Source organism: Salinarimonas sp. NSM (assembly GCF_052380005.1).
Classification (GTDB): Bacteria; Pseudomonadota; Alphaproteobacteria; order Rhizobiales; family Beijerinckiaceae; genus Salinarimonas.
Window position 1 is genome coordinate 1 of record NZ_JBQTCJ010000020.1, and the last position, 56,303, is coordinate 56,303.

The 56,303-nt window shown below is 71.1% G+C and carries 47 protein-coding genes, 2 tRNA genes and 1 pseudogene (1 of these 50 running past the window's edge); 17 read left to right on the forward strand and 33 right to left on the reverse strand.

The features are described from left to right. The coding region (locus ACTZWW_RS09550) for a VWA domain-containing protein (RefSeq protein ID WP_444780719.1) at nt 1-668 on the reverse strand (668 nt) is incomplete at its 3' end. 216 nt (nt 669-884) lie between these two features. Between ACTZWW_RS09550 and ACTZWW_RS09555 the strand changes: the two genes are divergently transcribed. The 7 genes from ACTZWW_RS09555 (at nt 885) to ACTZWW_RS09585 (ending at nt 9,402) form a co-directional block, all read left to right on the forward strand. Further along, a complete protein-coding gene (locus ACTZWW_RS09555) occupies nt 885-2,768 on the forward strand; it encodes an extracellular solute-binding protein (protein ID WP_444780720.1) in 1,884 nt (627 codons plus the stop codon). Next, a complete protein-coding gene (locus ACTZWW_RS09560) occupies nt 2,765-4,684 on the forward strand; it encodes an extracellular solute-binding protein (protein ID WP_444780721.1) in 1,920 nt (639 codons plus the stop codon). The genes ACTZWW_RS09555 and ACTZWW_RS09560 overlap by 4 nt, the downstream gene beginning before the upstream one ends. A gap of 74 nt (nt 4,685-4,758) precedes the next feature. Next, nucleotides 4,759-5,853: a microcin C ABC transporter permease YejB gene (locus ACTZWW_RS09565; RefSeq protein ID WP_444780722.1), complete on the forward strand. Its 1,095-nt coding sequence runs from the start codon at nt 4,759-4,761 to the stop codon at nt 5,851-5,853. 1 nt (nt 5,854) lies between these two features. Beyond that, nucleotides 5,855-7,021: an ABC transporter permease gene (locus ACTZWW_RS09570; protein ID WP_444780723.1), complete on the forward strand. Its 1,167-nt coding sequence runs from the start codon at nt 5,855-5,857 to the stop codon at nt 7,019-7,021. A gap of 35 nt (nt 7,022-7,056) precedes the next feature. Continuing rightward, a complete protein-coding gene (locus tag ACTZWW_RS09575) occupies nt 7,057-7,305 on the forward strand; it encodes a hypothetical protein (protein WP_444780724.1) in 249 nt (82 codons plus the stop codon). Continuing rightward, nucleotides 7,295-7,777 carry a type II toxin-antitoxin system VapC family toxin gene (locus tag ACTZWW_RS09580; protein WP_444780725.1) on the forward strand — a complete coding sequence of 161 codons (483 nt, stop codon included), beginning with the start codon at nt 7,295-7,297 and terminating at the stop codon, nt 7,775-7,777. The genes ACTZWW_RS09575 and ACTZWW_RS09580 overlap by 11 nt, the downstream gene beginning before the upstream one ends. Further along, entirely contained in the window at nt 7,774-9,402 is a 1,629-nt protein-coding gene (locus tag ACTZWW_RS09585) for an ABC transporter ATP-binding protein (protein WP_444780726.1), read from the forward strand. Before ACTZWW_RS09580 ends, ACTZWW_RS09585 begins: the two co-directional genes overlap by 4 nt. Nucleotides 9,403-9,421: 19 nt before the next feature. Here the strand turns inward: ACTZWW_RS09585 and ligA are convergent, their stop codons facing one another. From ligA to ACTZWW_RS09605, 4 genes are all read right to left on the reverse strand, one after another. Further along, the gene (ligA, locus tag ACTZWW_RS09590) at nt 9,422-11,563 is read right to left on the reverse strand and encodes an NAD-dependent DNA ligase LigA (RefSeq protein ID WP_444780727.1); all 2,142 of its coding nucleotides are present in this window, start codon (nt 11,561-11,563) and stop codon (nt 9,422-9,424) included. A gap of 253 nt (nt 11,564-11,816) precedes the next feature. Next, nucleotides 11,817-12,365 (reverse strand): GNAT family N-acetyltransferase, encoded by a 549-nt coding sequence (locus tag ACTZWW_RS09595; protein ID WP_444780728.1) that lies wholly within the window; start codon nt 12,363-12,365, stop codon nt 11,817-11,819. Nucleotide 12,366: 1 nt separating this feature from the next. Continuing rightward, nucleotides 12,367-12,684: a type II toxin-antitoxin system TacA family antitoxin gene (locus ACTZWW_RS09600; RefSeq protein ID WP_444780729.1), complete on the reverse strand. Its 318-nt coding sequence runs from the start codon at nt 12,682-12,684 to the stop codon at nt 12,367-12,369. Between the two features lie 113 nt (nt 12,685-12,797). After that, nucleotides 12,798-13,694 (reverse strand): alpha/beta fold hydrolase, encoded by an 897-nt coding sequence (locus ACTZWW_RS09605; RefSeq protein ID WP_444780730.1) that lies wholly within the window; start codon nt 13,692-13,694, stop codon nt 12,798-12,800. A gap of 329 nt (nt 13,695-14,023) precedes the next feature. Here ACTZWW_RS09605 and ACTZWW_RS09610 point away from each other — a divergent pair, with 329 nt between their 5' ends. After that, nucleotides 14,024-14,809, forward strand: a complete 786-nt coding sequence (locus ACTZWW_RS09610) for a hypothetical protein (protein ID WP_444780731.1) — start codon at nt 14,024-14,026, stop codon at nt 14,807-14,809. 200 nt (nt 14,810-15,009) lie between these two features. Here ACTZWW_RS09610 and ACTZWW_RS09615 read toward each other — a convergent pair. Next, nucleotides 15,010-15,086 (reverse strand) — tRNA-Pro (locus ACTZWW_RS09615). A 167-nt stretch (nt 15,087-15,253) separates the two neighbouring features. Between ACTZWW_RS09615 and ACTZWW_RS09620 the strand changes: the two genes are divergently transcribed. Together ACTZWW_RS09620 and ACTZWW_RS09625 are read left to right on the forward strand one after the other, a co-directional pair. After that, a tRNA-Gln gene (locus tag ACTZWW_RS09620) sits at nt 15,254-15,328 on the forward strand. A 158-nt stretch (nt 15,329-15,486) separates the two neighbouring features. After that, nucleotides 15,487-15,804, forward strand: a complete 318-nt coding sequence (locus tag ACTZWW_RS09625; protein WP_444780732.1) for a hypothetical protein — start codon at nt 15,487-15,489, stop codon at nt 15,802-15,804. A gap of 3 nt (nt 15,805-15,807) precedes the next feature. On the opposite strand, the gene ACTZWW_RS09630 is transcribed toward ACTZWW_RS09625, so the two are convergent. The 5 genes and pseudogenes from ACTZWW_RS09630 to ACTZWW_RS09650 form a co-directional block, all read right to left on the reverse strand. Beyond that, entirely contained in the window at nt 15,808-16,029 is a 222-nt protein-coding gene (locus tag ACTZWW_RS09630; RefSeq protein ID WP_444780733.1) for a hypothetical protein, read from the reverse strand. Then, complete coding sequence (locus ACTZWW_RS09635) at nt 16,026-17,144, reverse strand: formate dehydrogenase subunit gamma (protein WP_444780734.1); 1,119 nt, start codon at nt 17,142-17,144, stop codon at nt 16,026-16,028. Before ACTZWW_RS09635 ends, ACTZWW_RS09630 begins: the two co-directional genes overlap by 4 nt. Nucleotides 17,145-17,206: 62 nt before the next feature. Next, a pseudogene (fdh3B, locus tag ACTZWW_RS09640) lies at nt 17,207-17,800 on the reverse strand (formate dehydrogenase FDH3 subunit beta); the annotation flags it as partial. Between the two features lie 12 nt (nt 17,801-17,812). Next, the gene (locus tag ACTZWW_RS09645; protein ID WP_444780735.1) at nt 17,813-20,725 is read right to left on the reverse strand and encodes a formate dehydrogenase subunit alpha; all 2,913 of its coding nucleotides are present in this window, start codon (nt 20,723-20,725) and stop codon (nt 17,813-17,815) included. 14 nt (nt 20,726-20,739) lie between these two features. Beyond that, the gene (locus ACTZWW_RS09650) at nt 20,740-20,958 is read right to left on the reverse strand and encodes a twin-arginine translocation signal domain-containing protein (protein WP_444780736.1); all 219 of its coding nucleotides are present in this window, start codon (nt 20,956-20,958) and stop codon (nt 20,740-20,742) included. 293 nt (nt 20,959-21,251) lie between these two features. On the opposite strand from ACTZWW_RS09650, the gene ACTZWW_RS09655 reads away from it, so the two are divergent. Continuing rightward, nucleotides 21,252-23,765: a glycoside hydrolase family 65 protein gene (locus ACTZWW_RS09655; RefSeq protein WP_444780737.1), complete on the forward strand. Its 2,514-nt coding sequence runs from the start codon at nt 21,252-21,254 to the stop codon at nt 23,763-23,765. Further along, nucleotides 23,762-26,152 (forward strand): phosphoenolpyruvate synthase, encoded by a 2,391-nt coding sequence (ppsA, locus tag ACTZWW_RS09660; RefSeq protein ID WP_444780738.1) that lies wholly within the window; start codon nt 23,762-23,764, stop codon nt 26,150-26,152. Before ACTZWW_RS09655 ends, ppsA begins: the two co-directional genes overlap by 4 nt. Before the next feature lie 31 nt (nt 26,153-26,183). Here ppsA and ACTZWW_RS09665 read toward each other — a convergent pair whose 3' ends face one another. The 7 genes from ACTZWW_RS09665 to ACTZWW_RS09695 form a co-directional block, all read right to left on the reverse strand. Continuing rightward, nucleotides 26,184-26,633, reverse strand: coding sequence for a DUF3429 domain-containing protein (locus tag ACTZWW_RS09665; RefSeq protein WP_444780739.1), 450 nt, complete (start codon nt 26,631-26,633; stop codon nt 26,184-26,186). A 91-nt stretch (nt 26,634-26,724) separates the two neighbouring features. Then, a complete protein-coding gene (locus ACTZWW_RS09670; RefSeq protein ID WP_444780740.1) occupies nt 26,725-28,134 on the reverse strand; it encodes an HD-GYP domain-containing protein in 1,410 nt (469 codons plus the stop codon). A 56-nt stretch (nt 28,135-28,190) separates the two neighbouring features. Next, nucleotides 28,191-28,973, reverse strand: coding sequence for a TIGR02186 family protein (locus tag ACTZWW_RS09675; RefSeq protein WP_444780741.1), 783 nt, complete (start codon nt 28,971-28,973; stop codon nt 28,191-28,193). Nucleotides 28,974-28,978: 5 nt separating this feature from the next. After that, on the reverse strand, nt 28,979-29,911 hold the full coding sequence (locus ACTZWW_RS09680; protein ID WP_444780742.1) for a sulfite exporter TauE/SafE family protein: 933 nt from the start codon (nt 29,909-29,911) through the stop codon (nt 28,979-28,981). A gap of 130 nt (nt 29,912-30,041) precedes the next feature. After that, nucleotides 30,042-34,229, reverse strand: coding sequence for a hypothetical protein (locus tag ACTZWW_RS09685; RefSeq protein ID WP_444780743.1), 4,188 nt, complete (start codon nt 34,227-34,229; stop codon nt 30,042-30,044). A 289-nt stretch (nt 34,230-34,518) separates the two neighbouring features. Further along, a complete protein-coding gene (locus tag ACTZWW_RS09690) occupies nt 34,519-35,619 on the reverse strand; it encodes a tetratricopeptide repeat protein (protein WP_444780744.1) in 1,101 nt (366 codons plus the stop codon). Further along, nucleotides 35,616-36,308, reverse strand: a complete 693-nt coding sequence (locus tag ACTZWW_RS09695) for a thiamine phosphate synthase (RefSeq protein WP_444780745.1) — start codon at nt 36,306-36,308, stop codon at nt 35,616-35,618. Before ACTZWW_RS09695 ends, ACTZWW_RS09690 begins: the two co-directional genes overlap by 4 nt. Before the next feature lie 192 nt (nt 36,309-36,500). Here ACTZWW_RS09695 and ACTZWW_RS09700 point away from each other — a divergent pair, with 192 nt between their 5' ends. Next, a complete protein-coding gene (locus ACTZWW_RS09700; protein WP_444780746.1) occupies nt 36,501-36,734 on the forward strand; it encodes a DUF2798 domain-containing protein in 234 nt (77 codons plus the stop codon). 22 nt (nt 36,735-36,756) lie between these two features. Here the strand turns inward: ACTZWW_RS09700 and ACTZWW_RS09705 are convergent, their stop codons facing one another. The 3 genes from ACTZWW_RS09705 to ACTZWW_RS09715 form a co-directional block, all read right to left on the reverse strand. After that, a complete protein-coding gene (locus ACTZWW_RS09705) occupies nt 36,757-37,542 on the reverse strand; it encodes a tellurite resistance TerB family protein (RefSeq protein WP_444780747.1) in 786 nt (261 codons plus the stop codon). A gap of 64 nt (nt 37,543-37,606) precedes the next feature. Next, the gene (locus tag ACTZWW_RS09710) at nt 37,607-38,959 is read right to left on the reverse strand and encodes a DUF2254 domain-containing protein (RefSeq protein WP_444780748.1); all 1,353 of its coding nucleotides are present in this window, start codon (nt 38,957-38,959) and stop codon (nt 37,607-37,609) included. Nucleotides 38,960-39,017: 58 nt separating this feature from the next. Beyond that, entirely contained in the window at nt 39,018-39,590 is a 573-nt protein-coding gene (locus ACTZWW_RS09715) for a Fur family transcriptional regulator (protein ID WP_444780749.1), read from the reverse strand. An 85-nt stretch (nt 39,591-39,675) separates the two neighbouring features. On the opposite strand from ACTZWW_RS09715, the gene ACTZWW_RS09720 reads away from it, so the two are divergent. Beyond that, complete coding sequence (locus ACTZWW_RS09720; RefSeq protein ID WP_444780750.1) at nt 39,676-40,560, forward strand: class I SAM-dependent methyltransferase; 885 nt, start codon at nt 39,676-39,678, stop codon at nt 40,558-40,560. Beyond that, entirely contained in the window at nt 40,560-41,384 is an 825-nt protein-coding gene (locus ACTZWW_RS09725; RefSeq protein WP_444780751.1) for a TrmH family RNA methyltransferase, read from the forward strand. The genes ACTZWW_RS09720 and ACTZWW_RS09725 overlap by 1 nt, the downstream gene beginning before the upstream one ends. On the opposite strand, the gene ACTZWW_RS09730 is transcribed toward ACTZWW_RS09725, so the two are convergent. The 4 genes from ACTZWW_RS09730 to purL form a co-directional block, all read right to left on the reverse strand. After that, the gene (locus ACTZWW_RS09730) at nt 41,345-41,932 is read right to left on the reverse strand and encodes a hypothetical protein (RefSeq protein ID WP_444780752.1); all 588 of its coding nucleotides are present in this window, start codon (nt 41,930-41,932) and stop codon (nt 41,345-41,347) included. The two genes, ACTZWW_RS09725 and ACTZWW_RS09730, sit on opposite strands and share 40 nt — an antisense overlap. 283 nt (nt 41,933-42,215) lie before the next feature. Further along, on the reverse strand, nt 42,216-42,551 hold the full coding sequence (gene grxD / locus ACTZWW_RS09735) for a Grx4 family monothiol glutaredoxin (protein WP_444780753.1): 336 nt from the start codon (nt 42,549-42,551) through the stop codon (nt 42,216-42,218). A gap of 56 nt (nt 42,552-42,607) precedes the next feature. After that, nucleotides 42,608-42,844 carry a BolA family protein gene (locus ACTZWW_RS09740; protein ID WP_444780754.1) on the reverse strand — a complete coding sequence of 79 codons (237 nt, stop codon included), beginning with the start codon at nt 42,842-42,844 and terminating at the stop codon, nt 42,608-42,610. Nucleotides 42,845-42,859: 15 nt separating this feature from the next. Next, entirely contained in the window at nt 42,860-45,088 is a 2,229-nt protein-coding gene (purL, locus tag ACTZWW_RS09745; protein WP_444780755.1) for a phosphoribosylformylglycinamidine synthase subunit PurL, read from the reverse strand. 178 nt (nt 45,089-45,266) lie between these two features. Between purL and ACTZWW_RS09750 the strand changes: the two genes are divergently transcribed. Further along, on the forward strand, nt 45,267-46,286 hold the full coding sequence (locus ACTZWW_RS09750; RefSeq protein WP_444780756.1) for a TadE/TadG family type IV pilus assembly protein: 1,020 nt from the start codon (nt 45,267-45,269) through the stop codon (nt 46,284-46,286). Nucleotides 46,287-46,301: 15 nt separating this feature from the next. Here ACTZWW_RS09750 and ACTZWW_RS09755 read toward each other — a convergent pair whose 3' ends face one another. The 5 genes from ACTZWW_RS09755 to ACTZWW_RS09775 all read right to left on the reverse strand — a co-directional run bounded on the left by ACTZWW_RS09755 (nt 46,302) and on the right by ACTZWW_RS09775 (nt 52,046). After that, nucleotides 46,302-46,649, reverse strand: coding sequence for a DMT family protein (locus ACTZWW_RS09755; protein WP_444780757.1), 348 nt, complete (start codon nt 46,647-46,649; stop codon nt 46,302-46,304). A gap of 68 nt (nt 46,650-46,717) precedes the next feature. Then, nucleotides 46,718-47,182 carry a PTS IIA-like nitrogen regulatory protein PtsN gene (gene ptsN / locus ACTZWW_RS09760; RefSeq protein WP_444780758.1) on the reverse strand — a complete coding sequence of 155 codons (465 nt, stop codon included), beginning with the start codon at nt 47,180-47,182 and terminating at the stop codon, nt 46,718-46,720. 124 nt (nt 47,183-47,306) lie between these two features. Further along, the gene (gene hpf / locus ACTZWW_RS09765; RefSeq protein ID WP_444780759.1) at nt 47,307-47,900 is read right to left on the reverse strand and encodes a ribosome hibernation-promoting factor, HPF/YfiA family; all 594 of its coding nucleotides are present in this window, start codon (nt 47,898-47,900) and stop codon (nt 47,307-47,309) included. A 144-nt stretch (nt 47,901-48,044) separates the two neighbouring features. Beyond that, nucleotides 48,045-49,568, reverse strand: a complete 1,524-nt coding sequence (rpoN, locus tag ACTZWW_RS09770; protein ID WP_444780760.1) for an RNA polymerase factor sigma-54 — start codon at nt 49,566-49,568, stop codon at nt 48,045-48,047. 321 nt (nt 49,569-49,889) lie between these two features. Then, nucleotides 49,890-52,046 carry a malate synthase G gene (locus ACTZWW_RS09775; protein WP_444780761.1) on the reverse strand — a complete coding sequence of 719 codons (2,157 nt, stop codon included), beginning with the start codon at nt 52,044-52,046 and terminating at the stop codon, nt 49,890-49,892. Between the two features lie 351 nt (nt 52,047-52,397). Here ACTZWW_RS09775 and ACTZWW_RS09780 point away from each other — a divergent pair, with 351 nt between their 5' ends. Continuing rightward, complete coding sequence (locus tag ACTZWW_RS09780) at nt 52,398-53,492, forward strand: S1C family serine protease (protein WP_444780762.1); 1,095 nt, start codon at nt 52,398-52,400, stop codon at nt 53,490-53,492. A gap of 4 nt (nt 53,493-53,496) precedes the next feature. On the opposite strand, the gene ACTZWW_RS09785 is transcribed toward ACTZWW_RS09780, so the two are convergent. The 3 genes in view from ACTZWW_RS09785 to ACTZWW_RS09795 are tightly spaced (at most 4 nt apart) and all read right to left on the reverse strand, a layout consistent with a single transcriptional unit that may run on beyond the window. Further along, nucleotides 53,497-54,339 carry an ABC transporter ATP-binding protein gene (locus tag ACTZWW_RS09785; protein WP_444780763.1) on the reverse strand — a complete coding sequence of 281 codons (843 nt, stop codon included), beginning with the start codon at nt 54,337-54,339 and terminating at the stop codon, nt 53,497-53,499. Beyond that, a complete protein-coding gene (locus tag ACTZWW_RS09790; RefSeq protein WP_444780764.1) occupies nt 54,336-55,091 on the reverse strand; it encodes an ABC transporter ATP-binding protein in 756 nt (251 codons plus the stop codon). The genes ACTZWW_RS09785 and ACTZWW_RS09790 overlap by 4 nt, the downstream gene beginning before the upstream one ends. Nucleotides 55,092-55,095: 4 nt before the next feature. Next, nucleotides 55,096-56,303 carry the 3' portion of a branched-chain amino acid ABC transporter permease gene (locus ACTZWW_RS09795; RefSeq protein ID WP_444780765.1) on the reverse strand. Its footprint extends 4 nt past the window's final position, so only the last 1,208 of its 1,212 coding nucleotides appear in the window; its start codon lies off the right edge, out of view — the gene reads right to left on this strand; it ends in the stop codon at nt 55,096-55,098.

Sequence of the window (56,303 nt, forward strand, 5' to 3'; positions counted from 1 at the left end):
CCGCTCGCATAGGCCGCGGCCGCGCGCAAGAGGCCGGCGAGCGCGCCGGGCGCCGCCGCGTCGAAGCGCGCGAAGGCCCCGCCCGTCAGGCGCGCGATCTCGCGAAAGGCGCGCTCGGCGCCCGGATCGCCGCCCTCCTGGAAGACGAAGCCCTTGATGCCCATGAGCCCGAGCTCGCCGGCGCGGGCGCAGACCGCATCGATCTCGTCCTCGAACGCGTCCCCCACGTAGACGAAGGCGTCGACGCGACCGGCCTCGCCCTCCTTGCGGACGTGCCCCAGAGCGCGGGCGATCTGCGTCTGGCCGCCGCGCACCTCGATGCCGCTCATCAGCCCGGTGAGCGCCTTGGGCTCGCCCACCCAGCGCGAGGCGCGGCACTCGCCGAAGCCGCGGAAATACAGGAGCTGCACGTCGAGCCCGCCGATCTGCGAGGCCGTCTCGAACATCTGCGCCTGCAGGCCGCAGGCGAGGTCCCAGGTCGGCTGGCGGCTCATCGTGGCGTCGAGCGCGAAGACGAGCCGCCCGCGGCCCTCCCGCGGCGGCGCCGGCGCGAGGGCGCGGGCCTCGTCGAGGAAGGCGTCGATCCCGCCCGGTCGCGCGGCGGCGCCGGGGCGCGTCTCGCCGCGCCCGGTCACGGCTCCGCCATTCTTCGAGTCGCCGCCGCTCATCGCGTCCCTCCCGTCGAGCCGTCCTCGAGCTCGTCCACACCCATGATTTGGCGAGCGCGGCCGCCGATGCAATCGCGGCCGTGGCCGAGGCCTGCCGCCGCGGTCCGCCCCACGCGCCCGCCGTGCCGGGTGCGACGATTTCGAGCACCAAGCGAAACGGCGACGTCCCGAATGTGGACAGCATCCCATGCTCTCACCATACTCGCATCCACGCCCATGCCAGCCGTGAGGAATCGCTTGACGAGACGCCTCCTGACCGCCGCCGTTCTCGCGCTCGGCCTCTGCGCACCCCTCGCGCCGCAGGCCCAGACCTCCGACGGCAGCGCCGCCGACGCCGGCGCGTGGCGCCACGCCGCTACCCTCATCGGGGAGCCGAAATACGAGCCCGGCTTCGCGCATTTCGACTACGTGAACCCCGATGCGCCCAAGGGGGGCCTCGTGCGGCTCGCCGCCATGGGGACCTTCGACAACTTCAACTACATGCTGGCCGGCGTGCGGGGCAATCTCGGGGCGGGCCTCGGGCTCGTCTACGAGACCCTGATGACGCCCTCGATGGACGAGCCGCTGACCGATTACGGCCTGATCGCCGAGGCGATGCGCTTTCCGGAGGACTACTCGAGCGTCACCTTCCGGCTCGACCCGGACGCGCGCTGGCACGACGGTGTGCCGATCACTGTCGAGGACGTGATCTGGTCCTTCGAGACGCTGAAGGCGTCTAACCCGATGATGAAGAGCTACTACGCCGACGTGGAGGCGGCGGAGGAGACCGCCGAGGGCGAGGTGACCTTCCGGTTCGCCGTCGAAGGCAACAAGGAGCTGCCGAAGATCATGGGCCAGCTCCCGGTTCTGCCCGAGCACTGGTGGACCGACCCGTCGCGGTCCGCCGACCGCACGAGCCTGGAGCCGCCGCTCGGCTCGGGACCCTACCGGCTCGCGGACTACAGCCCCGGGCGCAGCATCACCTACGAGCGCGTGCCGGACGCCTGGGCCGTCGATCACCCGACGAACGTTGGAAAATACAACTTCGACACGATTCGCTACGAGTATTTCCGCGACGAGACGGTGATGCTCGAGGCGTTCAAGGGCGACGCCTACGACTTCCGCACCGAGGTCTCCGCGCGCGACTGGGCGCAGGGCTACGGCTTCCCGGCCCGCGAGCGCGGCGCCGTCGCGCTCGAGACCTTCCCGATGCTCGCGTCCGGCCGCATGCAGGCGTTCGTGCCGAACCTGCGCCAGGAGCGCTTCCAGGACGAGCGGGTGCGCCGGGCGCTGAACTACGCCTTCGATTTCGAGGACATCAACCGCACGATCTTCTTCGGCGCCTACGAGCGCATCGACTCGTTCTTCGAGGGCACCGATCTGGCGTCCTCCGGACTGCCGGAGGGCCGCGAGCTCGAGATCCTGGAGGAGTACCGCGGCCGCATCCCCGACGCCGTCTTCACCGAAACCTGGACCAACCCCACGAGCGGCGACGCCCAGGCGCGGCGCGACAACCTGCGTGAGGCCGACCGCCTGCTGCGCGAGGCCGGCTGGGTCGTCGAGGGCGGCCGGCGCGTGAATGCCGAAACGGGCGAGCTTCTCGAAATCGAGCTCCTCCTCGACCTGCCCTCGCACGAGCGCTACGCGCTCCCCTACGCCCAGGCGCTCGAGCGGCTCGGCATCCGGCTCGCCGTTCGCATCGTCGACAGCGCGCAGTACGAGAACCGCCTGCGCGCCTTCGACTTCGACATCGTCACGCACCTGTGGCCGCAATCGCTCTCGCCCGGCAACGAGCAGCGTGACATGTGGGGCTCGCGCGCGGCGGACCTCGCGGGCTCGGACAACGTCGCCGGGATCCGGAACCCGGTCGTCGACGAGCTGATCGAGCGCCTCGTGCGCGCCGGCACCCGCGAGGAGCTCGTGGCGACGACGAAGGCGCTCGACCGGGTCCTGCTGCACAACGACTACGTCATTCCGCACTGGTATCTCGGGGAGCAGCGCACGGCGCGCTGGAATCGCTTCTCGCACCCCGAGACGATGCCGCGCTACGCGGGCGCGGCCTTCCCAACGGTGTGGTGGTACGACGCCGAGAAGGCGCGCGAGACGGGGGCTGCACGATGAGGAACGGCGTTGCGGGCCGCGGGATCACCCGCCGCGGCTTCTTCCAGGGTGTCGCGGCGGTCGGCGGGGCGCTCGCGCTTCCAGGTGGCGCGCTGGCGGACTTCGAGGCGGTGAGCTCCGTCGGGCAGGTCGACGAGGACTTCGTCGAGCGCCACGGCATGTCGCTGTTCGGCGATCTCGCCCTGCCTCCCGACTTCACTCACTTTCCCTACGTGAATCCTGAGGCGCCGAAGGGCGGCGTGGCGTCGACGCTGGTCTCGACCCGGGTGTTCAACCAGGGCGAGAACACGTTCGACACGTTCAACATCTTCGTCGATCGGGGCATCGGCGCCTACGGCGTCGAATCGACCTTCGACAGCCTGATGACCGGATCGGGCGACGAGCCGACCTCGGTCTATGGCCTTCTGGCCGAGACCGTCTCGCGCTCGCGCGACGGGCTCGCCTTCCGCTTCCGCCTGCGGCCGCAGGCGCGCTTCCACGACGGCACGCCGCTGACGGCGCAGGACGTCGCCTTCTCGATCACGACGTTGAAGGAGCAGGGCCACAACGTGCTGCGCCTCGTCCTCGCCGAGGTGGAGAGCGTCGAGGCGCTGGAGGAGCGCCTCGTCGAGGTGCGCTTCGCGCCCGGGCGCTCGCGCAACATACCCTTCACCGTGGCCGGACTGCCGGTCCTTCCGCGCGCCTGGTTCGAGGGGCGCGACTTCCAGGCCTCGACCCTGGAGCCCATCCTCGGCTCGGGCCCCTATCGCATCGGCGACTTCCGTCAGGGCAGCTTCGTAACGATCGAGCGCGTGCCCGACTACTGGGCCGCGGACCTGCCGGTCAACCGCGGCGTGAACAATTTCGACCGCGTGACCTACCGCTACTACCGCGACCGCGACGTGGCCTTCCAGGGCTTCAGCGCCGGGGAATACACGTTCCGCACCGAGGCGACCTCACGCATCTGGGCGAACGCGTACGACTTCCCGGCCGTGCGCGAGGGGCGGGTGATCAAGGAGGAGGTCGCGCACGAGCGGCCCGGCGGCGTGCAGACCCTGAACTTCAACCTCAGGCGCGCGAAGTTCGCCGACACGAGGGTCCGCGAGGCCCTGATGCTCGCGTTCGACTTCGAGTCGATCAACCGGGACATAATGTATTCCTCCTACGAGCGGCAGGACTCGTACTTCAAGAACAGCCCCTCCGAGGCGAAGGGCCCACCCACGCCCGAGGAGCTCGCCCTGCTCGAGCCCTGGCGCGACTCGCTGCCGCCGGAGGTCTTCGGCGAGGCGGTCGTTCCGCCGATGTCCGACGGCTCGGGCCGCGATCGCGAGCAGCTGCGCCGGGCCGGCGCGCTCCTCGCGGACGCCGGCTGCACGCGGCGCGGGACGGAGCTCCTTCTGCCGACGGGCGAGCCGTTCACGATCGAGTTCATGGTGAGCACCTCGGCCTTCGAGCCGCACTTCCAGCGTTACGTCTCCACGCTGCGCCTGCTCGGGATCGCGGGATCGATCGTTCTTCCCGAAGCCGCGCAGTACCAGCGCCGGCTGCTCGACTTCGACTTCGAGGCCGTGATCTCGGCCTTCACCGGCGGCCTCTATCCGAGCGAGAGCCTCCTCTCGCTCTACGGCTCGCAGGCGGCCGACACGCCGGGGAGCCGCAACTACGCGGGTATCGCCCATCCGGCGATCGATGCGCTCATCGCGATCGGGGCGCGGGCTCAGACGCGGGAGGACGCCAGCGCGGCGGGCCGCGCCATCGATCGCATCCTGCGGGCCGGGCGCTACAGCATGCCGATGTGGTACAATTCGAACGACTGGGTCGCCTACTGGGACGAGTTCTCGCGCCCGGAGCGCCGCCCGCGCTACGCCCAGGCCGGCTTCGGCACCTGGTGGTACGATCCGGAAAGGGCGGCGCGGGCGAACCGGCGGCGCGGATGACGGCGGACCGGCGCGGCCGGCCTGCGTGACCCAACACCCGCGCCGTGGCGCGACCCTGCCAGTGAACGGACCAGATGCTCGCCTACATCCTGAGACGCCTGCTCCTGATGATCCCGACCCTGTTCGGGATCATGCTCATCTCCTTCGTCATCATCCAGTTCGCCCCCGGCGGCCCGGTCGAGCGCATCATCGCGCAGATCCAGGGCACCGACGTCGGCGCCACCGCGCGCTTCTCGGGCGGCGGCGGCGACACGATGGGCGGCGGCGGGGGAGGGGACGCCACCTCCACCTACCGCGGCGCGCAGGGTCTCGACCCGCAGTTCATCGCCGAGCTCGAGGCGCAGTTCGGCTTCGACAAGCCTGCGCACGAGCGCTTCGGGCTGATGATCTGGAACTACATCCGCTTCGACTTCGGCGAGAGCTACTTCCGCGACGTGACGGTGGTCGACCTCATCGTCGAGAAGCTCCCCGTCTCGATCACGCTCGGGCTGTGGATGACGATCCTGTCCTACGCCATCTCGATCCCGCTGGGGATCAAGAAGGCGGTGCGGGACGGCACGCCCTTCGACTGGTGGACCTCGGCGATCGTCATCGTCGGCTACGCCATCCCCGGCTTCCTGTTCGCGATCCTGCTCATCGTGCTCTTCGCCGGCGGCTCGTTCTGGCAGATATTCCCGCTGCGCGGGCTCACCTCCGACAATTGGGACGAGCTTTCGCTCGTGGGCAAGGCGCTCGACTACCTCTGGCACATCGCCCTGCCGATCACGGCCATGGCGCTCGGCGCCTTCGCCACCGCGACGCTGCTCACCAAGAACTCGTTCCTCGACGAGATCCGCAAGCAATACGTCATGACGGCGCGGATGAAGGGCCTGTCGGAGCGGCAGGTTCTGTACGGCCACGTCTTCCGCAACGCCATGCTGATCGTCATCGCCGGCTTCCCCGGCGCCTTCATCGGCGCCTTCTTCGCCGGCTCGCTCCTGATCGAGACGATCTTCTCGCTCGACGGGCTCGGCCTCCTCTCCTTCGAGGCGATCGTCAACCGGGACTACCCCGTCGTGTTCGCGACGCTCTACATCTTCTCGCTCCTGGGCCTCGTGGTGAACCTGATCTCGGACCTCACCTACGTCTGGATCGACCCGCGTATCGACTTCGAGACGCGGGAGGTCTGAGATGAACGTCAGCGTCGATCTCAGGAAGCCCCTCGAAGGCGAGCGCCTGGCCCCGCCGGTGGCCAACAGGGGCCTGCTCAACCTCACGCCGATCAACCGCCGGCGCCTGCAGAACTTCAAGGCGAACAAGCGCGGGCTCTGGTCGTTCTGGATCTTCATGGTCCTGTTCGTCGTGACGCTGTTCGCGGAGTTCATCGCCAACGACAAGCCGATCCTCGCCATGTACAAGGGCGAGCTGCTCTATCCGGTCCTCGTCGATTATCCGGAGGAGAAGTTCGGTGGCTTCCTCGCGGTCGCGGACTACCGCGACCCGTTCATCGCCGAGGAAATCGAGGCGAACGGCTGGATGCTCTGGCCGCCGATCCGCTTCCACTACTCGACGCACAACCTCAACCTCCCGGTGCCGGCGCCGGCCCCGCCGACCTGGATGCTCGACGACGCGCAATGCGCCCAGGCGGTGGCGCGCATCGACGTCGACCAGTGCTCCGACCTCGAGACGAACTGGCTCGGCACCGACGACCAGGGCCGCGACGTGCTGGCGCGGCTGATCTACGGCTTTCGCATCTCGGTCCTGTTCGGGCTGATCCTCGCCGTCGCCTCCTCGCTCATCGGCGTCGTCGCCGGCGCGGTGCAGGGCTATTTCGGCGGCTGGGTGGACCTGATCTTCCAGCGCGTGATCGAGATCTGGACGGCGATCCCCTCGCTCTACCTGCTCATCATCATCGCGTCCGTGATCACGCCGACCTTCTGGGTGCTGCTCTTCATCCTGCTCCTGTTCTCGTGGGTGTCGCTGGTGGGCGTCGTGCGCGCCGAGTTCCTGCGCGCGCGCAATTTCGAGTACGTCCGCGCCGCGCGCGCGCTCGGCGTGTCCGACGCCAGGATCATGTGGAAGCACGTCCTGCCCAATGCCATGGTGGCGACGCTCACCTTCCTGCCCTTCATCCTCAACGGCTCGATCACGACGCTCACCTCCCTCGACTTCCTCGGCTTCGGGCTGCCGCCGGGCTCGCCCTCGCTGGGCGAGTTGCTCGCCCAGGGCAAGGCGAACCTGCAGGCGCCGTGGCTCGGCCTCACGGGCTTCTTCGTCATAGCGCTGATGCTCTCGCTCCTCATCTTCGTCGGCGAGGCGGTCCGCGACGCCTTCGACCCGAGGAAGACGTTCACGTGAGGGTGGGGTATGATGAGCCAGAGGAGGACCTGGCGGTGAACAAGGTCGTGAAGCACCACATCCCGGTGGGAGATCTGCCGGAGCACCTGCGGGAGGGGCTCGACCCGAGGGCGTTCGCGACGGTGGAGGTGACCGTCGAGGCCGATGCGAAGGCCGTCGACGACGAGGCGCCGATGACGCTGGACGAGATATTCGCCTTTCGGCAGAATAACTTCTCTTCGCTCGAAGAGATCGACGCGTACGTGCGGTCCATCAGGGAAGAGTGGTCGCATCGTGAGCGGTGATGTCGTGCGGGTCTACGTCGACACGAATGCGTTCGTGGTCGCTTTCGAAACCACGGGCGACGATTCCGATGCGATGAAGCTGCTCCTGAACGCCGCCCTGCAGGGCCGGATTTCGCTGTTCACGAGCGACTTGACGCTCGCCGAGGTCCTGGTCGTGCCGGAGCGAACCGGAAACGTGACACTCACGCGCGCCTACAAGCAGGCTCTGATTTGGTCGCGCGCCATCGAGCTCGTCGCAGTGACGCGCGAGATTCTGATCGAAACTGCACAGTATCGGGCCCGTGCCGGCCAGGCGACGGTCGATAATGCCGACCGGCGCAATTTCCTTCCGGACTCGATCCACGCCGTTACGGCGATAAGAAGTGGTTGTTCCGCGTTCCTCGCGAGCGACAGGCGCATACGCCTTCCGAGCGGAATGACTCGTGTGCCACCGTTGGCGCCAGCCATCAAAGAACTGCTGAAACAAGCATGACCACCACCCCCCTCCTCTCCGTGCGCGACCTCTCCGTCGCCTTCACGCAAGCCGGGCGCACCACGCTCGCCGTCGATCGCGTGTCCTTCGACATCGCCAAGGGCGAGACGGTGGCGCTCGTCGGCGAATCCGGGTCCGGCAAGTCGGTGACGGCGCTGTCCATCCTCAAGCTCCTGCAATACCCCACCGCCTCGCATCCCTCGGGCGAGATCCACTTCAAGGGGCGCGATCTGCTGGCGGCCTCCGAGATGGACATCATGAAGGTGCGCGGCGCGGACATCACCATGGTGTTCCAGGAGCCGATGACCTCGCTCAACCCGCTGCACGTGATCTCGCGGCAGATCGGCGAGATCCTGCGGCTCCACCGGCAGATGTCCGAGAAGGACGCCCGTGCTCGGACGCTGGAGCTGCTCGAGCGCGTCGGCATCCGCGAGGCAGCCTCGCGGCTCGACGCCTACCCGCACCAGCTCTCCGGCGGCCAGCGCCAGCGCGTTATGATCGCGATGGCGCTCGCCAACGACCCCGATCTCCTCATCGCCGACGAGCCGACGACGGCGCTCGACGTCACCGTGCAGGCGCAGATCCTGACGCTGCTCGCCGAATTGAAGCGTGATCTGGGCATGGCGATGCTGTTCATCACCCACGATCTCGGGATCGTGCGCAAGGTGGCGGACCGGGTCTGCGTCATGCTGCAGGGCAGGATCGTCGAGCACGGACCGGTGGCCGCGGTGTTCGACGACCCGCAGCACGAATACACCCGCCGCCTGCTGGCCGCCGAGCCGAGAGGGCGGCCGGACCCGGTGCCGGCCGACGCCGAGACGCTGGTCGAGGCGGGGCCGATCAAGGTGCATTTCCCGATCAAGCGCGGCTTCCTCGGCCGCGCGGTCGGGTACGTCAAGGCGGTCGACGGGGTGAGCGTGCGGGTGCGCGCCGGCGAGACGGTGGGCGTGGTCGGCGAATCCGGCTCCGGCAAGACCACGCTCGGGCTCGCCATGCTGCGCCTGATCTCGTCGGAGGGCCCCGTCGTCTTCCTCGGCGACCGGCTCGACGGGCTCAAGTCGAGCCGCGTGCGGCCGTATCGCAAGGACATGCAGATCGTCTTCCAGGACCCCTACGGCTCGCTCTCGCCCCGCCTCTCGGTGGCGCAGATCGTCGAGGAGGGGCTCCTCGTCATGAACAGCCGGCTGTCGCTCGGCGCGCGCCGCGAGATCGTCGCCCGCGCGCTCCTCGACGTCGGTCTCGACCCGCAGGCGATGGACCGCTACCCGCACGAGTTCTCCGGCGGCCAGCGCCAGCGCATCGCCATCGCCCGCGCCATGGCGCTCGAGCCGCGATTCGTGGTGCTGGACGAGCCGACCTCGGCGCTCGACATGTCGGTGCAATCTCAGATCGTCGACCTGCTGCGCGACCTGCAGAAGAAGCGCAAGCTCGCCTACATGTTCATCTCGCACGATCTCAAGGTGGTGCGCGCGCTCGCCAACCACGTGCTCGTCATGCAGAACGGCGTCGTCGTGGAGGAGGGGCCGGCGGACCGGATCTTCGAGGCGCCGGAGACCGACTACACCCGCGCCCTCTTCGCCGCCGCCTTCGCGCTGGAGGCGCGGCCGGACGCCGTGCGGGAGTGAGGGAGGGCGTGGGCGTCCCTCACCGCCCCACGAGCTGGAACCACCCGTCCTCGTCCATCACCTGCAAGCCGAGCTCCTGCGCCTTCTTCAGCTTAGAGCCCGCGCCCGGTCCGGCGACGACGATGTCGGTCTTGGCGGAGACGGAGCCGGCCACCTTGGCGCCGAGGCGCTCGGCCATGGCCTTGGCCTCGTCGCGGGTCATCTGCTCGAGCGTGCCGGTGAAGACGACGGTCTTCCCGACGACGGGGCTGTCGGCCGCGGCGATCACCTCCGCGGGGCGGGGCGTCACCTGGGCGAGCAGGGCGTTGAGCATCTCTTCATTGTGCGCCTCGCGGAAGAACTCCACCAGCGCGTCCGCCACGACCGCGCCGATGCCGTCGATGTCGATGAACTCCTGGTAGGCATTCGCGTCCGCGCCCGCCGCCCGCCTCGCGGTGTCGCGCAGGGCCTCGAACGTGTGGAAATGGCGCGCCAGCAGCTTGCCGCCGGTCTCGCCCACGTGGGGGATGCCGAGCGCGAAGACGAAGCGGGCGAGCTCCGGCGCGCGGCGCGCGTCGATGGCGGAGAAGAGGTTTCGCACGCTCGTCGCCCCCCAGCCCTCGCGCGCCTCCAGCCGGTCGAGCCGCTCGGCGTTGCGCGCCTCGAGCGTGAAGATCTCATGGGGCGCCCGCACGAGGCCGGCCGCGTAGAGCTCCTCGATCCGCTCGCCTCCCAGCCCCTCGATGTCCATCGCGGTGCGCGAGACGAAGTGCTTCAGGCGCTCCACCGCCTGCGCCGGGCAGATCAGCCCGCCGGTGCAGCGGCGCACCGCGTCCTCGCGGCCGGTGCGCGGGTTGACCTCGCGCACGGCGTGGCTGCCGCAGGCGGGGCAGGTCGTGGGGAAGACGTAGGGCTGCGACCCCTCCGGCCGCTTCTCGATGACGACGTCGACCACCTTCGGGATCACGTCGCCGGCGCGGTAGACCTTCACCGTGTCGCCGACGCGGATGTCGCGCCCCTCACGGATCGGCTCGCCGTTGCCGCCGATGCCCTTTATGTAGTCCTCGTTGTGCAAAGTCGCGTTCGAGACCACGACGCCGCCCACCGTCACGGGCCGCAGCTTCGCGAGCGGGTTGAGCGAGCCGGTGCGCCCGACGTTTATCTCGATCGCCTCGACGACCGTGAAGGCCTCCTGCGGCGGGAACTTGTGGGCCAGCGCCCAGCGCGGGGCGCGGGAGACGAAGCCGAGACGCTCCTGGAGCGCGAGGTCGTCGACCTTGTAGACGACGCCGTCGATGTCGTAGCCGAGGTTCGGCCGCTCCTCCTGGATGCGGCGATAGTGCGCCAGCATCTCCTCCGGCGTGGCGCAGCGCGCCATCAGCGGGTTGGTGCGAAAGCCCCATTGCTCGAAGCGCCGCACCGCCTCGTACTGCGTCGGCGCCGGCGGGGGCATGGCGCCCCAGGCATAGGCGAAGAACTTCAGCGGCCGCTCCGCGGTGATGCGCGAATCGAGCTGCCGCAGCGAGCCCGCAGCCGCGTTGCGCGGATTGGCGAAGAGCGGCTTCCCGGCGGCGGCCTGGCGCTCGTTGATGGCGGCGAAGTCGGCGTGGGAGAGGTAGACCTCCCCGCGCACCTCGATCGCCCCGCGCTCGGGGATCTCGGCGGGGATGTCGTCGACCGTGCGGGCGTTGGAGGTGACGTCCTCGCCCTCCGTCCCGTCGCCGCGGGTCGCGGCGGTGACGAGCGTCCCGTCCTCGTAGCGCAGCGACAGGGAGAGGCCGTCGATCTTCGGCTCGGCGGTGAAGACGGGCGTCTCGGCCAGGTTGAGGAAGCGCTTCACCCGCCCGACGAACTCGCCCACCTCGGCGTCGTCGAAGGCGTTGTCGAGCGAGAGCATCGGCACGCGGTGGCGCACCTTTGCGAATTTCTCCGCGGGTTTGGCGCCCACCGCGGTCGAGGCCTCGGCGGTGCCGACCAGCTCCGGGAAGCGCTGCTCGATCTCCCCGAGCCGCCGGCGCAGGGCGTCGTATTCCGCGTCCGAGACGGTGGGCGCGTCCTCCTGGTGATAGCGCAGGTCGTGCCCGGCGATTTCCTCGGCGAGCCGCACGTGCTCCTTCTTCGCCTGGCGCGCGGTGAGGGCGGAGGGGGCGAGGTCGGCGTAGGAGGTGGGGGAGCGGGCCATGGGGGAGACTCGGGCGGGCGGATCGGCGCGCCCGTTCTAGCGCGGCACGGGATCGACGGAAATGCTCATGCGCTCGCCGCGCTCCCGCCCCATCGGGGCGGGGACGATCCGCGAAGCGGATCAGGGGCGGGGTTCCGCGGCTCGCCGCATGTCGTTCTCCGCTGTCGCCGAACGCGCCTTCGGCGCCCCCCTCCGTCTCGTCGCCTTCGGCGCCGATCCACCTCACCCGGTGGGGGAGGAGCACCCCCCACCGTCAAGCCCCCCTCAGCACCCCCTCCGCCGTCTCCACCGGCATCAGCATCGTCTCCGCGTCCCCGTCGTCGAGGCGTACGAAGCCGAACGCGGCGTAGAAGGCGCGGGCGCGGTCTTCCACGGCGCGGGCGAGAACGGCGCGGATGCCGAGGTCGGCGCCCGTCGCGACGACGCGCTGGAGCGCGTTCATCAGCAGATCCGCGCCGAGACCGCGGCCCTGCCAGGCCGAATCGACGGCGAGCCTGCGCAGGATCGCGACGGGGATCGGTGCGTCGCGGGGTTCCTCCCGACGGTGCGGCGCACCACGGCCCACGCGATCGGGGGCGACGACGAGCCCCGCCGCGAGGCAGAAGAAGCCCGCCACTCGCCGCTCGGCGCAGACCGCGTAGGTGCGCGCGCCGCGCGCGTCCCGCCGCAGCGCGCGGCGGCGGATCCAGCCGTCGAGCACGGGATCGCCGCAGGCGAAGGCGCCGACGTCGCAGTCCGTGGTCAGCCGCCCGGGCGCCGAGAGCCGCGCTGCGAGCAGCCCGTCGGAGACGGTCTTGTGCATCTCACGCCTCCCAGGTGGGGCGCCGGCGCATCAGCGCCTTGAGGCGCGGGTGGGCCGCGGGCGGCGTGTCGAGCGCCTCGAGGAACCCGGCGTGCCGGGCCTCGTCGAGGGAGAACAGCCGCTCGTCCAGCAGCACGTCGACGGCGCGGGCGCGGGCGCTCTCCAGGATGAACTCCGAGCGCGTCTTGCCGAGCGACGAGGCTGCCTGGTCGATCAGGTCGCGGGTGCGCGCGGGCGCACGCACGTGGATCGTCGTCTCGCGGCGCACGCCCTCCGCCCGCGTCGCCCGTTTCGGGTCGTCCCGTTTGGGATCGTCCATGGCAGCCTCTTCCGGCGCGCGGGGAACGTCCCCATGTGTCGCGTCCAATTGACACAGCTTGCGTAAACTCCGCCCGCTCGTCAACACGTCTCATGCCTGGAAAAAGGCGGGTGTCAGGTCTCGGCGAGGAAGGGCAGCAGCGCCGCCACGAGTGCCTCGGGCGCCTCTTCCTGCAGGAGGTGGCCGCAGGGCAGGGCGCCGCCGCGGACGTCGCCGGCGCGCTCGCGCCAGGTGGCGAGGACGTCGTAGAGCGCGCCGACGGTTCCCTTCGCGCCCCACAGCGCCAGGAGCGGGGCCGCGACGTGCCGGCCGGCGGCATCGTCCGCGCGGTCGTGGTCGAGGTCGATCGTCGCCGCCGCACGGTAGTCCTCGCAGATGGCGTGGATGCCGGCGGGGTCGTCGTAGCAGCGCAGGTAGGCGGCGACGAGCCGCTCCTCGGGCACGCCGGGCGTGCGGCTCTGGCCCGCGAGGTGGTGGCGCAGGTAGAATTCCGGGTCGGCCCCGATCATCCGCTCCGGCAGCGGATGCGGCTGGATCAGGAAGAACCACCAGAAGTACCGCGTCGCGAAGGCTCGGTCCGTCCGATCGTACATCGTCAGCGTCGGCGCGATGTCGAGGACGGCGAGGCGCGAGACCGCGTCCGGATGATCGAGCGCCATGCGGTGCGCCACCCGCCCGCCGCGGTCGTGGCCGACGACGGCGAAGCGCGCGTGGCCCAGCGCGTGCATGACGGCGAGCTGGTCGCGCGCCATCGTCCGCTTGGCGTAGGGGGCATGATCGGGAGCGGACGGCGGCTTGGCGCTGTCGCCGTAGCCGCGGAGGTCGCTCGCGACGACCGTGAAGCGCTCGGCCAGCGCCGGGGCCACACGATACCAGGTGGCGGAGGTCTGGGGGTGCCCGTGCAGCAGCAGGACCGGCGGGCCCGACCCGGCGCTGCGGACGTTGATGACGACGCCGGGCTCGGTCTCGATGCGGTGCGTGGCGAAGCCTGGGAGGAGATCGTCGGTCATCCGCGCCTCGGGCGCCGTTCGCACGTCGTTGCCGTGACCTTTAGGAACACTCGCGCGGAGGCGTCGCGGGCTCGAAGGGAGAGGGGCATCGGGTTGGGATCGGTTGCGGAAAAGGTGGCAAACATATCGCAGCGACGATCTCAGGACCAGGAGCTACCGAACCGCTATCTGCGGCGAGCCCTCATCAGGTCGATCCGCGACACTGGCAGCGCCGTCATGGATTATGCTTTTCATAGGTAGTCTGCGCCACACCGATGGTATATCAAGATGTTCCCGGCTACACGCGTTGGGCTTGCCTCCGGTGCGACAGAGCTATCTGGACGGATGATATGCCGAGGAGAACAGAAGCTTTCAGCAGTCCCAAGATCTTGCTCGAACGGGCAAGGAGCTTAATTCGGGATCTTGAAGCTCTGCTGAGACGTCATTTTGATCAGAGTGCTTTTGAAAATATCGTAGAAATAGGTGATCTTGGACAACAGATTCATAAATTGAAACTGATTAGGGGAGTTCCTGACGAAGCGAAAACAGTTTTGAAGGATTGCATCAGCAATCTTCGTGATGCGTTGGATCACGCAGTATACGCATCTGCAGTTGCCTTGGGGAGAAAAGATCCAGAGGATACAGCGTTCCCATTTGCTGCTACACACGCGGATTTGCTCGGCAAGTTAAGATCTAAAAAATTCAAAGATATTCCTGACGTGATACAGCAGATAATTATAGAACTCAAACCCTACGTCGGCGGTAATGATTTGCTCGTTGGTTTGAATCGAATTAGGAATCCCAGTACTCATATGTCCTTATTGAGACCTTTGATCGATGTGCCGGGAATAAATATGAATATAAAAAAGCTTAGTGCCAACCCTCCGTCAACTTTTGGTTATACTGAGTGGGATTGCGTTAGAAATGAAATAATATTGATGGAAATTGGTATGGGTAGCATAGCAGAGTATGAAGTTTCGGCGCCCGTAAATATCGTATTCACAGATACAAAATCATTCAATGGAGAACCGATCATCGAGAAAATTTTGGAGGTGGCCAACGAGGTCGAGCGTGTAATTGCAATGATTGAGTTTCAGACTCGCGTGCAATTAAGACTCTTATCCTCCTCACCTTGAGCGGAGAGACCAAGCGACAACGACGTGCCCCATTTCGTGCGCCGCTAGCGACCGATCTACCAAGGCCCGAGCGCACGCCACTTCCCTTCGGAGTTTCGCATCTTCCACGGCGATCCTCCGCGTAATGCGCACTTCCCAATCTGTCTGTGAGCCTGTCTGCGAGATGATCTGAGCATCCGCGCGAAACCGTTGGAGTGTAATGGTCGGAGTGGCAGGATTCGAACCTGCGACCCCCTCGTCCCGAACGAGGTGCGCTACCAGGCTGCGCTACACTCCGGTCCCCTGGTGAGGACGGGGGTATAGCGGGCGGGATCGCCGGGCGCAAGCGTTGTTTCGAGCGTCTCGGACGATTTCCGCGGGGCGGCGTCGCCGCACCGAAAGCCGTTGCCTCGCACGCGCGCGCGCACTATGGTCCGCGACCGCCGCGGGTCCGACCCGCCGGATTGGGGCGTCGCCAAGTGGTAAGGCAGCGGTTTTTGGTACCGCCATTCGCAGGTTCGAATCCTGCCGCCCCAGCCACGCGCCTGCGCCGGGCTCCGCGCGAGCCGTGACGCTCAGCCGGCGTTCCGAAGCGCTCCCGCGAGGCGCCGTCGGCGCCCGCCTCGGAACCGCGCCCACGCTCCCCGGTTTGCCGCTCGCGGGCGCCCGTCGGAGGCGTCCTGGACCGGGAGGGTCGCATGCGACGTCACTGGATTGCGACGGCTGCCGTGGGCGGCGTCGCGCTCGGCTTCGGGATGGTTCAGGCCGCCCTCGCGCCGGCGCTGTCCGCGCAGGGCCGCGACTGGGAGCGCGACGTTCCGTGGATCGACGCCGGCTCGGTGCTCGAGAGCCTGCCGCCGGAGGTCACCGACCTCGGGCGCACTCCGCCCAACGATCTTCCCGGCGAGAGCACGGACGAGCTCCAGCAGCTGATCGACGAGGCGCACGACGACGCGGACCCGCGCGAGGCCGCTCCGGGGAACCGGCGCCGGCCGCCGCCGCGCCCCGCCGACTGAGCGTCAGTCCCCGGCGGGGGAGCGCCCCGCCTCGATGCCGCCGATCGGATCGCGGACATGGCCGAGAAGCCCGTCCGGATCGGGCCAGGCCTCGACCTCGACGCGCACGGACCGCTCGACCGAGTAGGCCTCGCCGGCGCTCTGCGAGAGCAGGCCGGCGAGGATACCCCAGGCGAGAAGCCCGATCACGACGACGACGCCGCAGGATGCGAGGAAGGCTCTCATCGAGCGGTCTCCTGTTCCGCAGGCTCGGCGCGCGGCGGCGTCTCGGGCTCGGCCGAGGCTGCGCGGCCGCGCTCCAGCCGCTCGATCCAGAGCGGGTGGTGGGTGCGCGCCCATTGCCGGTCCACGTCGCCCCTCCACATGGCGTCGAAGGAGCCGCTGACGCCGACCGAGCCGAGATAGGCGTGGCCGATGATGGTCGCGATCATCAGGGCGGCGACGATCGTATGCCCGCCGTGCAGGACCTGCATCCAGCCCATGCCGATCGTCGAGATCGGCAGCATCAGGAGGATGCCGGAGACGCCCAGGGCGAGCCCGCCGAGTATCGAGATCCAGAAGATCAGCTTCTGCCCGGCATTGAACTTCTCCGCCGGCACGTGCCGCCCCGAGGGAAGCCCGCCGGCCCGGCGCAGCCACTCCCGGTCGACCCGATTGAACAGGTTGTCCTGCACCCACAGCCCCGCCATCGCCATGATGCCGAGGAGGAAGGCGAAGCCGACCTGGTTGTGGACGAGGAGCGCGCCCTGCGACAGCGCGCCGAAGGCGGCGTCTCCCGCCCAGGGCTGGATCAGCTGCCGGCCGAAGACGAGGTTGAGGCCCGTGAGCGCGAGGAGCACGAAGGAGATCGCCGTCGTCCAGTGCACGACGCGATCGAGGAAGCGGAAGCGCGGCACGCGCCGGCCCTGTGGGTCGCGGTCGTAGCCCTGGGAGCCCCGCCAGACGAAGAGGCCGAGCACCGCCGCAACGGCGAGCACGATGAGGATGCCGTGGATCCACTTCGTCCAGTAGGTGCGGAAGTCCCGCCAGACGCGGTTGTCGGGGGCGGTGACGAAGCCCAGCGCGGGGTTCTGATAGGAGGTGAAGCCCTCGAGCCGCTCCTCGGGCATCTCGCGGTCGCTGAGCGTGCGCAGGAGGGTGTCGAGGTCGCCCGTGGGCGCGCGCTCCGGATTGAGGTAGACGCCGCGCTCGGCGGGGAAGGCCTCCGGCTGCGGCTCGCCCTCCTGCGCCGCGCCGAGGACGGGCGCGAGGAGGAGAGCGGCGAGGAGGAGCACGCCCGCGAGGCGGGCGAGGAGCCCGTGCGCCGCGGACGGGGATGGCGAGCGCGTCGTGCGTCTCATGGCGTCCTCGTCGACTCGGTGGCCATCGTCGTCGGCCATTCGCCGCTGCCCTCCGAGAGCACCGTCGGGCTGTCCTGGTAGGCGGTGGCCCAGCCCCAGGCGGCCGAGCCGTAGCCGCGGCGCAGGACGCGCTCGCGGTAGATCTCGGCGATGATCGCGCCGTCTCCGGCGAGCAGCGCCTTGGTCGAGCAGACCTCCGCACAGATCGGCAGCTTGCCCTCGGCGAGCCGGTTGCGGCCGTAGACTGCGAAGCTGTCGATCTCGTTCGTGCCGTCCTGCGGCCCGCCGGCGCAGTAGGTGCACTTGTCCATCTTGCCGCGCGAGCCGAAGGCCGTGGTCTTGGGGTATTGCGGCGCGCCGAAGGGGCAGGCGTAGAAGCAGTAGCCGCAGCCGATGCAGACCTCCTTCGAGTGCAGCACGATGCCGTCGTAGGTCTGCAGGAAGCAGTCGACCGGGCAGACGCTGGCGCAGGGCGCATCCGTGCAGTGCATGCACGCCATCGAGATCGAGGCCTCGCCGGGACGGCCGTCGTTCAGCGTCACGACGCGCCGGCGGGTCATGCCCCAAGGCACCTCGTGCTCGTTCTTGCACACCGAGACGCAGGCATTGCACTCGATGCAGCGTTCCGCGTCGCAGATGAACTTCATGCGGGCCATAAGCGCGCCTCCTCAGGCCGGGACGATGCGGGCGAGCGTCACCTTCGTCTCCTGCATGGCGGTGACGGGGTCGTAGCCGTAGGTGGTGACGGTGTTGACGCTCTCGCCGAGGACATACGGGTCGGTGCCGGTGGGGTACTGCCCCCGCAGGTCGTCGCCCATGTAGATCCCGCCGAAGTGGAAGGGCATGAACAGCACGCCCTCCGAGACGCGCTCGGTGACCATGGCGCGGGCGATGACGCGCGCGCTGTTCTCCGGCCCGTGCATCCAGACCATGCGGCCGTTCTCGATGCCGAGCCGGGTCGCGTCCGCCGGGTTGATCTCGATGAAGGCCTCCTGCTGGAGCTCGGCGAGCCACTTGTTGGAGCGCGTCTCCTCGCCGCCGCCCTCGTACTCGACGAGCCGGCCGGAGGTCAGGATGAACGGGAAGTCGCGCGCGATGCCGAGCTCGGCGGCGCGCATCTGGACCGTCAGGTTGATCGTCGGCAAGCGGAAGTCGATCCGGTCCGGCAGCGTCGGGTACTGCGCCAGCAGGTCCGGACGGGGCGTGTAGATCGGCTCGTGGTGCATCGGCACCGGGTCCGGCAGGTTCCAGGCGAGCGCCCGAGCCTTGGAATTGCCGTAGGGCGAGCAGCCGTGGGCGATGGCGACCCGCTGGATGCCGCCCGAGAGGTCGGTCGTCCAGGACACTTCCTCGACCTTGTCGCCGCCGATGCGCTCGATCACCGCGCGCTCGGTCTCGGTCAGCTCACCGTCCCAGCCGAGCCGCTGGAGCACCGCCATGGTGAACTCGGGATAGCCGTCATCGAGGTCGGAGCCAGGCGTCGAGACGCCGTCGGCCAGCAGGGACACGCCCTCGCGCTCGACGCCGAAGCGGGCGCGGAAGCCGCCGCCACCCTGCGCCACCGGGACGCTGAGGTCGTAGAGGATCGGCGTGCCGGGATGCTTCTGCTCGGGCGGCCCCCAGCAGGGCCAGGGCAGGCCGTAGACCTCGCCGGCGACCGGTCCCTCGCTCGCCCGCAGGGTCTCGGGGTCGAACAGGTGCTGGTACTCCATGTGCTGCTTCAGCCGCTCCGGCGACTGGCCGGTGTAGCCGATCGACCAGGTGCCGCGGTTTATCTCGCGCAGGATGTCCTCGATCGAGGGGATGCCACCTTCCTCGATGGCGATGTGCTTGAACATCTCGTCGGCGAAGCCGAGCTTCGTCGCGAGGCGATACATCGTCTCGTGGTCGCCCTTCGACTCGAAGATCGGCGGGATGACCTCGTCGGCCCATTGCAGCGAGCGGTTCGACGCCGTGCGCGTGCCGCGGATCTCGAACTGGGTCGCCGCCGGCAGGAGATAGGTGTTCTCCTGGCGCGAGCCGAGCACGGCGAACGTCGTCGGATGCGGGTCGCAGACGACGAGGAGGTCGAGGTTGTCGATGCCCTCCACTGCCTCCGGCATGCGCACGACGGTGTTGCCGCCGTGGCCGAAGACCATCATGCCGCGCACCTTGCCGGGCTGCTGCACGTCCTCCGCGGGGTAGTTCACCGCGTCGAACCAGCGGGTCGAGGGGATGCCCTTGGTCTCCATCAGCTCCTTGGAATGGAAGCGCGAGACCATCCAGTCGTAGTCGACGTCCCAGACGCGACACCAGTGGCGCCAGGAGCTCTCCTGCAGGCCGTAGTAGGCCGGGAGCGTGGTCACGTCGAGGCCGAGGTCGGTGGCGCCCTGGACGTTGGAATGGCCGCGGAAGATGTTCGCGCCCCCACCCGAGACGCCGATGTTGCCGAGCGCCAGCTGGAGGATGGTGTAGGCGCGCACGTTGGCGGTGCCCACCGTCTTCTGGGTGGCGCCCATGCACCAGATCAGCGTCGAGGGCTTCTCGTGGCTCATCAGCCAGGCGATGTGGCGCAATTGCTCGCCGGGCACCCCCGACACGCGCTCGACCTCGTCGGGCGTCCAGCGGGCGACCTCGGCGCGGACCTCGTCCATGCCGTAGACGCGGGTGCGGATGTATTCCTCGTCCTCCCAGCCGTTCTCGAAGATGTGCCAGAGCACGCCCCAGATCACGGGGATGTCGGTGCCCGGGCGCAGGCGCACGTAGTCGGTGGCGTGGGCGGCGGTGCGGGTGAAGCGCGGGTCGACGACGATCATCCGCGCCCGGTTGCGCTCCTTGCCGAGCAGGATGTGCTGCATCGAGATCGGATGGGCCTCGGCCGGGTTGCCGCCCATGATCATGATGCACCTGGAGTTCGTGATGTCGTTGAAGGAGTTCGTCATCGCGCCGTAGCCGACGGAGTTGGCGACGCCGGCGACGGTGGTCGAGTGGCAGATGCGGGCCTGATGGTCGACGGAGTTCGTGCCCCAGAAGGCTGCGAGCTTGCGGAAGAGGTAGGCGTTCTCGTTGGAGAACTTGGCCGAGCCGAGCCAGAACACGCTGTCGGGCCCGCTCTCGTCGCGCAGCGCCAGGAGCTTGTCGCCGATCTCCTCGATCGCCTGCTCCCAGGAGACCCGCACCCATCGCCCGCCGGTGCGCTTCAACGGGTACTTGATGCGCCGGTCTCCGTGGCCGATCTCGCGCACGGACGCGCCTTTGGCGCAGTGGGTGCCGAGGTTGATCGGGCTCTCGAAGGCCGGCTCCTGGCCGACCCAGACGCCGTTCTGTACCTCCGCGCGGACCGTGCAGCCGACCGAGCAATGCGTGCAGATCGACTTGCGGATCTCGATCGGCGGCCCGCCGGGGATCTCGGTCGCCGCCTGCGAGGGGCGGATCAGGCCCTCCCTCGGCAGCGCGGCGAGGGCGCCGATCCCGGCCGCGGAAAGGCCCGACGCCTTGAGGAAGTCGCGGCGGTCGAGCGCCCGGCGCTCGGTCCCGGGGATCGGCGCGGCGGTGCGGCCGTTCGCGTGGCGGGCGTGACGATCGCGCTTGCGCATCAGCATGACGGCCGCCCTCCTCAGCGCGCGTTGGTGCGGTAGTAGGTCAGCACGTGCTCGGTCTCGCGGTAGCGCGGCTCGCGCTGCTCCGCGCGCGCGTTCAGCGCCTGCGCCGCCTCGGCACCGCCCAGGAGAGGGGCCGCCGCGGCCGCCGGCGCGAGGGCCAGGCCCTTGAGGAGATCGCGGCGCTTCGGCTGCAAGCCCGCCGCCTGTTCGTCGATCGCACCCTGCCCAGCCATGGCCGCATCCTCCCCGCGCGTGTGCGGAGCCAATGGCCGGGCCGCCGCGGGGTTCCACTTGGTTGACGCTGCGGCGCACGAAGCCGCGAGAGGCGGCGCGAGCAGGAGGCCGCTCGTCCGGTCGGCGGAGAAACCAGCGGAAACGGAGCCGTTTTCGCCCTCCGTAGCAACCCCCATCCGGGTCCAGCCGGAGCTACAGGCGCGTTACGCACGCTATTGTGCCGCATCGTCATCCAGAGCCGTGCCGAGGGCCGCGCCGGGCTTGCGCCCGCGACGGCGACGCGAGGGAGCACATGACCGGCGAGTGGACACTCGGATACGACGGCTTCGACCCCGGCGCCGAGGGACTGCGCGAGGTGCTGTGCGCGCTCGGCAACGGCTACCTCGTCTCCCGCGCGGCCGCGGCCGACGCCCGCGCGGACGACGTGCACTATCCGGGCACCTACCTCGCCGGCGGATACGACCGGCTGACGACCCGGGTCGGCGATCGGGACATCGAGAACGAGGACCTCGTCAACCTGCCGAGCTGGCTGCCGCTGCACCTGCGCGCCGAGGACGGGCCCTGGCTCCACGCGGGGGACTACGAGCGGCTCGACTACGCGCAGGAGCTCTCGCTGAAGGACGGCGTGCTGCGGCGCGGTTTCCGGCTGCGCGACGCGGCGGGGCGGATCACCCGCTGGGAGGAGGAGCGGCTCGTCTCGATGCACGATCCGCACGTGTGCGCGCTGGCGCTGACGCTGACGCCGGAGAACTGGTCGGGGCGGCTCGGCCTGCGCGCGGGCGTCGACGGCGGGGTCACCAACCGGGGCGTGACGCGCTACCGCGCGCTCGACGGTCGCCACCTCGCCCCGCCGGAGACGACCTGCGGCGAGGACGGCATCGTCGCGCTGCGCACGCGCTTCGTGCAGGCGCGCCGCGAGGTGGCGCTGGCCCAGCGCCTCGCGGTCGAGACGCACGGCGCGCGGATCCTCTCGGACCGCCGGGAGGCGCTCGCCGAATCCGCCTGGCAGGAGCTCGAGATCGAAGCCGAGGCGGGTCGCTCCTTGCGCGTCGAGAAGATCGCCGCCTATTTCAGCTCGCACGATCACGCCGTCGCCGAGCCCCTGCACGAGGCCTGCCGGCGCGTCGCCATGGTCGCCTCCTTCGACGCCGCCCGGGCGGCGCACGCCCTCGCCTGGCGGCACCTGTGGGAGGAGGCGGACATCCGCGTCGAGAGCGCGCAGGACGGCGGTGCGCAGCTCAAGTTGAGGCTCCACGTCTTCCACCTGCTGCAGACGGCCTCGCCGCATTCCGTCGACCTGGACGTCGGCGTCCCGCCCCGCGGCTGGCACGGCGAGGCCTATCGCGGCCACATCATGTGGGACGAGCTGTTCATCTTCCCGTTCCTCACGCTGCGGCTGCCGGTGCTGACCCGGGCGCTGCTGCGCTACCGCTGGCGGCGCCTCGGCGAGGCGCGCCGCGCCGCGCGCGCCGAGGGGCTCGCCGGCGCGATGTTTCCCTGGATGAGCGGCTCGAACGGACGCGAGGAGACGCAGACCGTCCACCTGAACCCCCTGTCCGGCCGCTGGCTCCCGGACAATTCTTGGCGGCAGCGCCACATCGGCGCGGCCGTCGCCTACAATGTCTGGCAATACTACGAGGCGACCGACGATCGCGAGTTCCTGCGCGACTACGGCGCCGAGCTGTTCCTGGAGATCGTCCGCTTCTGGTCGAGCCTCGCCGAGCGGCGCGAGGACGGCCGCTTCTCCATTCGCGGCGTGATGGGCCCCGACGAGTTCCACGACGGCTATCCCGGCCGCGACGCCACCACCGCGGGCGGGCTCGACGACAACGCCTACACGAACTTCATGGTGGCCTGGCTGCTCACCCGCGCGAGCGACGTCCTCGACCTCCTGCCGGACGACAACCGCAGGCGCCTGTGCGAGACGCTCGCGATCTCGCCCGAGGAGATCGCCCGCTGGGACGCGATCTCGCGGGGCCTCGTCATCCCTTTCCACGACGGGGTGATCTCGCAGTTCGACGGCTACGGGGCGCTGAAGGAGTTCGACTGGGCCGGCTACCAGGCGCGCTGGCCGAGCCTGCAGCGGCTCGACCGCATCCTCGAGGCGGAGGGCGAGGACCCGAACGCCTACAAGGTCTCCAAGCAGGCCGACGTCCTGATGATCTTCTACCTGTTCAGCCGCGAGGAGATCCGCGAGATCCTCGACCGGCTGGGCTACGCCTTCTCCTCGGCGCAGATCCTCGGCACGATCGACTACTACCTCGCACGGGTCTCGCACGGCTCGACCCTGTCCTTCGTCACCCACGCCTGGGTGCTCGCCCGCTCCGACCGCAAGGCGTCATGGCGGCTCGCGCTCGAGGCGCTCGATTCGGACATCGCCGACGTCCAGGGCGGGACGACCAAGGAGGGCATCCATCTCGGCGCGATGGCGGGCACCGTCGACCTCGTCCAGCGTTGCTACACGGGGATCGGGATGCGGGCGAGCACGCTCGTGCTCGATCCGCGCCTGCCCGAGGAGGTGACGCGGCTCGAGACGACGGTGCGCTTCCGCCGCCAGATCCTCGACCTCGCCATCACGCAGGACACGCTCACGGTGTCGAGCCGCACGATGTCGGCGCCGCCCGTCTCGATCGCCTATCGCGGGCACGCCCGCGAGATCAGCCCGGGCCAGAGCTTCACCTTCGGGCTCGTCCGGGAGGGCCGGCCCGACGTCGCCGTGCCGGTCCGCGACGCGCAGCAGGCCCGCGCCGTCGAAGGACGGGGGCCGATCCCGACCACGAACACGCCACAGGGAGACCCCGGATGAGCAAGGACAAGGAACTGGTGCTGCCCCTCTCGGACCTGACGAGAGGCGAGGGCGCGCTCGTAGGCGGCAAGAATTCCTCGCTCGGCGAGATGATCGGCAATCTCGCCGCGCAGGGCATCCGGGTGCCGGGCGGCTTCGCCACTACCGCTGCCGCCTATTGGCGCTACGTCGAGGCCAACGGCCTCGGGTCGGTGATCACCGAGGCGATCGGCGGGCTGAAGAGCGATCTCTCGAACCTCCACGCCGTCGGCGAGCGGGTGCGCGGGCTGCTGCTCGAGGCCCACTTCCCCGACGACCTGCGCGACGCGATCCTCGCCGCCTATGCCGAGATGAGCACGGACGGCAGGAAGGCGAAGGTCGCGGTGCGCTCCTCGGCCACCGCCGAGGACCTGCCGGAGGCGAGCTTCGCCGGGCAGCTCGAGACCTTCCTCAACATCGAGGGCAACAACGCGCTCCTCGACGCCTGCCGGCGCTGCTACGCCTCGCTCTTCACCGACCGGGCGATCGCCTATCGCGAGAACCACGGCTTCGACCACATGAAGGTCGCGCTCTCGGTGGGCGTCCAGCGCATGGTGCGCTCCGACATCGCCTCTTCGGGCGTGATGTTCTCCATCGACACCGAGACCGGCTTCGACCGCTCCGTGCTGATCACCGGCGCCTGGGGGCTCGGCGAGACCGTGGTGCAGGGCATCGTCGAGCCCGACGAGTTCCAGGTCTTCAAGCCGCTCCTGGAGACGCCGGGGCTGACGCCGATCGTCGAGAAGGCGCGCGGCGCCAAGAGCCGCAAGATGGTGTTCTCCCCGCCCGGCGCGAAGTTCCCGACGCGCACCGTCGACACGTCCGAGGACGAGCGCCGGCGCTTCACGCTGGACGACGCGGAGGTGATGCAGCTCGCTCGCTGGGCGACCGCGATCGAGACGCACTACGGCCAGCCCATGGACATGGAATGGGCCAAGGACGGCGAGACGGGCGAGCTGTTCATCGTCCAGGCCCGGCCGGAGACCGTGCAGTCGCGCCGCGAGGCGGGGCAGCTCAAGTCGTATGCGCTGAAGAGCAAGGGGAAGCTCCTGGTCGAGGGCCTCGCGGTCGGCGACGCCATCGGCGCGGGCCGCGTCTGCAAGCTCGACACGCCCGAGGACATCGAGAAGTTCGAGCCCGGCGCCGTGCTCGTCACCACCATGACCGATCCCGACTGGGTGCCGATCATGAAGAAGGCCGCCGCCATCGTCACCGACCACGGCGGGCGCACGAGCCACGCGGCGATCGTCTCGCGCGAGCTGGGGCTTCCCGCCATCGTCGGCACCGAGATCGGCACGCGGGTGCTCGAGAACGGCATGGAGATCACGGTCTCCTGCGCGGAGGGCGACGAGGGCCGCGTCTACGCGGGCATCGCCGACTTCTCGGTGGAGGAGACCGACCTCTCCGAGATCCCCGCCACCAAGACGAAGGTGATGATCAACCTCGCCAACCCGTCCGCCGCCTTCCGCTGGTGGCGCCTGCCGACGGACGGCGTCGGGCTCGCGCGCATGGAGTTCATCGTCTCCAACCACATCAAGGTCCACCCGATGGCGCTCGTGCGCTACAACCGGGTGGAGGATGCGGCCGTGCGCCGGGAGATCGACGACCTCACCCGCGGCTACGCCTCGCGCGAGGAGTTCTTCGTCGACGTGCTCGCGCGCGGCGTCGCCCGCATCGCGGCGGCGCACTATCCCAAGCCCGTCGTGCTGCGCATGAGCGACTTCAAGACGAACGAGTACGCGGAGCTGCTGGGCGGCCGGGGGTTCGAGCCCAAGGAGGAGAACCCGATGATCGGCTGGCGCGGGGCGAGCCGCTACTACCATCCGGACTACCGCGAGGGCTTCGCCCTCGAGTGCCGGGCGGTGAAGCGGGCGCGCGACGAGATCGGCATGACGAACATCGTCATGATGATCCCCTTCTGCCGCACGCCCGAGGAGGCGGACAAGGTGCTCGACGAGATGGCGAAGAACGGCCTTCGCCGCGGCGAGAGCGGGCTCGAGGTCTACGTCATGGCCGAGCTGCCCTCTAACGTGCGCCTCGCCCACCGCTTCGCCGAGCGCTTCGACGGGTTCTCGATCGGCTCGAACGACCTCACCCAGCTCGTGCTCGGCGTCGACCGCGACTCCGACCGCCTCGCCTCGCTCTTCGACGAGCGCCACGAGGCCGTGAAGAGCTTCATCTCGGATCTGCTCGTCGCGGCCAAGAAGAGCGGCACCCACACCGGCATCTGCGGGCAGGCGCCGAGCGACCACCCGGATTTCGCACGCTTCCTCGTCGAGGAGGGGATCGACACGATCTCGGTGACGCCCGACACGTTCCTGAGGGTGAAGCGGGAGGTGGCGAAGGCGGAAGCCGACCTCGGACGCTGAGGCGACTCCGCCGCCCGTCACCGGGAGCGCGTCAGAACCCGATCGCGCCGAGTGCCAGCGCCAGCGCCGCGCCGCCGGAGAGGACGAGGCGCAGGCGCCCGAACCATTCCGGCGCTTCCTCGCGGCAGACGAGGCCGTAGTCGAGGAGGCCGAGCGCGACGTGCAGGCCGCAGAGGGTCCACAGCCGCGCCTCCGGCGGCAGGGCGAGCGCGGCGAAGGCGAGGAGCGAGGGGACGACCGCGATGACGTAGCCGCGCCGGGCGGCGTCCTGCTCCTCCATCGCGACCGCGATGCCCCAGCGGATCCCGCCCAGGAAGGACAGGATGAGCGCGCCGTATGCCGCGAGCGCGAGCGCGAGGAAGGCCGGGTCGCCGCCGAGATCGAGACCCGCGAGGAGCGCCACGGCCGGCACGTAGAAGGGAATCAGCCCCGAGAGCCCCAGGACGAGCGGGACGGGCGGGATGGACGCGTCGGCTTTCATGCGCTGGCGGCTCGCGGCGGGAGAGACGGGTCGGGCGAAGTCGGGGGGATACGGCCTCGAAGACATAGCGCCGAGCGCCACGCTTGCAAGCTCAACGGCGCGCGATCGCCCGTGCCAGGGCTTCGACGCAATCGCCGTCGAGCGCCGTGCCGGTGTCCCCGTGGAGGATCCCGAAGGCCTTCGCCACCGGCATGCCGGCGCGGTAGGGACGATCGGCGGTGAGCGCGTCGAAGACGTCGGCGACGGAAAGGATGCGGGTGTCGAGCCCGATGTCCTCGGCCCCGAGGCCGTAGGGATAGCCCTTGCCGTCGAGCCGCTCGTGATGCGCGCCGGCGATCCGGGCGAGGCCGCCGAACGCGCCGATGCGCGATAGGATGATCTCGCTGTCGCGGGCGTGGTTGCGCATCGCCACCCACTCCGCGTCGTCGAGCTTGCCGGGCTTGTCGAGGATCGCGTTCGAGACGCCGAGCTTGCCGATGTCGTGCAGGAGCGCGGCGCGGCCGAGCCAGGTGCGGCGGGGCGCCTCGAGGCCGAGCTCCTCGGCGATCAGCCCGGCGTAGAAGGCCACGCGCTCGGAATGGCCAGCCGTGTAGGGGCTCTTGGCGTCGACCACCTGGGCGAAGGCGTTGGCGATGCGGTCGAGCCCCTCCTCGTCGAGCCGGCGCACGTCGCGGGCCGGCGGCAGCGACAGCACGGCGGCCTCGAGCCCGGGATCGGTGAGCGCCTCCCAGAAGCCCGGCGCCGAGGCCACGTCCGCGAAGGTCTCGACGATCCGCGGGTCGAACCAGGTGCCGGCGCGCCCGCGCACCTCGGCGAGGGCCGCCGCTGGGCCGCGGGCGCTGCGGAAGACGTCCACCACCTGGGCGAGGAGCGCGACCCGCGCCGGCAGCGCGATCGCCTCGCCGCAGAGCCCGCGTGGGCGCCCGCCGCCGTTCCAGTGCTCGTCGAGATCGCGGATGCCCGCCGCCACCGTCTCGGAGAAGCCCATGGCCCGCGCGATCGAGGCGCCGCGCTCGCAGCGCGTCTCGATCAGCTCACGGGCGATCTCGCCGCCGTTGCGCACGACCTCGATCACCGCGGAGAAGCGGGCCGCGAGGCCGCTGCCGAGCCCGGTGTGATCGAGGACGAAGCGCAGCGCCTGGGGCAGGCTGTCGCCGACGAGCTTGTAGTCGTGCTTGAAGGTGCGGTCGTCCGCGAGATAGAGCGCGCAGATCCGCGCGGCGTTCGACGAGCAGCCGAGGTCCTTGAGCAGCACGGCGTAGAACAGCGCGCCGAGCGCCTCGTCCTCGAGGCCGAGCGCACGCCCGATCGCGTGCGCGACGAAGGCGCAGCGCAGCGCGTGCCCGGGCGGCTGGCCCTCGGTGATGTCGAGCGCGTGCGAGAGCGCGCCGAGCACGTCGGCGAGCGCGAGGTCGCGGACCGCACCCGCGGGGAACGCCGGCGGCGGCCCCGCGAGGGGCTCTCGGGTCGGTGCGCGGAGGGTGGAGGCGGCGCGGGACATTCTCCGAGCGTGGCACCGACGCATTGCGACCGCCTTAACGCGGGAGGCGCCCGCGCTCAGTCGCGCCGGAAGACGACGCTCGCCAGCCAGCCGAGGAACACCGCCGTGCCCGCGGTGCCCAGCCCGTAGAGGAGCGATTCCTCCTCGGCCAGCGCCGCGATGCGCTGCTCGAAGCCGATCTTGACGAGCTCGAAGTTCGTCCGGTCGCGGGCGAGCATCGCGCCGCCGGAGAACAGCATCACGTCGACCTCGTAGTTTCCCGGCGGCGCGTCCGCGGGCAGCACGATCGCGGCGCGGAAGATCTCGGGCGTCACGAAGGCGACGCCGCGCTCGGCCGCGACGTAGAGGCCGAGGTTCCGCTTGAGCCGCACCAGCGCCTCGCGGAAGACCGCCTCGCGCCCGTCCCGCTCGACCGTCTCGCCCACGTGGCGCACGAGCCCGTCGAGGCCGATCGCGAGGCGGTCGCGCAGCGCGGGCGCGGCGATGTCGTCGAGCGGCGCGGAGGTCAGGGCGGCGTAGAAGGCCGGGACGTTGGCGAACTTCTGCTGCTCGCCGTTGATCCACACGACACCCATCTCCTCGCGCAGGCGCACGGTGACGGTCTGCAGCGGGCCGCGCACGACGACGGCGGCCTCGTAGGGACCGGTGCGCGAGATGGTCTGCGCGTCGCGGCGGATGGCGCCGAACAGCACCACCTGCGACCCGGCGTAGTTCGAGGTGATGGCGACCTGGTGGCTCGACAGCGAGGTGACGAGCGATTCGGCGTGCGCGGCGAGCGGCGCGAGCAGGCCGGCGAGGAGCGCGAGGGTCGCGAGGCGGGGGAGGCGAGCCGTGCGCATCGTCGTCACTCCCCGCCGCCGATCTGCGTGATCGAGAGCGAGAACGGCTCTTCGGGCGCGAGCACGAGCTCGACGGCGAAGCGCAGGCCGACGCCGAGGATCAGCAGCGCGAGCAGGAAGCGGAAGACGTCCGCGCGAAGATGCGTGCTCGCCCGCGCCCCGAACTGCGCGCCGAAGACGCCGCCGACGATCAGCATCAGCGCCAGCACGAGATCGACGGCCTGGTTCGCGACCGCGTGTAGCACGAGCGCGGCGAGCGTCGTGCACAGGATCTGGAACTGCGAGGTGCCGACGACGATGTTCGTCGGCACGCGGAAGAGATAGAGCAGCGCCGGCACCAGGATGAAGCCGCCGCCGATACCGAGCATCGCGCCGGCGAAGCCGATGAACATCGCGATCCCCCACAGCGGGATCACGCTCGCGTAGAGCTTCGAGCGATGGAAGCGCATGCGTAGCGGCAGGCCGAGATAGGCCGGGTGCTCGCCCGCGCGCCGACGCGGGCGGGGCTTGCCCTTGCGCGACTGAAGGAACTCCCGGATGCTCTCGCGCAGCATCAGCGAGCCGACGACCGTGAACAGCGTCACGTAGGAGACGACGATCAGCAGATCGAGCTGGCCCGCGCGTCGCGCGGCCGCGAACAGCCAGACGCCGAGCGCGGTGCCGACGAGACCGCCCAGGACGAGGACGACCCCGAGCTTGAGGTCGAGCGCACGCCGGCGCAGCGCCGCGAGGCCGCTCGTGGTCGACGAGGCGACGATCTGCGCGGTCTGGGTCGCGACGGCGACCGCCGGCGGGATGCCGAGGAAGATCAGGAGCGGCGTCATCAGGAAGCCGCCGCCGATTCCGAACAGCCCCGAGATGAAGCCGACCGCGGCACCGAGCCCCAGGATCATGAAGAGGCTCACCGTGAGCTCGGCGACGGGCAGGTAGATCGACACGGTTACGGTTCCTCGGACCGGGGCCGTGGCCCCGGCTTGTGACGCGATGCGGGCGGCCGACGGCCGCGAACCCTTCCTGCCCCGCGCCTATGACCGCCGTATGGCTGCAGTCGCCACGGACATCGGTCGGTCACGCTACGGAACGACGCACCGGCAGGCCGGCCGAGCGATCGTTCCACCCATGCGCCGGCAAGGCAACCTCGTTCGCGCGCGAATCGGGCGTCTGCGGCCGCCAGGCGTCGGCGGCGGACTGGGCGAGCACGCGCGCGGGCTCGTCGAGGCGCTGCGCGAGCTCGTCCTTGCGCGCGGCCGCGTCCCCGTCGCCCTGCGCGGCGGCGATGGCGAACCAGGTGTAGGAGGCCGGCAGGTCCTGCGGCGCGCCGAGCCCCCGGGCGAGGAGGACCGCGAGGTTGTACTGGCTGTCGCGCACGCCATGCTCCGCCGCCCGGCGGAACCAGCCGATGGCGCCCGTGTAGTCCGGCGCGCCGCCGACCGCGCCCTCGGCGAGGAGGACGGCGAGGTTGTGCATGGCGGTGACGTTGCCGCTCTCCGCCGCGCGGCGGTACCACATCTCGGCGGCGGCGGGATCGCGCGCCACGCCGACGCCCTTGTCGTGGATCTGGCCGATCCGGTACTGCGCCGGCACGACGCCCTGCTCGGCGAGGCGCTCGAACAGCGTGGCGGCCAGCGCCGGGTCGCGCGGCGCGTCGCGCCCGTCGGAGAGCCGCGCGGCGAGCTCGAACACGGCCGTCTCGTCGCCGGCGCGGGCGGCCTCGCGCAGCCGCACCGAGGCCACGGTGTCGGGGATGACGAGGCCGGCGACGAGGGGCGAGACCGGGCCGGTCGGGATCGGCGTCGCGGCCGCGGCCGCGTCGGTCGCGGTCGGCGGGACGATGCGCGCGGCGAAGGCGGTCGCCTCGTCGCGGCGCGGCGGAAGCATGATCTCCCGCGCCGCGTCGGCGGAGGTCGGTGCGGTCATGACGAGGTCGCCGGCGGGAATGCCGTTCGACAGCGGCGCCGCCGGCAGGCCCATGAAGCTCGGCACCCGCGCGGCGTCGGCGGCGGGAATCGTCTGCGTCGTCGTCGGGTCCGCGGCGGGCGCCGCAGGCGCGTCGGCCTCGGGCGCGACCACCATCGCGGGGGCGTCGATCGGCGCGGGCGCCGCGAGCGGGGCGGGGGATTCCGTCGCGACCTGCGCCGGCGGTGCGACGCTCGCGACCGGACCGTCGCCGCCGCGCTGGAGCATGGACGAGACCTGGAGCGCGCCGAGCGCGAGCACGATCGCGGCGAGGCCGAGCAGGAGTGGCTTGCGGCGGCGCGCCAGGACGCGCTTCATGCGTCCGGCGAGGCTCGCGGGGGAGGCGCCGTCGGCGTCGACCTCGGGCGCCTCGCTGCGCGCCGCGGCCGCTTCCGCCGCAGCGGATTGCGCGGCGCGGCGGGCGGCGGCGATGAAGCTCGCCTTGATGTCGCCGGCGTCCGGCTCGTCGCCGGCGGCGGGCGCCTGCGTGCGCCGGCCCTTGCCCGGCAGCGGCCGGCCGGAGCCGGGCTCGAGCAGGATCTCGTCGACGGACGAGGTGGCGGCGGGCGCGTCCGCCTCGGAGAGGAGCGCGGCGGCGGCGGTGTCGAGCACCGGCGCCTGCGGCTCCGGCTGCGGCGTGCGCGGGGCCGCGGCGCGGAAGGCGGAGATGTCGAAGCCCCGCGGCATCGCGGGCTCCTCGCGCGCCGGGGCGGGCGCCTCGGCGGCGGGCGTGGGGGTGGCCTCCTTGTCGAGCACGGGCGCGGCCGCCGGCTTGCGTGCGGCCGGCGTATCCGCCGGCTTCTGGCGGCGCCCGTCCTTGTCGCGCGCACCGCCCGCCTCGAGCGAGGTCAGGCGACCAACGAGCGCCTCCAGCGTGCCGTGGACCGCGGAGAGCGTGTCGCGGCTGCGCCGGTCGGCTTCCGCCTGCGAGGCCCTGAGGCTCTCGATGGTGCGGGCGAGATCGGCGAAGGCGTCGTCCTTCGAGGAGCCCTTGCCGGCGGCGGGCGCACCCTCGCGCAGGCCCTCCTCCAAGCCTGCGACCTGGGCCATCAGGTCGCCCATCGAGCGCTCGAGCGCCGCGAGCGCCGGGTCGGGATCGCGCTCGCGCTCCAGGCGCGAAGCGATCTGCGTGATCTGCCGCTCCAGCGCCTCGAGACCGTCCGAGCCCTCGCGCTGGGGCTCCTCGAGCTTCGCGGCGAGGCCGGCGAGCATGGCCTCCAGCGGCTTCAGCCGCTCGTCGTCGCCCGGTGCGGCGAGGCGCTCGTCGATCCGGTCGAGCCGGCGCATCAGCCCGTCGAGGTCGAGCGACGGCTCCGGGCGGGGCGCCTCGCGCAGGGCGTCGAGCTTCTCGGCCATGACGTCGAGCCGCGCCACCAGCGCGGCCGGCGCGAGCGCCTCCTGGCGGGCGCCGAGCCTCTTCTCGAGCATCTCGATCTGCTGCGCCACCGGCGAGACGTCGACCTGAGCCGGCTGCCCCGAGAGCGCGTCGAGCCGCGCGCCGAGCGCCTCGATCTGGCTCGAGAGCGGCCCGAGATCGACCGTCGCGGCGCCCGTGCCGACGGCCTCGAGCTTCGCGGCGGAGGCGGCGAGGCCGTCGATCTGGCGCGCCAGCGCGCCGGTGTCCGCCCGCGAGAGCAGGCCGGTCACGGCCTCGAGCTTCTCGCCCAGCGTGTCGATACGCGAGCCGAGCGCGCCGAGCGCGGCCTCGTCGGTCTGCGGGCGCGGCGTGGCGAGGTGCTCGCGGATGTCCTCCACCGCCGCACGCATGCCGGCGAACTCGAGCGGGTCGACCTGCGAACGCCCGACGCGCTCGACCTGGCGCGACAGCTCGGCGACCTGCTCGGCGAGATCGCCCACCCGGCTCGGCTCGGCGATCTCGCCGAGCAGCCCGCGCAGGTCCGCCACCTCGCCGATCAGCGCCTGCACCGTCTGCGGGTCGAGCCCGGCGTCGGCGATGAGGTCGACCTTGTGGGAGATGGTCTCCACCGCCTGGACGAGGCCGTGGGGGGCGTTGCGCTGGACCTCGTCGGAGAGCCGGCGCACCTCGCCCTCCAGCCGCGAGAGCGTCGCGCCCATCGCCGCCGCGTCTGCCCCGGTATTGCCGAGCTTGGCCTGGATCATCGCCTGCGCGGTCTCGCGCGAGAGCGTGCGCAGGATGTCCTCGAGCTGCCCCACCTCGCCGCGGGTGGCGAGGCCCGACACCGTCTCGCGCAGCTGCGCCAGCTCCTGGCGCACGCCTTCCACCGCGGGCGCGGTCTCCTCGTCGCGCGGGCGGACGCTGTCGAGCTGGCCGGCGAGCTTCGAGATGTCGGCGCGCAGCCCCTCGAGGATCTCGGCGTGCGAGCGGCCGTCGCGCGGCGCCGCCTCGGCGCGCGGGGCGAAGCGGGCCGCGAGCGCCGCGGGGGGCGCGGCGGCGGTGCCGTCGGGGTCCTCCAGCGCCTGCTGGCGCGAGCGGATCTCGGCGACCGCCTCCTTGAGCTCGTCGCGCACGGACAGGCCGCGGCGGCCGCGCCCGCGCTCGGGCGCCGCGGTCTCGGCGATCCGCTCGGAAATGGTGGCGATGCGCTCCTCGAAGCCGCGCAGGGCGCGCTCGATCTTCTCGTCGATCGCCGCCTCGCGGGCGGCGTCGCGATCGCGGGCCGCGCTCGTCTCGTCGCGGCGGCGGGTCTCGAGGTTGGCGAGGTGCTTCTCGACCTTGGCGACGGCGTCGAGCGCCGCCTTCATGGAGGGCTGGTGACCCTCGGCGACGCGCCGGTCGATGTCGTCGAGGCGCCGCGTCATGAGGCCGAGCGCCTCGCCGAGAACGGTCGCGGTGCGGTCCTGGCGCTCGGCGACGGAGCGCGTCGTCTCGGCCATGCGGTCCTCGGCCCGCTCGATCCACCGCGCGACGGAATCGAGCGCCTCGGCGGTCTTCGCCGCGCTCTCGCGGGCGCGGCGGTCCTGCTCGGCGGTGAGGGAGGCGATGACCTGGTCGAGGTTGCGGGTGGAGGCCTGGACCCGCGCCTGCGGTGCGGCGGCGGAGGTGCTCGCGCCGCCACGGGTGATCTTCCCGAGCCGGGAGGCGACGCCGTCGAGCTCGTCCCAGCCGCCGCCCGGCTGCGTTTCGCGCGCCGGCTGGCTGGCGCGCCGGCGCACCGGCGCCTCCTGGTAGGCGCGCGTCGCGCGATCGGCGATGGCGACCGAGAGCCATTCGTCGAGGCTCATCCCGGCCCGTCGCGCCGCCTCGCGGGCCGCGTCGCGCACCTCGGGATCGAGACCGTCGAGGCCCCAGGGGGCGGACTGTGAAACGTTCTGCCGCATCGCCGCGCTCTCGGTCCTGTTGGCCGGCCGGATTGCCGCGGGGCGTGTCGTCGGTGCGCCGTGCGAAGGATGCGCGGCCGGGCCCGGCGCCGCCCCGACGCGCCTGCCCCGACGCCGCCCGCGGCCGCCGGAAGTTGACGGACGGTTGCGGGCATGCGCCGACGCCTCGACTTTTCCCCGTCAAGGTAAACACGCGGTTAATCGCTCTTCTCGATCTGGAAAGGAATTGCGGGGGGGAGACCGCGGATTGCGCCGACGGGCCGGCCCGCGGCCTTGGCGCGCGGCCTCGTCAGGGCTGCGCGAGGCGGCTCTCGGCGAGCGCGAGCGCGTCGGCGCGCTCGTCGGGCCCGAGGCGTGCCAGCGCCTCGTCCAGCCAGGCGTCCTCCAGGCCCTGCGCGGCGGCGGCCAGGTGCCAGGCGGCGGCCTCGACCGGGTCCTGCGCGACGCCGCGACCCAGGGCGTGGAGGCGCGCGAGGCGGTTCTGGGCGACCGCGTTGCCGCGGAAGGCCGCCTCGCGGAACCAGCGCGCCGCCTCGGCCTCGTCGGGCGCGAGCCCCGCGCCGTTGAACAGCGCGATGGCGTACTCGACCATGCCCGCGACGTCGCCGTTGCGGGCGGCACGGGAGAACCAGGCGGCCGCCGCGATCGGGTCCTCCTCGACGCCGCGGCCCTCGGCGTAGAGGACGCCGAGGGCATGCTGCGCGGGGGCGACGTCGGCCTCGGCGGCGAGACGCATCAGCCCTGCTGCCCGGGCGAGGTCCGCATCCTCCTCCGAGCCGAGCAGGAGGAGGGCGAGGTTGTACGCGGCTCGGGGGTGGCCGGCCTCGGCGGCCCGCTCGAGCAGCGCACGGCCCTCCCGCGCGTCCGCCGGCACGCCCTCGCCCTCGATGGCGATCATCGCGAGGGCGAACAGCGCGTTCGGGTCTCCCTCGCGGGCGGCGAGCCGATACCAGTCGGCGGCGCGCGCGACGTCCTGCGGCACGCCGAGCCCCTGGGCGTGGAGCTCGCCGAGCAGCGTCATCGCGGCGGCATCGTCGGGCGTGCGCTCGAGCCGCTGCGTCGCGCGGTGGAAGGCGGTGAGATAGTAGCCGCGCTGGAAGGCGCCGTAGGCGAGGTCGGCGTCCGGGTCGGCGTCGGCGCCGACCGGCGGCGGCGCGGCGAGCGTCGTGTCGCGAAAGCCGTTCGTCTCGACGGGCTCGCGCCCGGCGGGTGCCGTGACGAGGGGCGGCTCGACCGGAGCCACCCCGCCGTCGGGTGCCGCGAGCGCGGGCGCCGCCTCTGGCTCGGAGGCCTCCGGCGCCTGGGCGTCGGCCGGCGTCGCCAGGAGCGCGAAGACGAGCGCGAAGACGAGCGCGAGGCTGGGCGCGATGAGCGGACGCGCGCGCCTCACGAGCCGTCCTCCGCGGCGCGCCGCGCCCGCTCCGCGTCCGCGGCGTCGAGCATCGCCCGCGCCCGCGCCAGCGCGTCGGCGGGACCCGCCGTGTCGGCGAAGGCGGCCTCCCCGAGAGCAACGAACTCCGCGCCCGTCCGCGCCAGCGCCGGCACGGCGTCGAGGCTCGGGGCGAAGGCGACGCAGGGCGGCTCGAAGATCTCCGCCCACCATGCGGCGCGCTCGAGCACGGTCTCGAGCGCCGGCAGCGAGCCGTCGGCGCGCGGCTCGCCGAAGAGGACGTAGTCGACGCCGATCTCCCCCGCCGTCATCGCGTCGTGACGTGTCTTGAGCCCGCCGACGCCGACGACGCGGTCGCTCTCCAGCCGCTCGCGCAGGAAGCGCGCCTCGGCGAGATCGCGGGCGTGGGCGCCGTCCGCGCCGCCGCGGGTGGCGACGCGGCCGAGATCGATCGCCATCGTCTCCGCGCCGCCACGGCCCTCGACCGCGACGACGAGCGCCGCCCCGGCCTCCTGGGCGATCGGCGCGAGCGCCTTGACGTGGTTGATCAGGAGACGCTCCTCGCGCAGCGGCAGGCGCAGCAGCACGGCCGCGGCGGTGCCGTCGCGCATCGCCGCGCGCAGGGTCGGCGCGAAGCCGGCGGGGTCCTCGACGATCGGGGTGACGAGATAGAGGAGGGTGGGCGTCACGTGAGGCCTCTTGCGCTGTGCGCGGGGCGGCCCGGCGGGCCGCGATCGCGGGCTTCATCGCGGGCTTGGCCGTGCGCTCCGCTCGGGCTATGAGCGAAGCGCCCGCACGGCCCTCTCATGCCGCTCCGCGCCGCTCGGCGCAAGAGCGAGAGGTCGTCAGGAGCGGGCCGCCTCGCCTCGTCGGATACGCCCGTGCGCAAGCTTCCCGCCCGTTTCGCCCCGATCCTGTTCGCGCTGTTCCTCTCGGGGATCATGTCCTTGATCGTCTCGGGGATCGCGACCGTGCGCGCGGTCGGCTTCGACGATTTCGTGTTCAAGTGGACGACCGGCTGGCTGTTCGCCTGGGCGGTGGCGTTCCCGGGCGTGTTCACCTTCGCGCCGATCGTGCGCCGGATCGTCGCCCGGGTGGTCGAGCCGCCCGCGTGAGGGGCCGTTCGCGCCGCGCCGGTCAGGTCGCCTCCATCACGGCGCGCTCGACCTCGGCGGCGAGCCCACGGTCGAGCTCGAGCCGCGCGGCGAGCATGTCGAGATAGGCCCGCTCGGCCGGGTGGTCGGGGACCATCGCGAGCAGCGAGGCGGCGTAGAGCTCCGTCGCCATCTCCGGCGTGCGTGCGGCGCGCACCACCTTGTCGATGTCGAGGGGGGCGGCGAGCTCGTCCATGACGAAGGCCTTCGCCTCCGCGTCGAGGCCGAGCTGCTCGATGTGCGCGAAGATGCGCGCCTGCTCCTCGCCGTCGATGTGGCCGTCGGCCTTGGCGCCCTGGATCATGGCGACGAGCACGGCGCGGGCGAGCGCCTCCTCCCCGCCGGGCGCGTTCGCGGGCGCGAAGCCGCTGTCGGCGGGGGGCGCGAGCAGGGCCGCGCCGCCGGCCGGCATCAGGTGCGTGGCGCCGTGGCCCGCGGGCTCCGCGACGGGCGCCCCGATCGCAGCCTGACGATTGCGCCAGGCGGCGTAGGCGAGGCCCGCGACCGCGGCGACGCCGCCGATCTTCAGCGCCGTGCCGGCGGTCTTGCCGGCGAACTTGCGCGCCTTCTTGCTGCCGAGCAGGAGCCCGACGACCCCGCCGGCGAGGCCGCCCTTGAGCAGGTCTCCGGTTCCGCCGCCCGCGCTGCCGGCGCCGGCGGAACCGCCCCCTTGCCCGAGCATGCGGCGCGCCTGCGCCTCGAGCCCGGAGAGATCTCCCGCGCGGGCGGAGCCGAGGACCTGGTCGAGGAGCTTCTTCGCGTCGAGCATGGGGAGCCTTCGGTGATTGGATGCGACGTCCCTCAGATGGGCGCGCGCGAGCGGGGCCGCAAGCTCAGCGCAGGCCGTCCTCGTGGGAGACCGGCTCGTCGCGCGTGAGCGCCGCCAGGGCGGCGTCGCGCCGCGCCTCGATCGCGGCGACGTCGCGCGGCTCGGCGACGGCGCGCCGCCCGGCCTCCGTGGCGAGATCGACGTGCTCGGCGATGACGGCCTTGCGATCGGGGTCCCGGGCGATCTCCGCGAGCTGCGCGAGAGTCTCGAGCAGGTGCATCAGAACCGCGGGCTGATCGGCCGCGGCCTGCCGGATCTGGTGGAAGGCGACGTCGACGAGCCCCTCGAAGGTCGAGACCGGGGAGATCACCCGAACGACGCCGTCCGTGTCGGGAAAGCCCCGCTCGGCGGAGGGGCGGCTCATCACGGTGGCGATCGACCGCCCCAGCCGGTTGATCACCGCGATGCCGGTGAAGGCGTCGTTGAGGCTCGGCGAGAGGGCGCGCAGGCCGATCTCGACGAGCTGGCGGAAGGCGAACTCGAGATCCTGGACGGGCGTGCGCTCCGGCCCCACGACCACGGCCCGCGCGAACGCATCCTCGAGCGCCGGGGTCAGCGCGTCCGGGGGCGTCACCCAGGCGTGCACGCCCCGCGCGAGGACGTGATGGCCGGGCCGGTAGGCCAGCTCGACGACGCCCCCCGCCTCGCCTGCCGCGTGCACGAGAAGCCCGTAGTCGATCCCCTGGACGTAGCCGCTCGCGCGCCCGTGGATCGGCCGGGCGTCGTCGTGCTTCGCGATCGAACGGGGATGCTGCCGCTGCTGCGGGGAGAGGTCCGGCAGGAACTGCTCGATCGTCGCGTCGAGCTGGTCGCCGACGCGGTTGATCAGGGTGTCCGCCACGATCGAGCGCGCGAGATGGTGGACGTAGAACAGCAGCATCGCCACCGAGGCGAGCACGAGCACCGTCGCCCCGGTCACCGCGGCCGCGGCCTCGCGCGCCGCCGCGTCGGGAGTCAGGCCCCTCAGCACGATCAGCAGGTAGACGATGGTGGCGAGGAAGAGCCCGAGCCCGACCTGCGTGCGTCGATCGCTCATGAAGGTGCGGATAAGCCGGAAGCCGAGCTGGTTCGCCGCCAGCGTGAGCACGACCATCGTGATCGAGATGGCGAGCGTCGCCATCGTGATCATGGAGGACAGGAGCGTCGACACGAAGTCCGAGGGGGACGCGGCGGGCGTCTTCAGCAGGCCCCAGGCGTCGTCTCCCTCGGGCAGCGCGACGCGAAGCAGGACGAGGCCGATGGCCCCGGCGGCGAGCGACATCAGCCCCGGCACGAACCACAGGCTCGACTGGACCGCGTCCCAGGCGGTGGCGAGCCGGGAGCCGACCGGGTGGAGCGGGCTGCGGTTGCGAGTCATGGGATCGGTCTCGGCCGGGGCGAGATCAACGGCCGAGCTCGCGCCACCGTTCCCAGCCTCAGCCGCGGCAATGCGCGCAGGCGCCGGTGATCTCGAGCACCTGCCGGCGCGGCGCGAAGCCCTCCTGGGCCAGCATCTGCCCCACCGCCTTCGCCAGCGGCGCCGGCGCCAGCTCGTCGACGCCGCCGCAGGCCTCGCAGATCAGGAAGGCGACGAGCTCGTGCGGCGCGTGCGCGTGCGGGCAGGCCGTGAACGCGTTGCGGCTCGCGAGCTTGTGGGCGAAGCCCTGCTCGATCAGGAAGTCGAGCGCGCGGTAGACCGCGATCGGCGCGAGTCCGCGCCCGGCCTTGCTCTCGCCGGGGCCGTCTTCCGCGCCACCCGCGTTCAGCGCGTCGAGGATCTCGTAGGCGCCCAGCGGCGCGTGGCTCTCGAGCAGCGCCTCGAGCACCGCCCGCCGGATCGGCGTGAGCCGCACGCCCCGCTCGGCGCACGCCGCCTCCGCCCCCGCGAGCGCCTCGGGGAGGGCGGCAGCCCGGGCGTGCGCGTGGGCGCAGGGATGCTCACTCCGGTGGGCACCGGGGTCCGAGGGATCGTGCGGATGCGCGTGGGTATGGTCGTGCTCGTGATCCATGCGTGACGATATAGCATCGCAGCGCCGCCCGCGCCACGCGCGGCCGCATTGCCCGCCCCGCTCCCCCCTGCTAAACCCCGCGGCCATGCGCCACGCGGATCTCCTCATCACCGACGGCTGGGACGGCTATCGCCTGCTCGACACGGGCGAGGGGCGCAAGCTCGAGCGGTTCGGCGACGTCGTCATGGACCGGCCCGAGCCGCAGGCGATCTGGGCCAAGGGTAATCCAGGCCTCTGGGCGAAGGCGGACGCGGTCTTCGACGCCGCCGAGGAGGCCGAGCAGGGGGCCTGGAAGTTCGCCCGCGGGCGGCTCGGCGACTGGCCGGTGCCGGTGCGCGACCTCACGATCCTGTGCCGCGCGACCTCGTTCCGCCACGTCGGCATCTTCCCCGAGCAGATCGTGCACTGGGACTGGATGGACGCGCGCATCAGGGCCGAGCGGCGCCCGGTCTCGGTGCTCAACCTGTTCGGCTATACCGGTGTCGCGAGCCTCGTCTGCGCGCGCGCGGGCGCGAAGGTCACGCATGTCGACGCCTCGAAGAAGGCGATCGCCTGGGCCAAGGAGAACCAGTCCGCGTCTGGGCTCGACGCCGAGGGCGTGCGCTGGATCCTCGACGACGCGGTCAAGTTCGCGCAGCGCGAGATCCGCCGCGGCAACACCTACGACGCGATCCTGCTCGACCCGCCGCGCTACGGACGCGGGCCCAACGGCGAGGTCTGGCACCTGTTCGAGCACCTGCCGGTGCTGATGGACCTCTCGCGGCAGCTGCTCTCGAACGAGCCGAGCTTCGTCACGCTCACCGCCTATGCGGTGCGGCTCTCCTTCATGACGCTGCACGAATTGATGCGCGACGCCTTCGGCGCACGGGGCGGGGCGATCGCGTCGGGCGAGCTCGTCACGGTGGACAAGGCGAACGACCGCCACCTGTCCACCTCGCTCTTCGCGCGCTGGACGCCGGAGGCGCCCTGATGGCCGACCGCCCGAGGGTGCGCGAGGTCACGAGCCTCTCCAACGCCACCGTGAAGGAGCTGCGCGCGCTGCACGACCGCAAGGGGCGCCGGGAAAGCGGCCTGTTCCTGGCGGAGGGCGCGCGCACGGCGCTGGAGGCGCTCGACAATGGGCGCGCCCCCGAGATCCTGGTCTATCACCGCGAGGGACGCGAGCGCGACGTCGTGCGCCGGCTGCGGAACGCCTGCCTCGACGCCGGCGGCGAGTGCCTCGAGGTCGACGACCAGGTGCTCGCCAAGATCGCGCGCAAGGACAATCCCCAGAGCGTGGTGGCCGCCTTCCGCTGGGCGCGCCGCGGCTTCGACGCGATCGACCCCGCCGCCGCACGGGTCTTCGTCGCCCTCGACCGGGTGCGTGATCCCGGTAATCTCGGGACGATCGTGCGCACCGCGGACGCGGTGGGCGCGGGCGGCGTGCTGCTGGTGGGGGAGACCTGCGATCCGGCCTCGGTGGAGGCCGTGCGGGCCTCGATGGGCTCGATCTTCGCGGTGCCGGTCTACGATGGGTCGGAGGCGGACTTCCTGGCCCTCGCCGCCCGCTGGCCGGGAAGCGTCGTCGGCACCGCGCTGCCGGCGTCGAAGCACTACCGCCGCGCGGACCTGCGCGAGCCGATCCTGCTCGTGATGGGCAACGAGCAGGCGGGGGTGACGGACGCGATCGCGGCCGCCTGCACCGACCTCGTGCGGATCCCCATGCAGGGGCGCGCCGACAGCCTCAACCTCGCGATCGCCACGGCGGTGGCGCTCTACGGCATCGCCGAGCCCGAGGACGGCGCGCTCGCCTGAGGGCGGTGCTCCGCCTCGAAGCTCGCGATCTCGCGGGGCATGCCCTGCGCGTCCGCGAAGGCGACCATGTCGCGCCGCACGATCTCCTCGTACTGGCGCGGCGTGCGGATCGTCATGCGCCGGCCGCGGTCGAAGATCACGAGGGGCATGCCGGCGACGATGCCCGAGCGGAAGATCTCGACGAGCGCCGAGCGCTTCCAGGCGAGCGGCCGGTCGGGGTCGACGAAGACGACGAGCGCGTTCTCGATCGGGTCCTTGTGGAAGTAGGCGCCGGCGTCCAGCGGATGGGGAATGCGCCGGCGATCGGGGTGGCTCGTGCGCTGGGCGGTGACGTGGGCGCACTCGTAGGCGCGGCAGGTCTCGGGCCGCCCGGGCGCGCCGAAGATGCCGCAGCCGAGCCCGCCCGCGGCCTGGGCGGCGATGTGCCCGCAGGGGCGGTACATCGGCTTGTCGAGGGCGTTGATCGCGGGGAGCGTGCAGCAATAGGTGCAGCCGCGGCAGGGAGAGGCCGCGACGCCGAGCTTCGCCTTGCGCTTCGCTTCGCCCATCGGGTTTCCGATCGAACGCGTCGTAAGGGAGGATCACCGCAGTGCCGGGAGGCCGTCTCGGCGCTCCTTCGAGCCGGCTCGCCGCCCGCCCCACCCTCCGGCCTGCGGCCTCCGTCCTCCCCTGCGGGGAGGTGGCGGTCGGCGGCTTTCATCCACCGGTCGCCACATGCGCAAACCCGCTTCCTCCCCGCAGGGGAGGAGTCCGCGCGTCAGCGCGGGCGGTGGGGCCGTTCGACCGAGCTGGCGAGCGGCATCCTCGTCCTCCCCTGCGGGGAGAAGGCGCTTACGCCCCCTGCTTCACCGGCACGCCCTTCTCGGTGAAGAACTGCTGCAGCTCGCCGGACTGGAACATCTCGCGGGTGATGTCGCAGCCGCCGACGAACTCGCCCTTCACGTAGAGCTGCGGGATCGTGGGCCAGTTGGAATAGTCCTTGATGCCCTGGCGGACGCCCTCGTCGTCGAGGACGTTGACGCCCTTGTAGGGCACGCCGAGGTAGTTGAGGATCTGGACCACCTGGCCCGAGAATCCGCACATGGGGAACTGGGGCGTGCCCTTCATGAAGAGCACGACGTCGTTCCCCTTCACTTCCGCGTCGATCGTCTGGTGCGCGTCGGCCATGATCGTCTCCTTGCTCCGGCGTTCAAGGCGCCGGACCTCGATGTGCGAGACCCTCCTCAGGTCTCGGCGGGAATTGTGGTGAGGGCGAGCGCGTGCAGCACGCCGCCCATGCGGCCCTGGAGCGCCGCGTAGACCATCTGGTGCTGCTGGACGCGGCTCTTGCCCTTGAAGGAGGCCGAGGTGACGGTGGCGGCGTAGTGATCGCCGTCGCCGGCGAGATCGCGGATCTCGACATTGGCGTCGGGGATCGCCTCCTTGATCATGCGCTCGATCTCGCGCGCGTCCATCGGCATCGGGTCGCCTCCCCCTCAGGCCGGCTCGCCCGCCATGTAGGCGGGCAGCCAGGATTCGTGTGCGTCCTTCAAGGACACGACAGATATGGCCCGAGAGCCGGGGAGAATCAACGCGTCCCCGCCCGTCTCCCCCAGGCGCGTCGCGGCCACGCCGGCCGCCTGCGCGCGGGCGAGGAGGGCGTCGAGGTGCTCGGGCGGAACGGCGACGACGTAGCGGCCCTGGTCCTCGCCGAAGAGCGCGGCGTGGCTCGGCAGCGCCCCCGACGGCCCCTCCGGCAGCGCGTCGATGCGCGCCCCGATTCCGCGCCCCATGCAGCACTCGGCGAGCGCCACGGCGAGGCCGCCGTCGGAGAGGTCGTGGACGGTGTCCAGCATCCCCTCGGCGATCAGCGCGCGCACCAGCTCACCGGCGCGGCGCTCGGCGGCGAGATCGACGGGCGGCGGCGCGCCCTCCTCGCGGCCGCAGAGGAGCGCGAGATAGAGCGAGGCGCCGAGCCATCCCTGCGTCGCGCCCAGCAGCACCACGACGTCCCCCTCGCGGCGGAAGGGGATCGTCGCATGCACCGCGCAGTCGTCCACGACGCCGACACCGCCGATCGTGGGCGTCGGCAGGATGCCGCGCTCGTTCGTCTCGTTGTAGAGCGAGACGTTGCCCGACACGACGGGAAAGTCGAGCGCCCGGCAGGCCTCGCCGAGGCCCCGGATGCAGCCGACGAGCTGGCCCATGGAGTGGGGCCGCTGCGGGTTGCCGAAGTTGAGGTTGTCGGTGACGGCGAGCGGGCGCGCGCCGACCGCGCAGATGTTGCGATACGCCTCCGCGACCGCCTGCTTGCCGCCCTCGACCGGGTCGGCCTCGCAATAGCGCGGGGTGACGTCCGTCGTCAGCGCGAGGCCCTTGGGCCCCTCGAGCACCCGGACGACGGCGGCGTCGCCGCCGGGTGGCTGAACGGTGTTCGAGCCGATGAGGTGGTCGTACTGCTCCCAGACCCAGCGCTTGGAGCAGAGGTCCGGGGAGCCGACGAGCGTCAGGAGGGCCTCGTCGTCGGGCATCGGCGCCGAGACCTCCGCCGGCTCGATCACGGGGCGCTTCGGCGAGGGCGTCCAGGGACGGTCGTAGACCGGCGCCTCGTCGCCGAGCTCCTTGATCGGCAGGTCGGCCTCGATCCGGCCCTGATGCTTGACGACGAAGCGCAGCGTGTCGGTGGTCTTGCCGACGACGGCGAAGTCGAGGCCCCACTTGCGGAAGATCGCCTCCGCCACGTCGCGCTTGCCCGGCTCGAGCACCATGAGCATGCGCTCCTGGCTCTCCGACAGCATCATCTCGTAGGCGGTCATCCCCTCCTCGCGGCAGGGGACGGCGTCGAGGTCGAGCTCGATGCCGAGATCGCCCTTGGCCCCCATCTCCACCGCCGAGGAGGTGAGCCCCGCCGCGCCCATGTCCTGGATCGCGACGACGGCGCCGGTCGTCATCAATTCGAGGCAGGCCTCGAGCAGCAGCTTCTCGGCGAAGGGATCGCCCACCTGCACGGTGGGGCGCTTCTCCTCGGCGCTGTCGTCGAAGGAGGCGGAGGCCATGGTGGCGCCGTGGATGCCGTCGCGCCCGGTCTTCGAGCCGAGATAGACGATCGGGTTGCCGACCCCCGTCGCCTTGGCGGTGAAGATCCCGTCGGTGCGCGCCAGCCCCACCGCCATGGCGTTGACGAGGATGTTGCCGTCGTAGGCCGTATGGAAGCCGACCGATCCCGCCACCGTCGGCACGCCGAAGGAATTGCCGTAGCCGCCGATGCCGGCGACGACGCCGGAGACGAGGTGGCGGGTCTTCGGGTGATCCGGCGCGCCGAAGCGCAGGGCGTTCAGGGCCGCGATGGGGCGCGCGCCCATGGTGAAGACGTCGCGCAGGATGCCACCCACCCCGGTCGCCGCGCCCTGGTAGGGCTCGATGAAGCTCGGATGGTTGTGGCTCTCCATCTTGAAGACGCAGGCGAGCCCGTCGCCGATGTCGATGACGCCGGCGTTCTCGCCCGGGCCCTGGATCACCCACGGCGCGCTCGTGGGCAGCCCCCGCAGGTGGATGCGCGAGGACTTGTAGGAGCAGTGCTCGTTCCACATCGCCGAGACGATGCCGAGCTCGGTCAGCGTCGGCTCGCGGCCGATCAGCGCGACGAACCGCGCGTACTCGTCCGGCGCGAGGCCGTGCTCGGCCACGAGCTCGGGGGTGATGGGGGGCGTGGTCGCGTCGGTCATGATCGAGGTCCCGGCTGTCGCGACGGCTGTAGACGCTGGGGCGCTCGGACGCAATCCGGTGCGCCTCCGGCGAGACCTTACCGAACCCTCGAGGGCTGTGCCGTTCCGGCACACGGCTCGATGGCACGCATTTCGCTCGAATGCATCGCAAATGCGTATCGAATCGTGGAGATCATCGATGCAGGCCGTCAACCGTCTCATCGCGGACCGCTCCGGCGCCACCGCCATCGCCTTCGCGCTGACGATCGTGCCGCTGATCGCGATCGCCGGGGCGGCCGTGGACTACGCCCGCGCGACGAGCGTGAAGGCGGACCTGCAGCGCGCCGCCGACGCGACGGCGCTGCATCTCGCCAGGGAGTCGCTGCTGGGGCGTCGCCACGACGCGCAGGCGGTGTTCACCGCCGTGCTGGTGGAGACCGGCGTCGACGTGCTGGGCACGAGCGCGACCGGCGCCTTCGTCGGGACGCACCGCGTCCAGGTCGACGCCACGGCCGTGGTGCCGATGACGCTCGCCTCCTTCCTCATGCCGCGGGTCGACGTCGGCGTGACGGCCACCGCCGCGGCGACGCAGCGCACGACCCCCTTCGAGATCGAGCGGGCGAACCTCAGCGTCGAGGCGGCGGACTACAACGAGCTGCGGGTCTATTGCTATCACGAGCGCCGCAGCGAGCGTCTCGGCGTGATCCACAGCGAGAGCGGCCTGCGCGAGGACGGCTTCCTCAAGATCGCCGACAACACCGACGAGGGCGTCGCGGCGGCGCCGCAGACCCTCTCGGTCGAGTGCGGGCCGGGCGAGGCGCTGAGCTATCACCTCATCAACATCCGCAACGCGCGCACCAGCGCCGCCGCGCGCCGCAACAACGAGCGCTGGGACCACTACACCGACACGACGATGCGCGGCGGCGTCGCGCAGTACAACACGCAGTACCGCGACTTGATCGAGACGATCCGCTGCCGCACCGCGGAGGAGTGCGAGCCCGGCCACCGGGACTCGATCATCCCGGGCAACGCCCAGCGCGGCCGCACGCCCGCCGTGAACACGGAGGTCTGCGAGCCGGGCGAGTACATGTACTTCGGCTGGGAGGACCGCCCGCCGCACATCGGCCAGTGGACCGACCAGGACTACGACGACATCCGCGTGGTGATGCGCTGCGGCGGCGACGTGCTGGGGCCGATCAGCGTCGCGCTGGTCGAATGAGGGCGCGCAGCCGCATCAAAGCGGGCCCTTGAAGACGAAGAAGGCGCCCAGGGCGATGAAGCCGAAGCCGACGAGGTGGTTCATCGTCAGCGCCTCCTTCAGCACCGTCACGGAGAAGACGGCGAAGACGCACAGCGTGATCACCTCCTGGATCGTCTTCAGCTCCGCCGCGCTGTAGGTCCCGTGCCCGATGCGATTCGCGGGCACGGCGAGGCAGTACTCGAAGAAGGCGATGCCCCAGCTCGCCAGCACGACGCCCCAGAGCGGGGCGCCGGGGAACTTCAGGTGGCCGTACCAGGCCACCGTCATGAACACGTTGGAGAGGACGAGGAGCAGGATCGGCAGCAGCGCCGCGGACGTCATCGGGGTCGGGCCTCGGGCGGCAGGAAAGCCTGAAGTGAGCGCAGGCCCGAAAGCCTGGCACGTCCGCGTCAGGCCGCCGCCGGCTCCGAGTTCTCGATCAGCACCGCGTAGATCGCGGCCGCGTCGTGGGCCGCCCTGAGGCGATCGAGGACGCCGGGCCGTCGCAGGACGCGGGCGACGCGGGCGAGCGCCTTGAGATGGTCGGCGCCGGCGCCCTCCGGCGCCAGCAGAAGGAACAGCACGTCGACCGGCATGCCGTCGATGGCATCGAAGTCGATCGGCTTCTCCAGCCGGGCCACGAAGCCGAACAGCCGGTCGAGCTTGGCGAGCTTGCCGTGGGGGATGGCGATCCCCTCGCCGACGCCCGTCGAGCCGAGGCGCTCGCGCTGGAGCAGCGTCTCGAAGACGGCCTGCTGGTCAAGCCCCGTGAGGCCGGCCGCGTGGCTCGCGAGCTCCTGGAGAGCCTGCTTCTTGCCCCCGACCTTGAGGGCGGGGGCGATCGCGTCTGGGGATAGGAGTTCGACTAGCGCCATGACGATCAATCAGCCTCGGAGCCGTCGCACGCGCCCCACAAGGGGGGCGGCGTGACGTGAACCTCCGAGATCGCAGCTCCTCGTGATCGGTCCCTCTCGGGGCGCGGCTCTGGCGGGGCACGCCTCAGCGCGCCGGTTCCGGAGGGTCGATCCAGCCGATCGCCCCATCGTGGCGGCGGTATACGACGTTCACGCGTCCGGTGCCAGCGTGGAGAAAGATCATGAACGGCGCGCCCGACAGGTCGAGCTCGAGCACGGCCTCGGCGACGGAGCTGCGGTGCAGCGCGCGCGTCGATTCGGCGATGACGACGGGGCTGTAGTCCTCCTCGGCGACATCCACGTCGTCGTCGACGTCCTCGGCCGGCGCCTCCAGGATGGCGTAGGCGGCCTCGACGGGAGCGATCTTGTTGCCCTTGGCATCCGACTGGTGGTCGCGCAGGCGGCGCTTGTGGCGCCGCAGCCGCTTCTCGATCCGATGCGCCGACTGGTCGAAGGCGGCGTAGGCGTCGTGGGCCATGCCCTGCGATTCGAGGGTCACCCCGGTCGGCAGATGGATGACGCACTCGGTCCGGAACCCGGTCCCCTCCTTCTCCACGGTCACGTGGCCGGTGACGGAGCCGTCGAAGTACTTGGCGACGGCGGCGTCGACCCGCTCCTGCACCTGGGCACGCAGGGCGTCCCCGATGTCCATGTTCTTGCCGGAGATCCGTAGGGTCATGGGCTCTCTCTCCCCCGATGGCGACGGGCTCCCCCCTCGCGGCGGGTTCCCGCCCGCGACGGGCCTGGCACCGTTCGTTCCTCCATTTGGTAAGGAGGTGGGGCGCGTCCGTCAACGAAGGGCGGGCGCCGGAGGTCCGCCGCGTCAGCCGCACTTCGCCCGGCGGCGCTCGATCGAGGAGGGAATGCGCAGCGATTCCCGATACTTGGCCACTGTCCGCCGGGCGATGTCGATGCCGTCGCCGCGCAGGATCTTGACGAGCTGATCGTCCGACAGGACGGCGGTGGGGCGCTCGGCGTCGATGAGCTGCCTGATGCGGTGGCGCACCGCCTCGGAGGAGTGCTGGTCGCCGCCCGTCCCCGCGATCGCCGCCGTGAAGAAGTACTTCATCTCGAACACGCCGCGCAGCGTGCCGATCGACTTGTTCGAGGTCACGCGCGAGACGGTCGATTCGTGCATGCCGATGGCGTCGGCGATGGTGCGCAGGTTGAGCGGGCGCAGGTGGGTGACGCCATGGGCGAAGAACCCGTCCTGCTGGCGCACGATCTCGCTCGCGACCTTGAGGATCGTCTTCGCCCGCTGGTCGAGGGAGCGGGTGAGCCAGTTGGCGTTCTGCAGGCATTCGGTGACGAAGGCGCGCTCGGTCTCGGTCTTCGCCGAGCGGGCGACGCGGGCGTAGTAGGCCTGGTTCATCAGGACGCGCGGCAGCGTGTCGGGGTTGAGGTCGATCAGCCAGGACCCGTCGGGCGCCGGGCGCACGAAGACGTCGGGCACGAGCACCTCGACCGGCGCGCCGCCGAAGGCGCGGCCGGGCTTGGGGTCGAGCGCGCGAATCTCGCGGATCATCTGCGCGAGGTCCTCCTCGTCGACGCCGCACAGCCGCTCCAGCGCCTTGAGGTCGCGCTTGGCGAGGAGGTCGAGGCGCGAGACCAGTGCCTGCATGGCGGGATCGAATCGGTCGCGCTCGCGCAGCTGGATGGCGAGGCACTCGGCGAGGTCGCGCGCGCCCACACCCGCGGGATCGAAGCGCTGGATCGTGGCGAGGACGCGCTCGACGAGGGCGACCGAGCACGACAGCCGCTCGGCGACGGCCTCGACGCTCTCGGCGAGCCAGCCGGCCTCGTCGATCGCGTCGATCAGGAAGCGTCCGACGAGGCGCTCCATCGGGTCGACGACGGCGAGGTCGAGCTGGGACGAGAGGTGCTCCGCGAGTGTCGCCTCCCGGGCGAGGCGTGCCTCGAAATCGGTTTCCGGACCATCGAAGGAGCCGCCGGGTCCGACGCCCGTCCAGGGACCCGGCGAGAGCGGCAGCCGGTCGCCCTCCGCGAAGGCCTGCGCGTCCGGCCGCGGGCCGACGCCGGCCCCGTCCGGATCGAAGGAATTGTCGAGCGAGGTGTCGAGGTCGCCCTCCAGCGACGAGCGGTCGGACGTCAGCGTATCCGTGTCCCAGGCGGGGGGCTCTTCGGAGACCGGCTCCGGCCTCTCGGGGACGTCTGGCCCGTCGCTCTCCTCGTGGCGCTCGAGCAGAGGGTTGCGCTCGAGCTCGGCGTCGACGTAGGCCACGAGGTCGAGATGGGAGAGCTGCAGGAGCTTGATCGCCTGCAGGAGCTGAGGCGTCATCACCAGGGACTGGCCCTGGCGCAGCTCCATTCGTTGCGACAGACTCATGCGTACCCTCGCGACCGCCCAGCCGAGCTCCCCGGCATGGAATTTGCTTTGCGATCGTTACGATACTTATAAGCCGGCGCGGGGTTCGTCAAAGCGTCGGTGGGCACGCACCCCCAGCGGGACGCAGGCGCCCGGCGCCTGTTGCAATGCGGCAACGGCCACGCTTCGGCTGCTTCCTCCCCGCAGGGGAGGACGACGGCCGAAGGCCGGAGGGTGGGGAGGAAGGCGGGCCGGCTCGCGAGCACGGTCGAACGGCCCCACCGCCCGCGCTTCGCGCGGACTCCTCCCCCTTCGGGGAGGAAGCGCCGTTGCGGCTCGAGATCAGCCGGCCGCCTTCTTCTCGAGGCGCCGCGCATGCAGCACCGGCTCGGTGTAGCCCGAGGGCTGGACGCGGCCTTCGAGGACGAGGTCGCAGGCGGCGCGGAAGGCCGGGCCGTCGAAGGCGGGCGCCATCGGCCGATAGAGCGGGTCGGAGCCGTTCTGGCGATCGACCACCGCCGCCATGCGCTTCATGGTCTCGAGGACCTGCTCGCGCGTGACGACCCCGTGATGCAGCCAGTTCGCCAGGTGCTGCGAGGAGATCCGGCAGGTCGCCCGGTCCTCCATCAGGCCCACGTCGTGGATGTCCGGCACCTTGGAACAGCCCACGCCCTGGTCGATCCAGCGCACGACGTAGCCGAGGATGCCCTGCGCGTTGTTCTCGATCTCCGAGCGGACCTCCTCCTCCGACCAGTTCGGCCGGTCCGCGAGCGGGATCGTCAGGATGTCCGCGAGCGGCGCCCGCGCGCGCGAGGCGAGCTCCTCCTGGCGGGCCTTCACGTCCACCCGATGGTAGTGCGTCGCGTGCAGCGTCGCGGCGGTGGGGGAGGGGACCCAGGCGCAGCTCGCCCCCGCCATCGGGTGGCCGACCTTCTGCTCGAGCATGGCCTTCATGCGGTCGGGCATGGCCCACATGCCCTTGCCGATCTGCGCCTTGCCAACGAGCCCGCAGGCGAGACCGACGTCGACGTTGTTGTTCTCGTAGGCCTGGATCCAGGCCGTGCCCTTCATGTCGTTCTTGCGGACCATCGGCCCGGCTTCCATCGAGGTGTGGATCTCGTCGCCGGTGCGGTCGAGGAAGCCCGTGTTGATGAACACGACGCGGTTCTTGGCGGCGCGGATGCATTCCTTGAGGTTCACCGTGGTGCGGCGCTCCTCGTCCATGATGCCGACCTTGAGCGTGAAGCGCGCGAGGCCGAGCGCGTCCTCCACCCGGCCGAAGATCTCGTCCGTGAACGCGACCTCATCGGGCCCGTGCATCTTCGGCTTGACGATGTAGACCGAGCCGGCGCGCGAGTTGCCCGGGCCGCTGCCCTTCAGGTCGTGGATGGCGATCAGCGACGTGATCATCGCGTCGAGCAGGCCCTCGAAGACCTCGTTCCCCTCGCGGTCGAGCACGGCGGGGTTGGTCATCAGGTGGCCGACGTTGCGGATCAGCATCAGCGAGCGGCCGTGGAGGCGCAGCTCCCGGCCCTGGGGATCGGTGTAGACGCGGTCGGCGTCGAGCTCGCGGACGAAGGTCCGCCCGCCCTTGGTCACCTCGGTCGCGAGATCGCCCTTCATCAGGCCGAGCCAGTTGCGATAGGCGACCACTTTGTCGGCGGCGTCGACGCAGGCGACCGAATCCTCGCAGTCCATGATGGTCGAGACCGCGGATTCGAGGATCACGTCCGCGACGCCGGCCGCGTCGGTCTTGCCGATCGGATGGGCGCGGTCGACGACGATCTCCGCATGGAGCGCGTTGTGGCGCAGGAGCACGCCGTCCGGCGCGTCCGCCCCGCCGCGATGGCCGGCGAAGCGCCCGGCGTCCTTCAGCCGCGTCTGCGCCCCGCCCTGGAGCGTCACGACGAGCGCGCCGTCCTCCACCCGGTAGCCGGTCGCGCCGGCGTGGGAGCCGTGGACGAGGGGCGCGATCGTGTCGAGGAAGCCCTTCGCCCAGGCGATGACCCGCGCGCCCCGCTGCGGATCGTATCCGCCGCCCGCGGGCGCATCGCCGAGCGCGTCGGTGCCGTAGAGCGCGTCGTAGAGCGAGCCGAAGCGGGCGTTCGCGGCGTTCAGCGCATAGCGTGCGTTGGTGATCGGCACGACGAGTTGCGGGCCGGCGATCGTGGCGATCTCCGGGTCGACATTGCCGGTCTCGACGGTGAAGTCCGGACCCTCGGGGACGAGATAGCCGATCTCGCGCAGGAAAGCCTCGTAGGCGCCGGCGTCGTGGGGCTTGCCGCGGCGCTCGAGATGCCAGGCGTCGATCGCGCTCTGGAGCTCCTCGCGGCGGGCGAGCAGCGCCCGGTTCCTCGGCGAGAGATCGTGCACGAGGCCCGAGAGGCCCCTCCAGAAGGCGTCCGCGGACACGCCCGTCCCGGGCAGCGCCTCCCCTTCGACGAAGGCGTGGAGCTCGGCGGCGACCTGCAGGCCGTGGGCGTCGATGCGCTGCGTCATGGATGTCCTCCCTCGTCTTGGGCCGCGGCGTCTTGGGCCGTCGCGGGCCGAGCACAGGAGCTAGCAGCGCGGCGCCCCGGGTTCAATCACGAGGGACGGGGAGGGATCTTTTCGCAAATGGAAAGAATGGAGGCGCAGTGTTGCGTGCAGACTTCCTCCCCGCAGGGGAGGACGGAGGCCGCAGGCCGGAGGGTGGGGAGGACGGCGGACCGGCTCGCCAGGAAGAGCCGAACGGCCCCACCGCCCGCGCTTCGCGCGGACTCCTCCCCTGCGGGGAGGAAGGCGCGCCCTCCGAACCGTCGCCGTCCCGCGCGCGTTCCTTCGGCAGCCGTCGCCACCCCAGGAGACCCCGTGACCACCGGCTTCTTCCGCCTCACCCTCGCGGCGCTCGTCGCGCTGTTCGCGATCTACGTCGCGGAGCCCTACCTGCTGCGGCTGTTCTTCGCCGAGGCCGAGCCGCGGGCGGTGGCCGTGAGGGGCGACCTCGGCGGCATGGAGATCAACGCCGTGGAGGTCTTCGCGCAGGCCTCGCCCTCGGTCGTCCACGTCTTCGGCCGCGCCGAGGGCGCCGGCATGCTCGGCCCCGGGAGCGGCGGGCTGCAGTCGGGCTCGGGGTTCCTGTGGGACGAGGCCGGGCACGTCGTCACCAACAACCACGTGATCGCGGGTGCGCAGGAGGTCTCGGTGCGGCTCGCGGACGGGGAGATCGTCGAGGCCTCGGTCGTCGGGCGCGCGCCCAACGTCGACATCGCCGTCCTGCGGCTGTCGCGGCCGACCCGCATCCCGCCGCCGCTGCCGATCGGCGCCTCCGCCGAGCTCGTCGTCGGGCAATGGACCTACGCCATCGGCAACCCGTTCGGGCTCGACCAGACGCTGACGACGGGGGTCGTCTCCGCGCTCCAGCGCACGCTGCCGACGGGACGGGGGCGCGAGATCGCCGACGTGATCCAGACCGACGCCGCGATCAACCCCGGCAACTCGGGCGGGCCGCTGCTCGACTCGGCCGCGCGGGTGATCGGCGTCAACACGGCGATCTTCTCGCCGTCCGGCGCGTCGGCGGGGATCGGCTTCGCCGTGCCGATCGACGTCGTCAACGAGGTCGTGCCGCAGCTCATTCGCGACGGCACGGTGCCCACCCCGGGCATCGGCGTCGTCGTCGGCGAGGACGCGATCTCGCGGCGGCTGGGGATCGACGGCGTCGTCGTGCTGCGGGTCGTGCGCGGCTCGCCGGCCGAGGAGGCGGGCCTCGTGGGCATCGACATGCGCGACGGCACCGTCGGCGACATCATCCTCGCCGTGAACGGCGAGCGGGTGGAGACCTTCGCCGACCTCACCCGCGCGCTCGGCGACGTGGAAGTCGGCGACGACGTCCGGCTCCTGGTGCTGCGGGACGGGGAGCCGCGGGAGGTCGTCGTGGCGACGCAGGACGTCTCGGCGCGGCTGTAGGCCTTCAGATCGCCAGGTACTCCTGCCGCAGCTCGGTATTGTCGAGAACGTCCTTCGCCGTTCCGTCGAAGACGATCTCGCCCATGTCGAGGATGATCGCCCGGTCTGCCAGATGCAGCGCTGCGATGGCGTTCTGCTCGACGATGATCGTCGTCATGCCCAGCCGCTTGATCTCTTCCAGCGTGCGCTCGATCTCCTGCACGATGACGGGTGCCAGGCCCTCGTAGGGCTCGTCCAGGAGGAGCAGCTTGACGTCGCGCGCGAGCGTGCGGCCGATGGCCAGCATCTGCTGCTCGCCGCCCGAGAGCGTCGTGCCCTCCTGCTTGCGCCGCTCGCCGAGGCGCGGGAAGAGGTCGTAGATCCGCTCGATCGACCAGCCCTTGGGGGGCGCGATCTGGGCGAGCTGGAGGTTCTCCTCCACCGTCAGCCCCTGGATGATGCGCCGGTCCTCCGGCACGAGGCCGATGCCGTTCTGCGCCGCGCCGTGGGCCCGCATGGAATGGATCGGCTTGTGGTCGAGCCAGATCTCGCCGTGGCGGACCTCCGGGGAGTCCGTGCGGGCGATGGCGCGCAGGGTCGAGGTCTTGCCGGCGCCGTTGCGGCCGAGCAGCGCCAGGATCTCGCCCTCCCGGACCTGGAAGGAGACGCCCTGCACGATGTAGCTCTCGCCGTAGTAGGCGTGCAGGTCCCAGACCGAGAAGTAGGCGTGCTCGGCGAGCGTCCGCGGCTTGGGGCCGCCCTCGGCGTGGGCGAAGACCTCGTCGCCGAGGAGGATGCCGCCGCGGGCCGGGGGTGTCCTCTCGGGTGCCTCGGGCGGGCGGGCGGCGGCGTGCGTCGTGTCGCTCATAGGTGCGCTCCCCCGAGATAGGCTTCCTGGACCTTCGGGTTGCCCTTGATGTTCTCAGGCAGGTCCTCGGCGATGATGGCGCCCTGGGCGAGCACCGAGATCTTCTGCGCCAGCGAGAACACGACGTGCATGTCGTGCTCGATGACGACCATGGTGATGCCGCGCCCGGCGATCTCCTTGAGGAGGTCGATCGTGCGGTTCGTGTCCGCGCGCGACATGCCCGCCGTCGGCTCGTCGAGGAGCAGGAGCTTGGGCTCCTGGACGAGGCACATGGCGAGCTCGAGCCGGCGCTTGTCGCCCCGCGAGAGATGCTGCGCCTCCACATGCGCCTTGCCGTCGAGCTTGAGGTCGGCGAGGAGCGCCATGGCGCGGTCGCGGATCTCGCGCTCGGCCACGACCTGGTTCCAGGCGTGCAGGCCGAAGGCGCCGTCGCGGCGGGCGAAGGCGGGGATCATCACGTTCTCGAGGAGCGACAGCTCCCCGAAGATCTCCGGCGTCTGAAAGACGCGCGCGACGCCGATCTGGTTGATCTCATGCGGCGACATGCCCACCAGCGGCCGTCCGTCGAAGGTCACCGTGCCGGTGTCCGGCGTGAGCTTGGCGATGAGCGTGTTCAGCAGCGTCGACTTGCCCGCCCCGTTCGGGCCGATGATGGCGTGGACCGAGCCCTCAGCCACGTCGAGATTGACCTCGCGCAGCGCCTTGAGGCCGCCGAAGGACTTGTTGACGTTCTTGACCTCGAGAATGCCCATCTGCTCACTCCGCTGCGCTGGAGGACGGGGCGCCGACCGAGCGCTCGTGCGCCCGCGCCGGCCGGCGGCGGAAGAGGCGTGCGATGCGCTGGCCGCCCTCGACGATGCCGCCGGGCAGGAAGATCACGACGAGCATGAACATCAGCCCCAGCGTGAGATTCCAGCCCTTGCCGACGAAGGGGTAGAACAAGGACACGACGAAGTCCTCGAGCCCGTCCGGCAGGAAGGCGAACCACGTGTGGAGGATGCCCTCGTTGATCTTGGAGACGATGTTCTCCATGTACTTGATGAAGCCCGCGCCCAGCACCGGGCCGATCAGCGTGCCGGCACCGCCGAGGATCGTCATCAGCACGACCTCGCCCGACGCCGTCCAGAACATGCGCTCGGCGCCGGCCAGGGGGTCCATCGACACCATCAGCCCGCCGGCGAGGCCGGCGTACATGCCGGAGATGACGAAGGCCGCGAGCGTGTAGGGCTTCGGGTCGAGGCCCGTGTACTGCATGCGCTGCTGGTTCGACTTCACCGCCTTGAGCATCATGCCGAAGGGCGAGCGGAAGATGCGGATCGCCACGTAGAAGGCCACCAGCATCAGCACGGCGCAGAGATAGTAGCCGGCGTTGAAGGTGAACAGCCAGCCGCCGAGCGCCAGCTCCGCGCTGTCGCGCATCTCGAGCCCGAAGAAGTTGGTCAGCGGGATCGAGCCCGCGGGCGTGGCGCCGACGCCGAGGACGCGCGGATCGGACAGCGACAGCTGCAGGCCCGTCTCTCCGCCGGTGATGGGGGTGAGCACGGAATAGGCGAGCGCGAAGGACATCTGCGCGAAGGCGAGCGTCAGGATCGAGAAGTAGATCCCCGAGCGCCGAAGCGAGATCCAGCCGACGACGAGCGAGAACAGCCCCGCGACGACGACCGAGACGAGGATCGCCGGCACCACGTTCATCGTCAAGAGCTTCATCATCCACACGCCGGCGTAGGAGCCCACGCCCAGGAAGGCCGCGTGGCCGAACGACAGGTATCCGGTCAGGCCGAAGAGGATGTTGAAGCCGATCGCGAAGATCCCGAAGATCAGGAAACGCTGCATCAGGTCCGGATAGCCGGCGTTGAACTGCGCGAGATCGGAGCCGACCGGGAACGGGTTGAGGATGAACGGCGCGAACACCGTCAGCACCACCACGATCAGGAACAGCGAGGTGTCCTTCTTGTTCAGTCCGA

Excerpts from the sequence above, each read along its gene's own strand:
- ACTZWW_RS09625 (WP_444780732.1), top strand. The coding sequence starts at position 15,487 with ATGCGACGTCACTGGATTGCGACGGCTGCCGTGGGCGGCGTCGCGCTC.
- ACTZWW_RS09630 (WP_444780733.1), bottom strand. The coding sequence starts at position 16,029 with ATGAGAGCCTTCCTCGCATCCTGCGGCGTCGTCGTCGTGATCGGGCTT.
- ACTZWW_RS09560 (WP_444780721.1), top strand. The coding sequence starts at position 2,765 with ATGAGGAACGGCGTTGCGGGCCGCGGGATCACCCGCCGCGGCTTCTTC.
- ACTZWW_RS09605 (WP_444780730.1), bottom strand. The coding sequence starts at position 13,694 with ATGACCGACGATCTCCTCCCAGGCTTCGCCACGCACCGCATCGAGACC.
- ligA (WP_444780727.1), bottom strand. The coding sequence starts at position 11,563 with ATGGCCCGCTCCCCCACCTCCTACGCCGACCTCGCCCCCTCCGCCCTC.
- grxD (WP_444780753.1), bottom strand. The coding sequence starts at position 42,551 with ATGGCCGACGCGCACCAGACGATCGACGCGGAAGTGAAGGGGAACGAC.
- ACTZWW_RS09720 (WP_444780750.1), top strand. The coding sequence starts at position 39,676 with ATGCGCCACGCGGATCTCCTCATCACCGACGGCTGGGACGGCTATCGC.
- ACTZWW_RS09730 (WP_444780752.1), bottom strand. The coding sequence starts at position 41,932 with ATGGGCGAAGCGAAGCGCAAGGCGAAGCTCGGCGTCGCGGCCTCTCCC.
- ACTZWW_RS09565 (WP_444780722.1), top strand. The coding sequence starts at position 4,759 with ATGCTCGCCTACATCCTGAGACGCCTGCTCCTGATGATCCCGACCCTG.
- ACTZWW_RS09715 (WP_444780749.1), bottom strand. The coding sequence starts at position 39,590 with ATGGATCACGAGCACGACCATACCCACGCGCATCCGCACGATCCCTCG.
- ACTZWW_RS09670 (WP_444780740.1), bottom strand. The coding sequence starts at position 28,134 with ATGTCCCGCGCCGCCTCCACCCTCCGCGCACCGACCCGAGAGCCCCTC.
- ACTZWW_RS09655 (WP_444780737.1), top strand. The coding sequence starts at position 21,252 with ATGACCGGCGAGTGGACACTCGGATACGACGGCTTCGACCCCGGCGCC.
- ACTZWW_RS09610 (WP_444780731.1), top strand. The coding sequence starts at position 14,024 with ATGCCGAGGAGAACAGAAGCTTTCAGCAGTCCCAAGATCTTGCTCGAA.
- ACTZWW_RS09555 (WP_444780720.1), top strand. The coding sequence starts at position 885 with ATGCCAGCCGTGAGGAATCGCTTGACGAGACGCCTCCTGACCGCCGCC.
- ACTZWW_RS09785 (WP_444780763.1), bottom strand. The coding sequence starts at position 54,339 with ATGAGCGACACGACGCACGCCGCCGCCCGCCCGCCCGAGGCACCCGAG.
- ACTZWW_RS09585 (WP_444780726.1), top strand. The coding sequence starts at position 7,774 with ATGACCACCACCCCCCTCCTCTCCGTGCGCGACCTCTCCGTCGCCTTC.
- ACTZWW_RS09595 (WP_444780728.1), bottom strand. The coding sequence starts at position 12,365 with ATGCACAAGACCGTCTCCGACGGGCTGCTCGCAGCGCGGCTCTCGGCG.
- hpf (WP_444780759.1), bottom strand. The coding sequence starts at position 47,900 with ATGACCCTACGGATCTCCGGCAAGAACATGGACATCGGGGACGCCCTG.
- ACTZWW_RS09750 (WP_444780756.1), top strand. The coding sequence starts at position 45,267 with ATGCAGGCCGTCAACCGTCTCATCGCGGACCGCTCCGGCGCCACCGCC.
- ACTZWW_RS09705 (WP_444780747.1), bottom strand. The coding sequence starts at position 37,542 with ATGCTCGACGCGAAGAAGCTCCTCGACCAGGTCCTCGGCTCCGCCCGC.
- ACTZWW_RS09570 (WP_444780723.1), top strand. The coding sequence starts at position 5,855 with ATGAACGTCAGCGTCGATCTCAGGAAGCCCCTCGAAGGCGAGCGCCTG.
- ACTZWW_RS09790 (WP_444780764.1), bottom strand. The coding sequence starts at position 55,091 with ATGGGCATTCTCGAGGTCAAGAACGTCAACAAGTCCTTCGGCGGCCTC.
- ppsA (WP_444780738.1), top strand. The coding sequence starts at position 23,762 with ATGAGCAAGGACAAGGAACTGGTGCTGCCCCTCTCGGACCTGACGAGA.
- ACTZWW_RS09645 (WP_444780735.1), bottom strand. The coding sequence starts at position 20,725 with ATGCTGATGCGCAAGCGCGATCGTCACGCCCGCCACGCGAACGGCCGC.
- ACTZWW_RS09600 (WP_444780729.1), bottom strand. The coding sequence starts at position 12,684 with ATGGACGATCCCAAACGGGACGACCCGAAACGGGCGACGCGGGCGGAG.
- ACTZWW_RS09665 (WP_444780739.1), bottom strand. The coding sequence starts at position 26,633 with ATGAAAGCCGACGCGTCCATCCCGCCCGTCCCGCTCGTCCTGGGGCTC.
- ACTZWW_RS09675 (WP_444780741.1), bottom strand. The coding sequence starts at position 28,973 with ATGCGCACGGCTCGCCTCCCCCGCCTCGCGACCCTCGCGCTCCTCGCC.
- ptsN (WP_444780758.1), bottom strand. The coding sequence starts at position 47,182 with ATGGCGCTAGTCGAACTCCTATCCCCAGACGCGATCGCCCCCGCCCTC.
- ACTZWW_RS09725 (WP_444780751.1), top strand. The coding sequence starts at position 40,560 with ATGGCCGACCGCCCGAGGGTGCGCGAGGTCACGAGCCTCTCCAACGCC.
- ACTZWW_RS09740 (WP_444780754.1), bottom strand. The coding sequence starts at position 42,844 with ATGCCGATGGACGCGCGCGAGATCGAGCGCATGATCAAGGAGGCGATC.
- ACTZWW_RS09775 (WP_444780761.1), bottom strand. The coding sequence starts at position 52,046 with ATGACGCAGCGCATCGACGCCCACGGCCTGCAGGTCGCCGCCGAGCTC.
- purL (WP_444780755.1), bottom strand. The coding sequence starts at position 45,088 with ATGACCGACGCGACCACGCCCCCCATCACCCCCGAGCTCGTGGCCGAG.
- ACTZWW_RS09635 (WP_444780734.1), bottom strand. The coding sequence starts at position 17,144 with ATGAGACGCACGACGCGCTCGCCATCCCCGTCCGCGGCGCACGGGCTC.
- ACTZWW_RS09710 (WP_444780748.1), bottom strand. The coding sequence starts at position 38,959 with ATGACTCGCAACCGCAGCCCGCTCCACCCGGTCGGCTCCCGGCTCGCC.
- ACTZWW_RS09685 (WP_444780743.1), bottom strand. The coding sequence starts at position 34,229 with ATGCGGCAGAACGTTTCACAGTCCGCCCCCTGGGGCCTCGACGGTCTC.
- ACTZWW_RS09755 (WP_444780757.1), bottom strand. The coding sequence starts at position 46,649 with ATGACGTCCGCGGCGCTGCTGCCGATCCTGCTCCTCGTCCTCTCCAAC.
- ACTZWW_RS09650 (WP_444780736.1), bottom strand. The coding sequence starts at position 20,958 with ATGGCTGGGCAGGGTGCGATCGACGAACAGGCGGCGGGCTTGCAGCCG.
- rpoN (WP_444780760.1), bottom strand. The coding sequence starts at position 49,568 with ATGAGTCTGTCGCAACGAATGGAGCTGCGCCAGGGCCAGTCCCTGGTG.